Annotated in this window: 45 protein-coding genes and 1 tRNA gene (1 of these 46 running past the window's edge); 20 read left to right on the forward strand and 26 right to left on the reverse strand. The window is 41.6% G+C overall.

The window, feature by feature from the left end; all coding sequences use genetic code 11:
- Positions 1–103: 103 nt before the first annotated feature.
- From LC605_RS05830 to LC605_RS05840, 3 genes are all read right to left on the reverse strand, one after another.
- The gene (locus LC605_RS05830; RefSeq protein WP_229546622.1) at positions 104–328 is read right to left on the reverse strand and encodes a type II toxin-antitoxin system HicA family toxin; all 225 of its coding nucleotides are present in this window, start codon (positions 326–328) and stop codon (positions 104–106) included.
- Complete coding sequence (locus tag LC605_RS05835; protein WP_229485462.1) at positions 325–528, reverse strand: type II toxin-antitoxin system HicB family antitoxin; 204 nt, start codon at positions 526–528, stop codon at positions 325–327. The genes LC605_RS05830 and LC605_RS05835 overlap by 4 nt, the downstream gene beginning before the upstream one ends.
- A gap of 121 nt (positions 529–649) precedes the next feature.
- Positions 650–1096: a 4-Cys prefix domain-containing protein gene (locus LC605_RS05840; RefSeq protein WP_306426846.1), complete on the reverse strand. Its 447-nt coding sequence runs from the start codon at positions 1094–1096 to the stop codon at positions 650–652.
- A 190-nt stretch (positions 1097–1286) separates the two neighbouring features.
- Here LC605_RS05840 and LC605_RS05845 point away from each other — a divergent pair, with 190 nt between their 5' ends.
- Positions 1287–2162 carry an MBL fold metallo-hydrolase gene (locus tag LC605_RS05845; protein WP_229546623.1) on the forward strand — a complete coding sequence of 292 codons (876 nt, stop codon included), beginning with the start codon at positions 1287–1289 and terminating at the stop codon, positions 2160–2162.
- A 123-nt stretch (positions 2163–2285) separates the two neighbouring features.
- Here the strand turns inward: LC605_RS05845 and LC605_RS05850 are convergent, their stop codons facing one another.
- Together LC605_RS05850 and LC605_RS05855 are read right to left on the reverse strand one after the other, a co-directional pair.
- Positions 2286–2489 carry an antitoxin gene (locus LC605_RS05850; protein ID WP_229546664.1) on the reverse strand — a complete coding sequence of 68 codons (204 nt, stop codon included), beginning with the start codon at positions 2487–2489 and terminating at the stop codon, positions 2286–2288.
- A gap of 157 nt (positions 2490–2646) precedes the next feature.
- The gene (locus LC605_RS05855; RefSeq protein WP_229546624.1) at positions 2647–3816 is read right to left on the reverse strand and encodes a cysteine desulfurase family protein; all 1170 of its coding nucleotides are present in this window, start codon (positions 3814–3816) and stop codon (positions 2647–2649) included.
- Positions 3817–4034: 218 nt separating this feature from the next.
- Between LC605_RS05855 and LC605_RS05860 the strand changes: the two genes are divergently transcribed.
- The 3 genes from LC605_RS05860 to dhaL all read left to right on the forward strand — a co-directional run bounded on the left by LC605_RS05860 (position 4035) and on the right by dhaL (position 7770).
- Positions 4035–5471, forward strand: a complete 1437-nt coding sequence (locus LC605_RS05860) for a phospholipase D-like domain-containing protein (protein ID WP_229546625.1) — start codon at positions 4035–4037, stop codon at positions 5469–5471.
- Positions 5472–5914: 443 nt separating this feature from the next.
- Positions 5915–6991 carry a dihydroxyacetone kinase subunit DhaK gene (gene dhaK / locus LC605_RS05865; RefSeq protein WP_229546665.1) on the forward strand — a complete coding sequence of 359 codons (1077 nt, stop codon included), beginning with the start codon at positions 5915–5917 and terminating at the stop codon, positions 6989–6991.
- 101 nt (positions 6992–7092) lie between these two features.
- Positions 7093–7770: a dihydroxyacetone kinase subunit DhaL gene (gene dhaL, locus LC605_RS05870; RefSeq protein WP_229546666.1), complete on the forward strand. Its 678-nt coding sequence runs from the start codon at positions 7093–7095 to the stop codon at positions 7768–7770.
- Positions 7771–7864: 94 nt separating this feature from the next.
- Here dhaL and LC605_RS05875 read toward each other — a convergent pair whose 3' ends face one another.
- Entirely contained in the window at positions 7865–10171 is a 2307-nt protein-coding gene (locus tag LC605_RS05875; RefSeq protein WP_229546626.1) for an IMS domain-containing protein, read from the reverse strand.
- A gap of 760 nt (positions 10172–10931) precedes the next feature.
- On the opposite strand from LC605_RS05875, the gene pdhA reads away from it, so the two are divergent.
- The 3 genes from pdhA (at position 10932) to LC605_RS05890 (ending at position 13250) form a co-directional block, all read left to right on the forward strand.
- Positions 10932–11966, forward strand: a complete 1035-nt coding sequence (gene pdhA, locus LC605_RS05880) for a pyruvate dehydrogenase (acetyl-transferring) E1 component subunit alpha (protein ID WP_229546627.1) — start codon at positions 10932–10934, stop codon at positions 11964–11966.
- A gap of 281 nt (positions 11967–12247) precedes the next feature.
- Positions 12248–13117: an aldose epimerase gene (locus LC605_RS05885; RefSeq protein ID WP_229546628.1), complete on the forward strand. Its 870-nt coding sequence runs from the start codon at positions 12248–12250 to the stop codon at positions 13115–13117.
- A 61-nt stretch (positions 13118–13178) separates the two neighbouring features.
- A tRNA-Lys gene (locus tag LC605_RS05890) sits at positions 13179–13250 on the forward strand.
- A gap of 473 nt (positions 13251–13723) precedes the next feature.
- Here LC605_RS05890 and LC605_RS05895 read toward each other — a convergent pair.
- Complete coding sequence (locus LC605_RS05895) at positions 13724–14155, reverse strand: DoxX family protein (protein ID WP_229546629.1); 432 nt, start codon at positions 14153–14155, stop codon at positions 13724–13726.
- 409 nt (positions 14156–14564) lie between these two features.
- Between LC605_RS05895 and LC605_RS05900 the strand changes: the two genes are divergently transcribed.
- Positions 14565–16739, forward strand: a complete 2175-nt coding sequence (locus LC605_RS05900; RefSeq protein ID WP_229546630.1) for a DEAD/DEAH box helicase — start codon at positions 14565–14567, stop codon at positions 16737–16739.
- A gap of 94 nt (positions 16740–16833) precedes the next feature.
- On the opposite strand, the gene LC605_RS05905 is transcribed toward LC605_RS05900, so the two are convergent.
- Positions 16834–17640, reverse strand: coding sequence for an FHA domain-containing protein (locus tag LC605_RS05905; protein WP_309143257.1), 807 nt, complete (start codon positions 17638–17640; stop codon positions 16834–16836).
- 254 nt (positions 17641–17894) lie between these two features.
- Positions 17895–18272, reverse strand: coding sequence for a DUF2358 domain-containing protein (locus LC605_RS05910; protein WP_229546668.1), 378 nt, complete (start codon positions 18270–18272; stop codon positions 17895–17897).
- 319 nt (positions 18273–18591) lie between these two features.
- Between LC605_RS05910 and LC605_RS05915 the strand changes: the two genes are divergently transcribed.
- Entirely contained in the window at positions 18592–18834 is a 243-nt protein-coding gene (locus LC605_RS05915; RefSeq protein WP_229546631.1) for a hypothetical protein, read from the forward strand.
- 101 nt (positions 18835–18935) lie between these two features.
- Here the strand turns inward: LC605_RS05915 and LC605_RS05920 are convergent, their stop codons facing one another.
- The 5 genes from LC605_RS05920 to LC605_RS05940 form a co-directional block, all read right to left on the reverse strand.
- Positions 18936–20711, reverse strand: coding sequence for an ATP-binding protein (locus LC605_RS05920; protein ID WP_229546632.1), 1776 nt, complete (start codon positions 20709–20711; stop codon positions 18936–18938).
- A gap of 611 nt (positions 20712–21322) precedes the next feature.
- On the reverse strand, positions 21323–21796 hold the full coding sequence (locus LC605_RS05925) for a response regulator (protein ID WP_229546633.1): 474 nt from the start codon (positions 21794–21796) through the stop codon (positions 21323–21325).
- Positions 21797–21848: 52 nt separating this feature from the next.
- Positions 21849–24248, reverse strand: a complete 2400-nt coding sequence (locus LC605_RS05930; RefSeq protein WP_229546634.1) for an ATP-binding protein — start codon at positions 24246–24248, stop codon at positions 21849–21851.
- 767 nt (positions 24249–25015) lie between these two features.
- Entirely contained in the window at positions 25016–26731 is a 1716-nt protein-coding gene (locus LC605_RS05935) for an alpha/beta hydrolase (RefSeq protein WP_229546635.1), read from the reverse strand.
- A 332-nt stretch (positions 26732–27063) separates the two neighbouring features.
- Entirely contained in the window at positions 27064–27987 is a 924-nt protein-coding gene (locus tag LC605_RS05940; protein ID WP_229546636.1) for a DMT family transporter, read from the reverse strand.
- A 217-nt stretch (positions 27988–28204) separates the two neighbouring features.
- On the opposite strand from LC605_RS05940, the gene LC605_RS05945 reads away from it, so the two are divergent.
- Positions 28205–30460, forward strand: coding sequence for a cytochrome-c peroxidase (locus tag LC605_RS05945; protein ID WP_229546637.1), 2256 nt, complete (start codon positions 28205–28207; stop codon positions 30458–30460).
- A gap of 723 nt (positions 30461–31183) precedes the next feature.
- Here LC605_RS05945 and eis read toward each other — a convergent pair.
- On the reverse strand, positions 31184–32362 hold the full coding sequence (eis, locus tag LC605_RS05950) for an enhanced intracellular survival protein Eis (protein ID WP_229546638.1): 1179 nt from the start codon (positions 32360–32362) through the stop codon (positions 31184–31186).
- A gap of 228 nt (positions 32363–32590) precedes the next feature.
- On the opposite strand from eis, the gene LC605_RS05955 reads away from it, so the two are divergent.
- The 5 genes from LC605_RS05955 (at position 32591) to LC605_RS05975 (ending at position 38355) form a co-directional block, all read left to right on the forward strand.
- Complete coding sequence (locus tag LC605_RS05955) at positions 32591–32908, forward strand: multidrug efflux SMR transporter (RefSeq protein WP_229546639.1); 318 nt, start codon at positions 32591–32593, stop codon at positions 32906–32908.
- Between the two features lie 444 nt (positions 32909–33352).
- Positions 33353–33916, forward strand: a complete 564-nt coding sequence (locus tag LC605_RS05960) for a Uma2 family endonuclease (protein ID WP_229546640.1) — start codon at positions 33353–33355, stop codon at positions 33914–33916.
- An 898-nt stretch (positions 33917–34814) separates the two neighbouring features.
- The gene (locus tag LC605_RS05965) at positions 34815–37331 is read left to right on the forward strand and encodes a COR domain-containing protein (protein WP_229546641.1); all 2517 of its coding nucleotides are present in this window, start codon (positions 34815–34817) and stop codon (positions 37329–37331) included.
- A complete protein-coding gene (locus LC605_RS05970; protein WP_229546642.1) occupies positions 37328–37663 on the forward strand; it encodes a DUF6883 domain-containing protein in 336 nt (111 codons plus the stop codon). Before LC605_RS05965 ends, LC605_RS05970 begins: the two co-directional genes overlap by 4 nt.
- 5 nt (positions 37664–37668) lie before the next feature.
- Positions 37669–38355, forward strand: a complete 687-nt coding sequence (locus tag LC605_RS05975; protein WP_229546643.1) for a DUF4926 domain-containing protein — start codon at positions 37669–37671, stop codon at positions 38353–38355.
- Between the two features lie 223 nt (positions 38356–38578).
- Here LC605_RS05975 and LC605_RS05980 read toward each other — a convergent pair whose 3' ends face one another.
- The 3 genes from LC605_RS05980 to LC605_RS05990 all read right to left on the reverse strand — a co-directional run bounded on the left by LC605_RS05980 (position 38579) and on the right by LC605_RS05990 (position 39775).
- On the reverse strand, positions 38579–38920 hold the full coding sequence (locus LC605_RS05980; protein WP_229546644.1) for a XisI protein: 342 nt from the start codon (positions 38918–38920) through the stop codon (positions 38579–38581).
- Positions 38908–39321 (reverse strand): XisH family protein, encoded by a 414-nt coding sequence (locus tag LC605_RS05985; RefSeq protein WP_229546645.1) that lies wholly within the window; start codon positions 39319–39321, stop codon positions 38908–38910. The genes LC605_RS05980 and LC605_RS05985 overlap by 13 nt, the downstream gene beginning before the upstream one ends.
- Positions 39322–39589: 268 nt before the next feature.
- A complete protein-coding gene (locus LC605_RS05990) occupies positions 39590–39775 on the reverse strand; it encodes a hypothetical protein (RefSeq protein WP_229546646.1) in 186 nt (61 codons plus the stop codon).
- A gap of 300 nt (positions 39776–40075) precedes the next feature.
- Between LC605_RS05990 and LC605_RS05995 the strand changes: the two genes are divergently transcribed.
- A complete protein-coding gene (locus tag LC605_RS05995) occupies positions 40076–40330 on the forward strand; it encodes a hypothetical protein (RefSeq protein ID WP_229546647.1) in 255 nt (84 codons plus the stop codon).
- Between the two features lie 217 nt (positions 40331–40547).
- On the opposite strand, the gene LC605_RS06000 is transcribed toward LC605_RS05995, so the two are convergent.
- Both LC605_RS06000 and LC605_RS06005 read right to left on the reverse strand, forming a co-directional pair.
- Positions 40548–41489 carry an iron ABC transporter permease gene (locus tag LC605_RS06000; protein WP_229546669.1) on the reverse strand — a complete coding sequence of 314 codons (942 nt, stop codon included), beginning with the start codon at positions 41487–41489 and terminating at the stop codon, positions 40548–40550.
- A 131-nt stretch (positions 41490–41620) separates the two neighbouring features.
- Positions 41621–41791: a hypothetical protein gene (locus LC605_RS06005; RefSeq protein ID WP_229546648.1), complete on the reverse strand. Its 171-nt coding sequence runs from the start codon at positions 41789–41791 to the stop codon at positions 41621–41623.
- 263 nt (positions 41792–42054) lie between these two features.
- Here LC605_RS06005 and LC605_RS06010 point away from each other — a divergent pair, with 263 nt between their 5' ends.
- Positions 42055–42876, forward strand: a complete 822-nt coding sequence (locus LC605_RS06010) for an alpha/beta fold hydrolase (protein WP_229546649.1) — start codon at positions 42055–42057, stop codon at positions 42874–42876.
- A 668-nt stretch (positions 42877–43544) separates the two neighbouring features.
- Here LC605_RS06010 and LC605_RS06015 read toward each other — a convergent pair.
- From LC605_RS06015 to LC605_RS06025, 3 genes are all read right to left on the reverse strand, one after another.
- A complete protein-coding gene (locus tag LC605_RS06015) occupies positions 43545–44603 on the reverse strand; it encodes a 3-deoxy-7-phosphoheptulonate synthase (protein WP_229546650.1) in 1059 nt (352 codons plus the stop codon).
- A 221-nt stretch (positions 44604–44824) separates the two neighbouring features.
- A complete protein-coding gene (locus LC605_RS06020; RefSeq protein WP_229546651.1) occupies positions 44825–46483 on the reverse strand; it encodes an alpha-amylase family glycosyl hydrolase in 1659 nt (552 codons plus the stop codon).
- Between the two features lie 610 nt (positions 46484–47093).
- Positions 47094–47471: a DUF1823 family protein gene (locus LC605_RS06025; protein WP_229546652.1), complete on the reverse strand. Its 378-nt coding sequence runs from the start codon at positions 47469–47471 to the stop codon at positions 47094–47096.
- A 557-nt stretch (positions 47472–48028) separates the two neighbouring features.
- On the opposite strand from LC605_RS06025, the gene LC605_RS06030 reads away from it, so the two are divergent.
- Positions 48029–49279: a DUF4912 domain-containing protein gene (locus LC605_RS06030; protein WP_229546653.1), complete on the forward strand. Its 1251-nt coding sequence runs from the start codon at positions 48029–48031 to the stop codon at positions 49277–49279.
- Between the two features lie 208 nt (positions 49280–49487).
- Positions 49488–50414, forward strand: a complete 927-nt coding sequence (locus tag LC605_RS06035; protein ID WP_229546654.1) for a phosphodiester glycosidase family protein — start codon at positions 49488–49490, stop codon at positions 50412–50414.
- On the opposite strand, the gene LC605_RS06040 is transcribed toward LC605_RS06035, so the two are convergent.
- Complete coding sequence (locus LC605_RS06040) at positions 50388–51920, reverse strand: AAA-like domain-containing protein (RefSeq protein WP_229546655.1); 1533 nt, start codon at positions 51918–51920, stop codon at positions 50388–50390. The genes LC605_RS06035 and LC605_RS06040 overlap by 27 nt on opposite strands.
- A gap of 438 nt (positions 51921–52358) precedes the next feature.
- Positions 52359–53726, reverse strand: a complete 1368-nt coding sequence (locus LC605_RS06045; RefSeq protein ID WP_229546656.1) for an AAA-like domain-containing protein — start codon at positions 53724–53726, stop codon at positions 52359–52361.
- A 346-nt stretch (positions 53727–54072) separates the two neighbouring features.
- Between LC605_RS06045 and LC605_RS06050 the strand changes: the two genes are divergently transcribed.
- Positions 54073–55032 carry a protochlorophyllide reductase gene (locus LC605_RS06050; RefSeq protein ID WP_229546657.1) on the forward strand — a complete coding sequence of 320 codons (960 nt, stop codon included), beginning with the start codon at positions 54073–54075 and terminating at the stop codon, positions 55030–55032.
- Positions 55033–55620: 588 nt separating this feature from the next.
- On the opposite strand, the gene LC605_RS06055 is transcribed toward LC605_RS06050, so the two are convergent.
- A protein-coding gene (locus tag LC605_RS06055; RefSeq protein ID WP_229546658.1) for a PhoD-like phosphatase crosses the window boundary here: on the reverse strand, positions 55621–57671 show its 3' portion. 250 nt of this gene lie beyond the right edge of the window; only the last 2051 of its 2301 coding nucleotides appear in the window; its start codon lies off the right edge, out of view — the gene reads right to left on this strand; its stop codon occupies positions 55621–55623.

The following is a 57671-nucleotide window of genomic DNA, read 5'->3' on the forward strand; positions in this document are numbered from 1 at the left end:
CATTACCCATAATCTAATTGGTGCGCTGATTAATCAGCTGCATTTGATCGGTTAGGGGATGGAAAATTTAGCGATCGCGTTGAGAAAGTGGCGCGATCGCATTTCAACATTTCCATTCAGATTCAGGAATTTTCGCCCCTTGAAAGATACTCCGTAATGTACCGATAGGTAAAGTGCGGCCTCCATGTTCAGGGACAATTACTTGTAGTCCCAGGTCTTCACTTCTCCATTTGCGGTGGCTACCTTTTTGAGAAATTAATTGAAATCCATATTGTCTCAGGATAGTTTCAACTTCTCTAGATGTCATGCGCCGGATACGATTGCTCATGAGACAATAATCTCTCGTGCGATCGCACCAGGGGCTAACTCAATTGATTCCGGCTGTAAATACAATTGAATTGCTTCTTTAATATTTTCCAAAGCTTCTTCTTCAGTTTCTCCTGCTGAAGTACAGCCAGGTAACTCTGGACACCATACAGCCCAATCGCCTGTTTCTAGGTCTGATTCAAGAATCACGCGCCATTTCATAGCTAATCCTCTGGAATGTAATTATTGTAAATTGGGAACATCGATTGCTGTGCCAACACCAAGGGCGATCTCATCTCTAAAACTTCAAATCCAAAACTGAAAATTTTTAATACCTTATTATTTAAGTTAAGATTATTTGTGGAAGCTTTTGTTCATTAGGAAAATGGCAATAAATCGCATCATAAATCATTTCTCGTAGTGTTTCTATATCATCAGCCTGAGTAAAAATTGACTCGGTTAGTTCAAAATAAGCAATCAAACGGGGAATTTGTGGGTGTTCTCCTAAATCATACAGACGCTTCGCCTCTTGCTTAAATAACTCCGTAGCTTTCTCAAGTGCAGCCGTTCCTTCAAATTGAGGGACAAATTGCTTAATTACGCAAGGTTCATTTATCCTATCTGCATCCCTAGCTTCATAAGTTCTGCTAAATCCACCCTCACCCAAAAGTCGTATTACCCGGAAACGGTTTCTGAATAATGGTGTGAGTGTTTGTCCACACTTAATGCAAAACTTATTGTCATCAGGATTAAAGGGATTTGCACAACTGGAATTAGAACAGTAAAGCATATTTGGGAACATATCAGCAGATAGTGTCTATGTTCAGTTTTCCCAATTTATGCTTACTGGGTTTCATGAGTCTTGATATTTTTGAGCGGATTTACTTCTAGTGGCGGCTACAGTCTCAAGTTACTTTTGCTAGCGTAGGGATATAAGGTTTATCGCTCCCCAGTAAGCGGCTGGAGGCAAAAGGATTGATATGGCTCATTTAAATCAGCGTCGTCCCCAAAATGTCAACGGCGATTTTTATGTAGATACTACCTGTATTGATTGTGATACCTGTCGCTGGATGACTCCAGAAGTGTTTTCTCGTGTTGATGAACAGTCGGCGGTTTATCATCAACCAACGAATGAGGCGGAAAGATTAGCAGCACTGGAAGCACTTTTAGCTTGTCCTACTAGTTCTATAGGCACTGTTGAGAAACCAAAAGATATCAAAGTTGCTCAGGAAAAGTTTCCAATATTAGTAGCCGAAAATGTTTACCACTGCGGCTATCATTCGGAAAAATCTTATGGTGCTGCTAGTTATTTAATTCAACTTCCAGAAGGTAACATTTTGGTGGATTCTCCCCGGTTTACGCCGCCTTTAGTTAAGCGCTTAGAAGAACTGGGGCCAATTCGTTATATGTACCTCACTCATAAAGATGATGTGGCAGATCATCAAAAGTTTGCCGAGCATTTTCAGTGCGATCGCATCCTTCATGCTGATGATATATCTGCTGATACTCGCAATGTGGAAATACAGCTAACTGGTTCTGAACCATTTGTCTTGACTCCAGATTTATTAATTATCGCAGTTCCCGGTCACACCAAAGGAGAAACTGTCCTACTTTATAAAAATAAGTTTTTGTTTACTGGCGACCATCTCGCTTGGTCAGAAAGCTTGCACCAACTGGCTGCATTCCACGATGCCTGCTGGTATTCTTGGTCAGAACAGACTAAATCAATGCGTAATTTAGCTAATTACTCTTTTGAATGGGTGCTACCAGGTCATGGACGAAGGTTTCATGCTGATAGGGAAACGATGCGCCAGCAGATGCACAAGTGTATTGAATTGATGGAATCTTTGAATTGATCGAATTAAGCTTTTGCAGGGATACCTAGCGTATTCAGAACTACTCAACCCAATTTTCTAATGGAAGAGTAGGAATAGGAGAAAACTCTCGCACATTATTAGTGACGGGCGTAACTCCTAAACTCATGGCTGATCTATAGAATTCATGAAGTCATCGGAGAAATTGTCTAGACTACCGATGAGGGATTGCCAGGGGTTGTCTTTGGCGATGAGGACAATGGCGTTACCAATTTTTTTGATATAAACTTCAGTACCTGTGAGTTGAAAGTCTTCGGGTAAAATAACCATTTGGCGAGTGCCATCAGTGGTGAGTTTAGCAGTGTTGATGATCTTGTTTTTGTCCTGATTATAAGACAATACGGTTCACAAAAGGGCTGAAACTCTTTTTTTTACGAACCACAGAGGCGCAGAGAACACAGAGAGAAGGAGAAGGAGGAAATGCTTAACTGAACTGAAATATTAAATTAACATTTTTACCAGTAATTTAACGTTTAACTAAAGATAAATCGGGTGTCAGCCTTTGCAAAACCTGCTTCAATACCATCACTGTCCAATCCACATCAGCTTCAGTAGTATCACGCCCCAATGTGATGCGAATTCCTCCCAAAGCAGCTTTTTCGGAATAACCCATCGCTAACAATATCGGGCTAGGGCTAAGTTTACCACTGTGACAAGCAGCACCAGCACTGATGCCGATGCCAGCAAAGTTTAGCTGTCGTACCAAGGTTTTACCGCTAAGTTTTTCCCCATCGGCGTTTTCTAAGCACATACTAATATGGTGAGGTAAACGATCGCAGCCATCCCCTGTAGCAATTAAACCAGGAATTTCAGCTAATTGGGCAAAGGCGCGATCGCGTAACTTAATTAATCGTGGTGTTTCTGTAGCCAATTCTTGCGCTGCTAATTCTGCTGCTACACCAAATCCGGCAATTATCGGTACTGCTTGCGTACCAGAACGCAGTCCCATTTCTTGCCCACCACCACATAGTAAGGGTATCAATTCCACGCCAGGGCGCACATACAACGCCCCTGCACCTTGTGGCCCATATATTTTATGACTAGAAAGGCTAAGTAAGTCTACGGGGAGTTGTTGCACATCTATAGGTAAGCGTCCTGCAACTTGCACTGCATCTGTGTGGAACAAAGCCCCATGCGATCGCACAATTTTACCCAGTTCTGCGATCGGTTGCACTGTCCCAACTTCACTTTGTCCGTAAATCACGGAAACTAAGGCTGTGTTATGTCGCAACGCTACCTTTAAATCTAGAGGATTGACTCTACCTTTAACATCTACAGACAACCGCGTAACTTCCCAACCCCACATTTCTAGCGATCGCACTGTCTCAGAAATTGCGGAATGCTCAACGCTGGAGATAATTAGATGTTGAGGAACAGCATACAACCGAGCCACACCCATAATTGCTAGATTATCTGCCTCTGTGCCGCCAGAGGTAAAAATGATTGATTCGGGAGTAGCGGCGTTAATTAAACCAGCAACTTGGACTCTAGCTTGTTCCACAACGGTTGCAGCGCGTTGTCCCCACTCGTGTAAGCTGGAAGGATTGCCCCACTGTTGGGTGAGGACTGTTTGCATAACTGCGATCGCTTCTTTTCGAGTGGGTGTGGTGGCGCTGTAATCTAGATAAATTTGCATATAACCGATAATGGTAAGAACACACGTTGGTAGTAGGCTGCTGATTTTGTCAGCATACACAGTTTAAGTGGACTAATCTTGAAAAAAATCTCTGTAATTCTGCCTCTAGCAGTGGATTTTTACCTTTACTTGGAAAGCTATTTCTCTACTTAATTCCGAACTCCAATTTTTGGGAATGATAAATATATCCACTCCCAATCCACTTTTAACAGATTACAGTGCAACTTATCTCTAGACAAAGATATTTTTTATATATCTTTTTAGTTATATTCTCCCTGGCTGGTTGTCAACGAGTCCAGTCCTACAATCAGCGTCCAGCACCCTTACCACAAGACCCGTTAGTTCAAGTTTACTTTAACCATTCTGAGTCTTCAGAATACAAAGAAGCTTACCGTCAACAAATACGTCTTGGGGATGATTTAGAAAAACAGATTGTCGATGCTATTACCCACGCTAAATCTACAGTAGATGTGGCGGTGCAAGAATTACGTTTACCCAAAGTTGCTCAAGCATTGGTTGATAGACAAAAAGCTGGAGTAAAAGTCAGGATCATTTTAGAAAATACCTATAGCCGACCTTGGAGTAGCTTAACAGCTACTGAAGTAGATAAGTTAGATAAAAGAGAACAGCAACGCTATCAAGAATTTCGCAAATTTATCGACATTAACCAAGATAATCAACTCAGCCTAGCAGAAATAAATCAAAGAGATGCTTTGATGATTTTGCAGAATGCCAAAATTCTCTGGTTAGATGATCAAGCAGATGGTTCAGCAGGTAGCAATTTGATGCATCACAAATTTGTGATTGTGGACGATCGCCTTGTAATTATCACTTCGGCTAATTTTACTTTAAGTGATACTTCTGGAGATTTTACAAATTCTAGCAGTTTAGGCAATGCAAATAACTTATTGCAGATTGACAGTCCGGAATTAGCATCTTTATTTACAGAAGAGTTTAATATTATGTGGGGAGATGGGCCAGGAGGTCAGTCAGATAGTAAATTTGGTTTGCAAAAGCCGATGCGTTTACCTAAACAAATAACTTTAGGTGACACCCAAATTACTGTGCAATTTTCGCCTACTTCTCCAACTCAACCTTGGAGTAGCAGTAGTAATGGTTTAATTGGTAAAACTTTAGATTCAGCAACCAAATCTACTGATTTAGCATTATTTGTATTTTCCGATCAGCGTCTTGTCAATATTTTAGAAAAACGTCATCAACAAAGTGTGCAAATTCGCGCTTTAATTGAACCACAATTCGCCTATCGTCCCTACAGTGAAGCATTGGATATGATGGGAGTTGCTCTCAGTAACAAATGTAAATATGAACTTGATAACCATCCTTGGCAAAATCCAATTACTACTGTAGGTGTACCTGTATTACCCAAAGGTGATTTATTGCATCACAAATTTGGTGTTATTGATAGTCAAACAGTAATTACAGGTTCTCATAATTGGTCAGATGCTGCCAATAATGGTAACGATGAAACACTTGTAGTGCTTGAAAATCCCATAGTTGCTGCCCATTATGTGCGAGAATTTGATCGTCTTTATACCAAAGTTAAACCTGGCTTACCACCAAGAATTCAAGAAAAAATCAAATTAGAGCAAACACGGTGTCCCCAGATAAAAACTTCTTCATCAACAGTTTTATAACTTACGCATTGACAAGAAACACCAAATGTTTCCTATCAAAGGATAATTAATAAAAACCTGAAACAACCTATGCTTCTTTATCCCCCACCATACGCCTGATAACTGATAACTCTTTTAAGGCAGGGCTATTTCATCCTTTAAAACAGGTAAAATAGCAAGAACTAAGTACACAGTTTCCTAAATTCGTGACGAATTGAGGGTTTAAGTTGAAACGCAAAGGGGAGGCAGCGCGTTGCGGGGGTTCCCCCCGTTGTAGCGACTGCCGTCGCGCAGAGGTAAGCGCAGAGGAGCGCAAAGTTTCTTTAAATCGATTCGCTACGAACTTGAGGGTTAGCTGTACTAAGTTAATTTAGCCGATGAGAATGGTTGAGCGTAAATAGTAAAAGTATTAGAACCGGATTGCATTATAGTCCTTTAGCCTGGGTTTTAGCACCCTTTTGATGATGAAAAAGCTAATCAACAAGCCGGAAGACTTTGTGCGGGAAAGTCTAGAAGGTATGGCGGCGGCTCATTCCGATTTAATTAAACTTAACGATGATCCCGTTTTTGTCTATCGATCTGATGCACCCATAGAGGGTAAAGTAGCAATTATTTCAGGTGGTGGCAGCGGACATGAACCAATGCACGCTGGCTTCGTGGGCAGAGGAATGCTGGATGCAGCTTGCCCTGGGGAGGTTTTCACTTCACCTACTCCTGACCAAATGCTAGAAGCAGTCAAGCAAGTAGATGGAGGCTCTGGTATCCTTTATATCGTCAAAAATTACAGTGGCGATGTGATGAACTTTGAGATGGCAACGGAATTAGCCCGTGATGAGGGCATTCGAGTGCTAAATATTTTGATTGATGACGATGTAGCAGTGAAGGATAGCCTGTATACCCAAGGACGCCGGGGTGTGGGAACAACTATACTAGCGGAAAAAATTTGTGGCGCGGCGGCTGAGGTGGGGTATGATTTGCCACAAATAGCAAATTTATGTCGCCGAGTAAATTTGAATGGGCGGAGTATGGGAATCGCTCTAACATCTTGTACAGTACCCGCTAATGGAGAGCCAACATTTGAATTGGGCGATCGCGAAATCGAATTAGGTATCGGTATTCACGGTGAGCCTGGAAGAGAACGCACAGCCATAAAAACCGTAGATGAGATCACCGAAATTTTGACGCGATCGCTCATTGAGGATGCAGCATACAGCCGCACACTGCGCGAGTGGGATGAAGACAAAGGAGAATGGGTAGATATAGAACTCATAAATCTTCCATTTGCCAAAGGCGATCGCTTATTAGCTTTTGTCAATAGTATGGGTGGCACTCCACTTTCTGAACTGTATATTGTTTATCGTAAACTCGCCCAAATCTGCGAACAGCAAGGATTGCAAATTGTGCGAAACTTGATAGGCCCTTATATTACATCTCTAGAAATGCAAGGTTGCTCAATTACCCTGCTGAAATTAGATGATGAAATGATCCGGCTATGGGATGCACCAGTAAAAACGCCAAGTTGGCGCTGGGGAATTTCATAATGACCAATGACCAATGACCAATGACCAATGACCAATGACAAATGACCAATGACCAATGACCAATGACCAATGACAAATGACAAATGACGAATTATATCGATATAGTAAGTCAAGCGCAGATATTAGAATGGTTGCAGGTATTTGCAACCGAGATAGAGCAGAATAAAGCATATTTGACAGAATTAGATGCTGCGATCGGAGATGCTGACCACGGGATCAATATGGATCGCGGTTTCAAAAAGGTAAGCATTCAGTTACCAACTCTTACAGACAAGGACATCAGCAGTATTCTCAAAGCTGTGAGTATGACCTTAATTTCTTCTATTGGCGGTGCAAGTGGCCCTCTTTATGGCACCTGGTTTTTACGAGCAAGTACAGCAGTAGTTGGCAAGCAACAATTAACAGAACAAGATATTTTAGCAATACTTCAAGCTGGCTTAGAGGGCGTGCGACAACGTGGCAAAGCGCAACTAGGAGACAAAACAATGGTGGATGTGCTATCTCCGGCTGTAGCCGCTTTTGGGCAAGCTATAGGAGAAAGTAAGCGAACACTGCAAGCTATGCAACAGGCTGTAGCAGCAGCCCAAAAGGGGTTGCAGGAAACTACACCAATGCACGCAAAAAAGGGACGGGCTAGCTACCTGGGGGAGAGGAGTATCGGACATCAAGATCCAGGAGGGACTTCTGCTTATTTGATGTTAAAGAGTTTCTTAGCGGTGTTAGAAAATTCTAAGTCCATAATTTCACAAATTCCTAACGAAAAAAATTGCCTTGATTAAACCTTTGCGTTCCTCTGCGCTAACCTTTGCGATCCTCTGCGTTAAAACTTCAACCCTCAATGCTAAATCATAGACATCGCCTCAAAATTCCAACTTATCTAATTATCTGATTCACAGCAGATATATTCTGGATGCGCCATTTACCTCGTTGTCGAATCAAATCATACCGAACTCGCAAATTATCGCTAGAAGACTTTTGAAACTGACCATTTTCATATAACTGCGATCCTTCCTTCACCGTAGCTACCACTGCGGCACGATCTGCAAATAAATCAATTTTCTCTACAGATTCCACCTTCAGACTATGATCATACTTGCGATAGAGGTTGTCTGACCTATACTGTTGGGCAGTTTGGCGCGATTGAGACAAAGCTGAACCAGTTAAAATCCGCTCTAAATTATTAATCTCATGATTTGGCCCGAAAGCTTCAGCTTTGATAGATAGCCAAGTCCGAATGACTTCTTCTGCCATTACATCTGTTAAAGTACCTTCTAGTGCTTGTGGTTTACTATTTGGATCAGGAATAAATATTGGTGGTTGATTTATCTCTACAGACAACTCTGAACCACGCACAGATGGTGTAGTAAAAAACAGATTTTTTAACCATCCAAAAATTGTGATAGCTAACACCGAGAAAACTAATAGACTCACCAAAGAAATAAACACTCTCCATACCAGCCGTGTTTTCCCTTCTATAGTGTTAGCAAAAGTTCGCCGTCGCCGAGGACGACGAGAAGGAGGACGATTATCTGGTATACGTTCTCGCCTAGCAGATGGAGTAGGTTTTCTCCGTCTACGCTTTTGGTTCTGACCGCGTGCAGCAGTCTTAGCTGAACCGTTCAAATGCTGATTAGTGCCTCCGCTCATCCTTTCGGCAGCAGGAATCTCTGATTTTACACTACCAGATGAATTCCACATGGGTGGTGAAAAATTTGAATATTCAGGTGTTTCTTTTGTTGGTCTTTCTGACAAATCTAGGTCAGGTGTTCTGCTGTGATTAAATTGCCCTGGAGTCTTAGTTGAATTGTTAGGGAAATGGGGATTATTTCTCTGAGGCTGGGGAAAATACTGGGGGTTAATTACAGCCCATTCATTAGTTGTTTCTGCATCCGTTGGCAGTGCTTCTAAATAAGCTTGCACCTGTTGGTTAGCAAAGTAATCTTTTAGGAAGGCTTGCTGATTTGTTAAATCTCGAAAATGTGGAAATACTTCCTGTTGCAACCACTGTTCTGCATATAGACACAGCCCCGGTAACAAATCTGGAGAGTCTTGAGATTTTTCCCGAATAAAAGCTAAAGCTTCGTACTCCTGACTAAGTTCTAAAACACGAGTTGCTTCTTCAGTTTGTCCCAAGAGTAACGCACATAACGACTGTTCTAAATGTACATCCTGGCGCTTGCCCAGACGGATAAGCATTTGCCTTGCTTGACGAATTAAAGCAGGTTGCCGTTGAGCAAATCCCCGTGCTATCAAGGCATAAACAGCCAAGTAAGTGGCAACAGCAGAAGGACGTTTGCTTTGGGCTTCAAATAGCTTGTGCTGCTCTGCGACTGTTAAGTGGTTGCGTAACTGCTGGATAAATCGCAGAAAGTCATCTATATTTAAACCAGAATCATCATTGTTCGTGCCATCAATGCCGCCACGATCTTCTAAGAGGTTTTGTAATAATTCCAAGCCTTGGCTTCGTTCGGCAGTCTTTTGTTGAGGTAGTGCCAGCAACTCCAAAATTCGATATGGTCGCAATTTGTAAAGATCCGCCTGAATTTCCGCCTGAATACTGGCGAACAACCCTTCGCGTAGTAACAGTTCTTGACCAGTTTCTAGGGATATGGCGGCATTTTCATAGTGACCTTGCTGCCACTGTTCGCGACCTAATTCTAGACAAGCAAGGGCAACAGTGAGAACAACATCTGGATGTTCAGCGCTTTCGTATATTTCTTCATCTGCTAAATTATTGCTTTTTCTTGCACTTGTAGCACCATTTTTATTTACCAGGTACGGACGACCTAGTTTCAGTACAAGTTCGTATTCCCCCAACTCTTGCAAAATTAATAAAGCGCCAACTAGTTCGTCTTGGGTAATTTCGATACCCAGACTCTGGGTATCAATACCCCTTTTGGTGCTTTCTGGACGATTTTCCAGTGCTACTGCGGCAGCAGCAAGGTTATCAGGGTCATAGGCGTGGGCAAGATAAAGCTGATCGTAGGTACTGCGTTGTTTTGGATCTGATAAAACCACGTAAGCTTCTTCTATAAGTTGTTTACGAGAAGAAATTGCTGCCTGAGAATACTCACGTCGTGGCAATTGTACAATGCGATCGCTGTATGCTTGCCGCAATTGTTCATCACTTGCCGCTAACGGTAGTCCTAAAATTCGGTAGTAATCTAGCGGAATTCGCACAGCCTACTTCCCCTGCACCGTGATCAACATAATTCACCTAGAGCTTTCCAGGCCTGTAAAACCGTGCCAGAAAAATGCCGTGTAGAACTTACTCTACAAGTGTATATTGCAACAACTTGTTTTGTACCTTCCCGAAATTTTGAGTCACATTCTAGTACTAATTTTTTGCTTTCGCCTAGAAAGCCTCAATTCTTTGTTTTAATTCTTAGTATTTTTGTTTAACACAACTATTATCAGCCTTCGATAGCACAAACCACAACTACCGCTTTTAGTAACGGCATAAATGTTGTGGTTGCAAGAATCTATTGATGATTGATTTGTTCGGAACTTTCCCACTAGGGGTAACAAAAATACCACTATTGGGGGTTGACTCTGATAACGTGAGAAAAGAATCATATCATAATTAACCTTTAATTACAATTATTTACTTGGGTAAAAAACTTTTGCGTCCTTTTTGAAAATTGTTAATGGATATGCAGAAAGCACTCTATGTTGATTGCTAGTCTATGAAGGGGAATCGGGAGAGAGAAAAACCCCAAACGGCAAATCTGGCTGTAAGAGTCAAATCCTTACGGGGCATGGGCTGAAAAGTTCAAAATCAAAAATTAAAAATTCAGCTATTCCCTAAGACCCTTTTTTGGTGCATAAATAAAGTTTGATTGTTGAGTCTTGCAAACGCTAGCCTGTTAAAAGCTGAGGTTTATCAGACCAAATTATTTAAGACCGTAGCTTTAAGTTGTACAAAGGGATACTCAAAATAATGGATCAAGAGCGTACTTTACCCACATTTAATGCTGCTACTACGCATATTACCAAGGCAGAAGGGTTACGGTTATATGAGGACATGGTGTTAGGGCGCTTGTTTGAAGACAAGTGTGCTGAAATGTACTACAGGGGCAAAATGTTTGGTTTTGTCCATTTGTACAACGGTCAAGAAGCCGTTTGCAGTGGTGTTGTGCAGTCAATGCGACCGGGTGAAGATTTCGTTTGCAGTACCTACCGCGACCACGTTCATGCTCTGAGTGCGGGAGTACCAGCAAAAGAGGTCATGGCAGAATTATTTGGCAAAGCCACAGGTTGCAGCAAAGGGCGCGGTGGTTCCATGCATATGTTTTCTGCCGAACATCGCTTGCTGGGTGGCTATGCTTTTGTGGCTGAGGGAATTCCTGTAGCAGCTGGAGCGGCTTTTCAAAGCAAATACCGCCGCGAAGTACTCGGAGATCAAAATGCTGACCAAGTGACAGCTTGCTTTTTTGGCGATGGTGCAGCTAATAACGGTCAGTTTTTTGAGACACTAAATATGGCAGCCCTCTGGAAACTGCCAATTCTGTTTGTGGTCGAAAATAATAAGTGGGCAATTGGGATGTCTCACGAACGAGCCACTTCCCAGCCAGAGATTTATAAAAAAGCCAGTGCATTTAACATGGTGGGCGTGGAAGTAGATGGCATGGATGTACTAGCAGTCCGAGCCGTGGCCCAAGAAGCTGTAGCCCGTGCCCGTGCAGGTGAGGGGCCAACATTAATTGAAGCGCTTACTTACCGCTTCCGGGGTCACTCCTTGGCAGATCCTGATGAAATGCGAAGCAAAGCGGAGAAAGAATTTTGGTTTGCCCGTGACCCAATTAAGAAGTTGGCAGCTTATTTGGTGGAGCAAAATCTGGCGGATGAGGGAGAAATCAAGGCAATTGATCGTAAAATTCAGGATGTGATCGACGAAGCGGTTAAATTCGCCGAAAGCAGCCCCGAACCAGACCCCAGCGAGTTATATCGTTTCGTGTTTGCAGAAGACGAATAAATTATCGGGAGTGGGAAGTAGGGGGAGACACGATTAATCGCGTCTGTACTAGGGAGATGAGGGGCACAAGGAGAATAACCAATGGCCAATACTTCGACTTCGGGGTTGGTGAGTTTACGGTGAGCATCTCGACTCCGCTCGTTGGCGTAGCCTCTCGTAGAGATGGAACCGCAGTCGAACTGCGAAGTCGAACGCGAGTGCCTCCCGCTCTTAAGGGCAGTACAAGTGCCCAATATCCAATGTCCAACGTCCAATTCCCAATTCCCAATTAGGACAAACTTATGTTTACGATTGCAGTTCAACAGCAACAGTACAAAACCTACATTCTTTCTGACGAAAGCACTGGTTCTCAATTGGAAGTCGTACCCGAACGCGGTGGTATCATCACCCGTTGGCGCATTCAGGGGCAAGAAATTTTCTACCTGGACACTGAACGCTTTACTCATCCTGATTTGAGTGTCAGAGGCGGGAATCCGATTTTGTTTCCTATTTGTGGCAATCTACCAGATAATATTTACACTCATAATGGGCAACAATATACTCTCAAACAACACGGTTTTGCCCGTGAATTGCCGTGGGAAGCAACAGAACAGAAAACTGAAGATAAAGCTAGTCTCACTGTTGTTCTTAATAGCAATGAGCAAACTAAGGCAGTTTATCCTTTTGATTTTCAGCTGGCTTTTACCTACGAACTTCAAGGTAATACTTTAGAAGTCCGTCAGCAGTATCAAAACTTGTCATCTACACCAATGCCCTTTTCGGCTGGTTTCCATCCCTACTTTCTGTGTGGTGATAAAACTCAGTTAGAGCTTGAAATTCCCTCTAAACAGTATCAAGATAATCAAACTAAGGAAATTCACTCTTTTGACGGCAATTTTGACTTTAGCCGTGATGAAATCGATTTTGCCTTTGGACAGCTAACGAGTCAATCGGCCACTGCGATAGATCGTAGCCGTAAGTTAAAACTCACCTTGGATTATGATGATTTCTCTACCTGGCTGGTATTTTGGACGGTCAAAGGCAAAGAATTCTACTGTCTAGAACCCTGGAGTGCCACCCGTAACTCTCTCAATACTGGTGATAACCTGACTGTGTTAGCACCAGGAGCTAGCCACACAGCATCTGTAAGGTTGACTGCTAATTTTTTCTAAACCCCTTCGCAAATCTACAGATGTATATGCTATGATGGTAAAGTTGCGAAATGTAGCGAAAGGGTCGCTAACTCAACGGTAGAGTACTCGGCTTTTAACCGATTAGTTCCGGGTTCGAATCCCGGGCGACCCATATTAAAATAATTTGTAATTCGTAATTCGTAAATTTTGTTTTGTGACGGGGATTTAGACCCCGACCCAAAACGTTCTGCCCTTCAAAGGCTAGGAATTAAACCCCTAAACTTTGTTAAATAAAAAAATCAATCCTATTGTTATTAAAACTAATTTGTTGAGAAGAAGATCCAGTGCGAAACCCTTACGATGAAAGTTGTTTCACGACTTAACGCGAAAAGTCAGTTGTAAAGACGTAGCAGTGCTACGTCAAAACAATTCATTTTCACTCCTATGTCTAATGCCTATTGCTAACGAGAGTGTTATCCTAAACAAAGCTGCAAGGCGGATGATTTAGATATAAAAAAACGCACTTATCGTAAATTAAAGGGTTTAAGACCCCTACATCTATATGTAGCACCCATTTCAGTCGGGATTTAAATCCCCTTATATAATGTCTTTAATTTTGAATTTTGAATTTTGAATTTTGAATTGTTAATCTAGTTCTTTGGGAATGAGTGAATTGGGAATAATAGAAGCTCGTTTTTCCCCAACTGAAGATTTTGTGTACCACCAAGCCCAAGCAATTAAAACAGCTTGAAAGGGAAGCCTGACTACGTGTACCCAAGGTGAATTTGGTATATGTTCAATCTTAATAAGATTAACCGCCATGTTAATATTAGCAGGGTAAACAGCAATAAAAAGAGCAAGAAGTCCCCAAGCAGCAGCTTGACTTACAGGCGGAACTAATAACCCGATACCACCCAAAATTTCATAAAAGCCACTGAGATAAACTAATTCTAAAGGGTAAGGTAGTTGCGGCGGCACAATTTTTACATATTCTTCTGGAACAACAAAGTGTGTCACTCCAACCACAATAATGGATATAGCAAGGACGACACGTAAGATTTCCTTATACTTATTCATGGATTTTGCTTGATTATAGACTTGTCCCCATAACTTAAGTTTGACTGACAGATGTTCATCTGCCTTGAGTCAATAGGAGTAAAAATCGACAAATTTTTCTAAAAAACCACTTTTTTGGATTGAATTTGAAAAACCTACACCTTTTACCCCAATAGCACTAAGAAAAGTCCAAAAGCTTGTGTCGCGCTGTTCCCAGTCTTAAAACTCGGAAGCGGTCAGGGTCAGGGCTGTATTTTAACTTAAGTACGTTGGTGTGAAAAAATTCAAGTATGTTACAAAACGTAAATAAGCTTGAAACCCTTACTAATAACAAATGACAAGTGACCAATGACAGCCTTAGCCAGTTAGCTTTAATTGCGCCGACTTACTTAATATCATTCACCTCTTCCCCTTACTATTCGTAAAAAACATGAGCGATGCCTTTACTCGACTCGCACCCTTCATTCAAGAATATATTTATCATCACCAGTGGACAGAATTACGACCAGTTCAAATTGCCGCTTGTCAAGTTATATTTGACACTGATGCTCACTTGCTAGTTACTGCTGCAACTGCTGCTGGTAAAACAGAAGCAGCCTTCCTGCCAGTTTTAACTCTATTAAATGCCAACCCGGTTGCAAGCATAGGGGTATTATATATTAGTCCGATCAAAGCTTTAATTAATGATCAATTCGAGCGTCTCAACGACTTACTTCAAGAAGCAGATATTCCAGTTTGGCACTGGCACGGTGATGTTTCGCAAACTCGAAAAAACAAACTTTTAAAAAATCCTCAAGGTATTCTACAAATTACCCCAGAATCTCTAGAAAGTTTGTTAATTAACAAAAATAAAGATATACATCGGTTATTTGGTGATTTAAGGTTTGTCATCATTGATGAAATTCACGCCTTTATGGGTTCAGAACGCGGTTGTCAAATTATTTGCCAATTACAACGTTTAGCAAAGTTGACGCGAAAACAACCGCGCCGTATTGGTTTATCGGCAACTCTTGGTGATTACTCAATAGCTGAAGAGTGGTTGCGTTCAGGAACAGATAAGCCAGTGATTACACCAAAAAATGATGGCATAAAACGCCAAATAAAACTAGCTGTAGAACATTTTTATATTACTGGTGAAGCAGATAAATCAGAGGCAACAGCCGATGAACAATATATTTTCAACCTCAGCAAATCTCGCAAATGCCTGATATTTGCTAACAATCGCACCCGTACCGAATCTGTAATTGCATCTTTGCGACAAATTGCTAGAGAACAAGGACTACCAGATATATATCATGTACATCATGGGAGTATATCTGCTAGCTTGCGACAAGCTGCTGAAAATGCGATGCGTGAACCCAACAATCCAGCAGTTACCGCCGCCACTTTGACTCTAGAATTAGGCATAGATATCGGTCATTTAGAGCGAGTTATTCAATTAGAATCCCCCTTCTCTGTAGCTAGTTTTTTACAGCGATTGGGACGGAGTGGTAGAAGAGGGGAAGCTGCTGATATGCGTTTTGTGTGTGCTGAAGATAAGCCATTAGCAGAAACTTCTTTACCAGAACAAATTCCCTGGCAACTTTTGCAGTGTATCGCTATCATTCAACTTTATTTAGAGGAACAATGGATTGAACCAATTAGACCAATTAAATATCCTTTGAGTTTGCTTTATCACCAGACAATGAGTATTTTAACAGCAACAGAGGAAATATCACCTAATGACCTAGCTAAAGAAGTTTTGAGTCTGCCGGTCTTTGGTGCAATTTCCAAAGAGGATTTCCAACTATTGCTACGCTATTTAATTGATATTGGTCATATTCAGCATACTGAACAAGGTAAATTAATCCTGGGTTTGGCAGGAGAAAAGGTGGTGAGAAAATTTCAGTTTTATGCTGTATTTGCTGAACAGCAAGAATATATTGTTCAGCAAGGTGCAACAGAAATTGGCAGTATCGTCACGCCGCTTCCTGTTGGTAATCAATTTGCTTTAGCTGGCAGAACTTGGGAAGTGGTAGAAGTTGACTTTAAAAAAAAGGTTATTTTTGTTAAGCAAGCTGAGGGTAAAGCTAGTATTTATTGGCGTGGTGGTAGTGGTACTATTCATAGCAAAGTGTTGCAAAGGATGCAGCAAGTTTTATGGGAAAATATTGAGTATAGTTACTTGCAAAAAAATGCTTTGGAATGTTTGTGTAAAGTTCGCCAGTTGGCGCAGCAAGTTGGATTAGATAAGCAGAATATTGTGCAATTGGAAAAAGGGAAATGCTGCATTTTCCCTTGGATGGGTACAGTTGCTTATCGCACCTTAGAAAGGTTACTCAACTCCTACTGTCGGGAGTCGTTGGAAATTACAAGTATTGGTGGAGTAAATCCCTATTATTTGACCATTAAATTAGGCAAAGATAAATTGAAATATCTTTATCGTGAAATTGCTTCATTGTGTGAACAAAGAATTACCTCAGAAAACTTAGTTAGTAGTTCAGAAGCACCGGAAATTCAAAAATATGATGGATTTATTCCTCATCCACTTTTATGGAAAGCTTTTGCTAACGATTATTTGGATATGAGGGAACTTAAGCAGCGAGTGGCATTGTGGAGAGAATAATTCGTAATACCTCGACTTCTCTACGAGACGCTACGCGTAGCTTGCTTCCCCGCAGGGGTACGCTCGGCACAAGTTCGTAATTAGTTAAAATATGTTATTTTTTAATAAAAGCCTGGAGCGATCGCAAATTATAATTTAAAATTTTTCCAGTAGTCAAAAGTTGATATCCGGCGAAAAATAAGGCAGATGATGCCAAAACAATTAAAAGGTTGACTGACGCAAATACGTTACCAGTAAAAGCGATTACTGTAATTCCTAGCGCCATCAAAATCCATCCTAAGTTAGGGTTTATTCGCTGCTGACAAAGGATGAAAATACCGGAAATACATAGCAAGATACCGGGAATCCCAAAAAATATACCAACTCGAATATTTGCAGTTAAAATTATCATGGCTATAACCATCAAAGCAAAACCTACAGACTTGGTTCTTTGATTTACCGGAGTTGGTCTATTTTGAGGAGCAATTCGAGCCTGCATCGTTGTGGAATTTACGCGAGAAAGAAGATTTTGTTGATGTTGTATCTTATCTTGAAATATAAATGTGACTTTTTCTCCTTGACCCAGGTCTATTCTATCTCCTAAATGTATTTTACAGGGTGTTCTAGCTTCTAACCTAGTGTTGTTGACAAACGTCCCATTAGAACTTCCTAAGTCTTCAATAAAGTAATTATTTATGTGGTTCTGAATCTGTGCATGGATGCGAGAAACTACATCTGCATCTGGCAAGTTGGAAACATCAATATCTGGCGGAATTTGGTCATTGGGTTTACCGATATGAAACACTGCAACATTTGGTGGTAACTCAAAAGCAGTGTCGCTTTGAACATGAAAAAGCTCTAAATTCAGTCCTATGACGTTGGATGTACTTAAATTTTGCATAGCTTGTAAGTAGGTCGGCACAATTAAAGCTAACTAGCTAAGGCTGTCATTTGTCATTTGTCCTTCGTCATTTACAAGGGTTTTAAGCCTATTTACGTTTCGTAACATATTTAGGTTTTTTCGCGCCAACTTACTTAGTTAATAATTGCCCTAGACTTTTGACCCTTGGAAATCAGTAGGCAATTTAAACCCGTTATGGCTTACCGATTTCCCCACATGATGCAAAGGAATCTCAATCCAAAACTCGGTTCCTTTTATTTTAATTATCGATTTTTTCAAGAGAAAAAATGCTGCTTCACCACATCGAGGCGTGAACAGTTCCAATAATCGACGTGGGAAACAATCAAACCATCAGAATTAAGACCTAATTCACTCCGACCAGGAATAGAGATCCGTGGCTTCCAGGGAAGAGGAGTATTCCAACTGAGTGTCCACTCAGTTTTTATTGTGTCTCCTAAACATTGAATATTATGTAAGTCCATCTTGGGATTTAAAAACCAAGTTTGGATAAAATTAATCATTTCTTTGTAACGTTTAACCCCGCGAAATTTATTCAACGGGTCTTGAAAATAAACTTCTGGAGCATAAATGCTGTAAGTTTGGTTGACTGGGAATCTTTGATAGTCTTCTTTGAGGATTTCAATGATGTTCATGATAAATAAATATATTTTTGACATACTCCCCCAAATGGACTCCGTAAATTTGGGGGATTCTAGGCTTCAGGGCTATTTCATTCTCATCTAGCCCGCCTCAGAATGAATTCACCAGTCTAATAGCGAAAGTCGTCTCAAGACGACTGAGAAAAGGTTATAGTCCCTTTAAAGCAGCAATCAAATACATCCGTCGTCGGGTTCATGATGCAGGTGTAAATCTGGGCGAGAACTTTATTATTAAACAGAGAATATTGACCCTAGTTGCGGACGATATTTTCAGCTTTAGGCTAGAATTGATGGTTAGTTTTTCACTTCTCCTATGCGTCAAAACCATAATAGCAATTCCCGAAGATTGCCCAAAATTAGAACCAAAATTTTCTACATTTTCGCCGTCATCAGTGTTTTAGTACCAACCTTTCCTTGGCTGTACGAAATTAAAACCAAGGCTGGGATCGACATATCACCTAGACACCACGCTGGAAGCTTTTTTGAAAAACATACCTACGGACTTTTCAAGTGTGAGTGGCTTTATCCTTACCGTTGCGATCGCCCCGAAGGTTAAGTAGATGGTTTCTTGCAGTCTTTCTGCTATTTTGCCAATACTTTCTTTCTGCGCTTTGGGATAAAAACAAAAGACATCTGGTGAAAAAGAATCTCAAACCCTTATCCTAATGATGGGGATAGTCGATCCATTAAGAATGCCTTCGGTAAGGTGACTGTAACTTTAGTTCCTTGCCCTACTTCACTAGACAACGTGATATTACCACCATGTAACTCGACACAAGCTTTAGCGATCGCTAGCCCTAAGCCTGTACCGGGAATTGTGTCAACGTTACTTCCACGACTGAAGGATTGAAACAAATTTTCTTGATCTGCCATTGGGATACCAATTCCCTGATCTTTGATGTAAAAGATTACTTGTGATTCTTTGCCGATGAGGTGGAATTCTACAGTACCTCCATCTGGAGAGTACTTTATTGCATTGGATATTAAATTAATAAAAATTTGTTGCAAAAGTCCGCGATCGCCCCAAAATCCCTGGTTATTTCCAGTAACTTGAAAAATAAATTCGTGGCGATCGCCTGCTGTTTCTCGCTCTTGTTCTATCAGGTCAGAAAAAAATTGCAGCAAATCGAGCGGAATTGGCTTAAATTCGGGTTTTTCGAGTTCAAATTGGTTAACCAGAAGCATATTATCTACGAGTTTGGACATATACCTTGCTTTCTGTTCAATAATTCCCAAAAACCTCTGTTGTTTCGACTCATCCAGTTGCTGACTATGTTTTCTCAAAGTTGATGCAGCAGCAAGAATTGAAGTTAGCGGCGTTCGATACTCATGGGAAACCGTTGCAATGATTTGAGATTTAAATGCATTGAGTTGCTTTTCTTTGGTAAGGGCTGCTTGAGTTTGGGCTAGCAATTCAGCTTGTTGGATAGCGATCGCTAGTTGCACCGAAACTTCATTGAGCATCTCTGCATCATCAGTTTGCCACTCTCGTTCCCCGGAATTATGGTGAGCAATTAACAAACCCCAAAGCTTCGGGGTTGGGTTTCCATTGTTACTCACATTAATGGGAACCACTATATTTGCCTTAGTATTAAATTGCTCTTTTAGGCTCACACAATTACACAAGCCAAGCTCATAAATATAAGAGATTGGCGATGGTGGGGCCCCCTCTGGGGATAAAGGGTAATGGGGATTGGGCACAAGAGACAGAGGGACAGGGGGAAGGGTAGAAAGGAGAGGAATTTTCCCCCAGCTAATAGCTCGCTCCCCTGCTTCTTCCCTAGTCCCCAGTCTCCAATCCCCATTACCAACGTGATCGCACAATGCCACAGTGCGGTATGACTCAACTGAGGAGGCAACTATTTCACCGTCTGTATCTGTCGCGAACTGATACACCATCACGCGATCGCACTTCAGAAGTTGTTGTACCTCGGCTACAGCTGTATTCAAAATTTGCTCTAAATCAAGAGACTGGCGAATTCGTAAAGCAGTCGTAGCAATTAGGCGCTGTCTCTCCTGAGTTTTCTGGAGTTGGGCTTGCAGGCACGATTGCTTAATGGCATTACGGACTGCTAGTTGCAGCACATCCTGTGTCAGATGTTGCTTAACTAAATAATCCAAAGCACCCCGTTTCATTACTTGCACAGCAACCTCTTCATCGCCACGCCCTGTCAACATAATCACAGGGACAGAGCTCTTAAATATCTCCCGTTGCATCTGATCGAAGAGTTCTAACCCGCTCATATCAGGTAGGCAAAAATCCAGCAGAATGACGTCACAGCGTACTTTTTGGCACAAAGCAAGTCCTTCTTCTGCACAGTCTGCCTCCAAAATCTGGTAGGACTGGTGCGGGTCTTTCAAAAGATATCGACGATAGATTTTCCGATCTGCGGCACAATCATCGATTATGAGTAGCGTCCATGTGTCCAGCATAAGGTTATGAGGATCAGGGAGCCATATAGATCCCTTTTATCCAGATAGTATTTTCTTGCATAATTCTAAAAATAATATAAAATAAGTATAAATAAAATCTAAATTATTTAGTAATTCTAAAGCAATACAAGCAGTTGAACATCGGTAGGAAAAACCGGAAGATGGGAAAAACACATCTAAGTACGTTGGTGCGAAAAAATCCAAGTATGTTACCAAACGTAAATAAGCTTAAAACCCTCACTAATGACCAATACAACTCTACCAGAGGCTGCACTTCGACTTCGCTCAGTGACCACGCCAACGACTTCTCTGCGAGACGCACTCGCGAACGCGCTTGGTGAGCGTAGTCGAACGCGAGTGCGTCCCGCTCTTAAGGGCAGTACAAGTGACCAATGACAAAGGACAAATGACAAATGACAAATGACCAATGACCAATGACCAATGACCAATGACCAATGACAGCCTTAGCCAGTTAGCTTTAATTGCGCCGACCTACTTACCAGAGACAAGCAGACACAGTGGTTCAAAGAAGAAAATGTTGCTGTGCCCTCAGAGCCGTCTGTTTTGTTATTCTATTAACCCTACCGCCTCATCAACAGAAAATAAACAAATTAATCCAAGACGGGCGGCGTATTAGCTTCAAGCCAGTAATCCACGAATGCCTGAATCGTCTTTTTTAGTTCTTGAGCATCCATCGGCTTTACCAGATATCCATTTGCGCCCTTTTGGTAGCACAATTCAATATCCTTGGGGTTAGATGATGTGGTAAAAACAACGATGGGGATTCCCTTGAAACTCTTGTCTTGCTTGAGCCGATCTAAAATGTCACGACCATCAATACCTGGCAAATTGAGATCGAGCAAAATCACAGAGGGTCGTAATGCTACTTTAGAGTTGAGTAGGTTTTCGCCCCTAGCGTAGGCATCGTTCCCCAGTTGATAGAGGAACTCTAAAACCTCATCTCCATTAGTACAACGATGTATGGGGTTCTGGACAGCCATACGCCGCATCAAACGTTGCAGCATCCGGAAATCTTCATTGCTGTCTTCAACAACCAGCAGCGGTTCATGAAGTTTTTTTGTCATTCGTGGTCTTAAAAGAACTTAACAAAAATATATATTTAGCCATTATCTTAAACTATTCCAGCGTAAAATAGAACATTGAGCCAACGCCTACAGTAGATTCAACCCAAATTTGACCATTATGAAGCTCAACAATCTTCCTAACAATAGCTAGTCCTGCACCTGCTCCTCCACCGTACTTTTCCTGAGAGTGCAGCCGCTTAAATAATCTAAAGATAGTTTCTAGGTGATGCAGTGGAATTCCAATACCGTTATCTCGGACATAAAAGATTGGGGATTCGAGATTGGGGATTGGGAATTGGGCATGGGGAGAAGCAGAGGGGCAGGGGGCAGGAGGCAAGGGGGAGAATGAAAAATTACCTCTTTTTGCTCTGCTTCCTGCTCCCCCTGCTCCCCCATCCCCCTCATCCCCCTCATCCCCCTCATCTCCCCCTGCTCCTTGATCTAAGTAGCCAATTTCAACCCATTGCTCTACTTTATCGTTGTATTTGAACGCATTACCAAGCAGATTACTAAAGACTTCATTAACCAGCACTCGGTCACACAGAACTGTTGGTAAAGGCCGGGGAATGCGAATATCCACAAGCTGAAAGTCTTGGCGACTAGCACGAAAGACTTCAATTACTTCGGTGAGTAACTGGTTGAGGTCAGTTGCTTGCAACCGCAGTTGTGCTTGTCCTAACTGCGAGAGTCGCAGTAGAGCATTAATCAGAGTTTCCATACGTACAGACAAGGACACTACTGTTTGCAAGCACTCAATTCCCTCATCATCTAATACTCGACCATAGTCTTCTAGCAACACTGTTGAGAAATTATAAATACCCCGCAAAGGTTCCTTGAGGTCATGGGAAGCAGCGTAGGCAAAGGATGCTAGTTCTTGGTTGCTGCGTTCTAACTCCAGGTTGATTTTAGCCAATTCATCCGCTTTCGAGAGTACAATACCAACGATCGCATTATTCAGAGCGATCGCACTGTCAAGTTCACAAGCTTTCCAAGGTAGAGAAGTTAATCTAACCGTTTGTTGCCATTGTTCAAAGGATTTTCGTGGAGATAGGGTAAGGCTACCATCTGCTTGGGCTTGAATGGATTCCTTGGGATTACCTGCCCAGTGTATCGTTTGGAGAACTTCCGGGCGAAACCAAAGGATGTAATAGCGCCGGACTTTAGAAATCCGCAGTAACAGCAAGCCACTAGCAGTATCTTTAAATATGAGCGCCTTTGGGTAAAGTTTGGGTAGAGAATCAGTGGAAAACAGATTGTCACTAACTTGGGTATCCGCCCATTCAATTAACGCCCGAACTTCATTAAGATTCGGTGTTGTCCCCACAAGAGTAATTTCATTATCTAAACAAACTGCCGCTCCTGAAGCACTAACAAGATCGAGCAAGCGGATTTCAGGTTTGATTAAGGCATCGATAAAATTGTCTGCTTGGGAAATGGACTCAAGAAACTCAGACTGTAGCGATTTGAGTTTTACCTTATAATCCCATTCCGAGTAACTAATTTTGTGCGCTAATTCTGAAGAGACAATCTGTCCCAAAAATTCGCATATCTTGCGGACTTCGTAAGAAATATGCTTTGGTATCTGATGGTGGCAAGATATTAATCCCCAAAGCTTCTGCCCTTGAACGATTGAAATCACCAAAAGAGCCTTCACTCCCATATTTTGATGATATTCAGTACAACACGAATCAAAACTCCGTAGCAGACAGTAGCTTAAGTCAAGATGCTGATGTGTTGTCAGATTTTCCCTTGGAACTAGTTTAATCGGTTCGGCAGTCAAATCGGGGATGAATCGGAGAAAGCAGCGCGTGTATAATTCCCTAGCCTGTGCTGGAATATCTGTGGCGGGATAGTGGAGTCCTAAATAAGGTGATAAATCTTCCCGTTTAACTTCCGCAACAACAGAACCCGCTCCTGACTGGTCAAATTGATAGACCATCACCCGATCAAAACCGATGATTTTTTGGACTTCTTCAGCTACCAAATGCAGAAATTCTATCAGATTAGATGTGCTTTGCATTTTAGCGATCGCTTCACCCGCCAAAGAATGAAAGCTTAAGAAACTCACCTGAGATTCCGAATTGGTCGGTTCTAGCTCCAGAATCACAGCCTCTTCTGTCCGATGAGCAATAGCGTCAAAGTAACATTCACAATGTAAAGTATTTATTGATACTTTGAAAGTATTAGCACTGCCAATTTTTTTCACCAAGCACTGCTTGACAGTTTCCACTTGCCGAGCGTCAAGCAAATAGCTCAAGGGTTGACCGAGCAAATCTTCTGGCTCTTTGCCCAAATATGCTTGGGTATTGTTGCTAACTTGCACTATCTCTAGCTGAGTACTAAGTGCCAGTAGAACGCCATGAGGTTGAATAGAGCCAGGTAGATGAATTGGTTTGCGATCGTGGTTAGTCAGGGCTGTTGCTTGGGCTGTAGTATATTCAGACTGGCTCATAACTGAACTGATGTAAAGCTGACTTTTACAATAACGTAATTAAATGTCATATTTCTTTAAAGTATATGCCGAGAAATATGAATGCGATCGCATATCATCTGTGCTTGTGATGGTTTTTACACAAACTGAGGTATAAAGAGGATGAGGGGGCTAGGTTATGTTTTCAAACCTTTCTTTAAGCACCTCAGTCTTTAGAGATCCCCCCAACCCCCCGATAAATTGGGGGGCTTTTAGAGTTTCTTTTTCCCCCCAATTTATCGGGGAGCCAGCGCCTTGACTGGGGGTTTCCCCCATGAGCGACTGGCGTGGGTTAGGGGGGATCTTCGAGTTTGAAAACACGCCCTTCTCTCTTCTCTCTGCGTTCTCTGCGCCTCTGTGGTTCGTAAAAAAAAGAGTTTCAGCCTTAAGTTTTTCTAAACGGTAGGACTTACGCAACTGGCATATTATTTTGAGTTCGTAGTGAACGCGAGTGCGTCTCGTTGGCGTGGTCACTGAGTTTACGGTGAGCGCAGTCGAACTGGGCAGTCGAAGGGAGTCGAAGTATTTGTCATTTGTCCTTACTCATTTATAAGGGTTTAAGGTGTATTTACGTTTCGTAATATAGTTTGATTTATTGTTACCGACTTACTTACACTTCGGTTAGTGATATTTTGCCCCGGAAGATCCCCCCAACCCCCCTTTTTAAAGGAGGCTTAATTCAAATCAAATAAAAATCATTACGTGCAGCAATGCAACACCAATATCCAACATCCAAAATCCGAAGCTAACTATGGTGTTGGGCAGTTTTTTTTTGCGGGTTTGGCTCCTTTAATATCCAGCAATTGTGCCAATTCAGTTGTATTCAATGACTTGACAAGACTCAAACCAAGCGACTTACTAGAAATACTTTGAGCATAAGCGGCATTAAGGTAAGGGGTGTATTGTAATTTTCCGACAACATAAGTTTGGAAGAAAGGTAAACTTAAAACATTCATGTAACGACGCGCTTGAGAAGCATCGCCAATCATATCAGCAGGTAATGCTACTTGTTGATTTGCAGGGTTTCCATTACCAATGGTGGAAAAGTGGGTCGCACCTACAAGCATGACGAGATATTTTTGTGAATTGGCAAACCAGGAGAAAGGTAAAATTTGCTCAGATAAAGCTTGTGCAACTGTATCATCACTACTGCTGACAATCATCACTGGAGTTTTGATTTGACTTAAGCCAGTTTTGCCAAAAATAGAACTGGTGATGGGATTAACTGCGATCGCAGCTTTCACTCTTTCATCCCGCAGGTTATAATCCTTCTCAGACTTGCTGATGCTCAATTCTAAAGCGCGACACTGAAGCAGTAAAGACATATTCCAGGTATTTTGTAGTGCTGCTGGTTGACAGTCTTGTTTTAGCTGCTCAAAGTTGATTTTAGCACCTGCCAGAGCTAAGGCTGTGTAGCCTCCCAAAGATTGACCCAATACTCCGACTTGTTGCAGATTTAACCGACCTTTAAACCGTGAATCAGATTGATTATCTTTTTCTAATTGATTCAGTATATATGTCACATCCAAAGGACGGTCTTTAAATTCACCTGGTTCTGCTATTTCAATGGCGCGTTTATTCAACAGGGAACGCAATTGTTTAGCATCACTACCAGGATGATTGGGAACAGCGACGGCAAATCCGTAGGAAGCTAGATGAGTGGCTAAATATTGAAAGTTGCTGCTGTCTAAACCCAAGCCGTGAGAAATTACAATTACGGGTGCAGGACTCTGGACATTGGGAATATAAACATCAGTTAATAAAAGCCGATTGCGCGTTGAGTCAAAAAACTTGAGGGTGTATTTTTGTGACTTCAACTTTCCCGGAACCTGCAAATCCGGCAATTGTGAGTAATTTGGTTGTGAAATGGTAGCAGCTTCTATTTTAGACTTTTGGGAAACTGCTGCGATCGCTAGATGGGTTTGATTAACAAGTTTCTCCAATTCCGTAGCTATTTCCAAAGTCTTGGCGACATCAAGACGAATGCTGCTAGCAGGATATTTACGCAACACATTCAAAAGTGTCAAGCCTCCCAATTCAGCAGAGGCTGAAACTAGCGCTGAACGCAAAGCACCAAATCCTGGTTCTGGCTGAGAAGATTTGTTTATAATCACTTGCGCCAACCGATGCAGCAAAAATTCTCCTTGCGGTGTGTAGAGAAGTTGCGAAACTACTACCGGACTAACTTTCACACGATTAAGTAAAATCCGCCGCAATTCTTGAAGCTGTTGTAAAGGCAGATATTGCTGATACGCTGCCAAATCTTTGTTAATTACACCTGTTTTAGCGTAGTTTTCTAAAGTGGTTACTGAAATAGAAAGTTCCAAAGCTGAATAAGATGCATAAATCCACTCTGCTGCCAAGACAGAATTACTAATTCCAAATGTTGGTAGCACCATTGAAAGAACCAGCAATAAGGAATTTTTTCTGAGGCTGCTGGCCCAATTACCAAACAAACTATTCATCGCTCAACTGTTTCGGTGGTCTGGTTTTTTCAGGTGTTGGCTTTGGTAGTTATTCGGGCACCCTGCTTGGTTTTATTAAAGTTTAGGACTTACGCTTAAAATCTTTACTAGTAACCAATACTTCGACTTCGCTCAGTACAAATGACAAATGACAAATGACCAATGACCGCCTTAGCCAGTTAGCTTTAATTGCGCCGATCTACTTAGTTTGGCTTCACTATTAAATCATAGCAAATAAAAAATACTCCGCCTCAGTATTTATGTTGTAGCTTTGAATATGGCATGATTTTCCTAGATGAAAAGTCCAGTAAAAATCCTGAAAATTATTCTGATTAATCAGCTTTTCCCAAGGCGATCGCTACTGAACCTGTGACTACTAAACCCGCTCCTAATATTGCTATAAAACTGAACTTTTCTGCTGGTATTAAATAAGGTGCAATAACTGATAAAACGGCAACTGATATTAATGTTACAATGGGAGCTAAAGCTAATACTGCACTCACTCGTGATGCTTCCCAATGTTCTAATGATTCAGCAAAAGCACCATAAGCAATTAGAGTATTTAACGCACAAAAAACTAACGTTACCCAATGGAAACTATCAAGTATCAAAAGTGATTTTACTTTGGCTAGAGGAGTGAATAAGAAAGCACACCCTCCGTATATAATCAGCATGATACTAGGGGAAGATAAAGATTGTAATAACTGCTTTTGTGCCAAAGCATAAATAGCCCATACTATTGCTGCTAGCACAATCAAAACACTACCTAATATATATGTGCCATGCGCTGTAATTAAATTTGTTAGTTGTTCATGAAAAAATAAAACATAACCGCAAATCATTACACTTACACCAATCCATTGAGACAACCTGTAACGTTCTTTAAAAATCACTAACCCTCCGAAACCTAATAAAAGGGTAGATAATTGAATAAGAACTTCAGCGTTAGCAGGTGATGTTAGTGCTAAACCTTGCATAAATAAAAAGTAATTAATCCCTAAGAAAAGTGTAGCGATCGCTAATAATTTCCCAGAAGCACAACGTAATTGTTCTAACCTTGGTAGTTTACCGCGTATTCCTAAATACACAGCAAGCAGTATAAATGATACCAAAAAGCGAAACCAAATAACAGTATATACATCAAGTACTTGCAGAGTTATTATCAGAGCAATAGGTAGAATTCCCCACAATAAGACGGTCAATAGCGATAATGCTAGCCCTAAGCGCCAGCGACCAGAACTTTGATGTAGTGACATTCAAATACCCTACTCAATGTAGGGCTGATAATAAGCTAAAGGACAGCTAATTTGCATATCTAAAATTTTATCAAACTCTTATTAAAAAAAATGTTGGTAATGTGGCGTTTTTTGTTCGCATAAAATTCGTAACACATAATTACTTTACATGAATCTTAAATTTAAAGCTTCCTCGTAGGTGTATAATTTCTTAGCTGTGATTTTATGAGAAAAAATTATGGGGATTATACCCATAATAAGCTTAGTAGTGTTGATTACTAGCTTATTAATTTACTTGCTACTGACCTCAAAGGGTCGATTTTTGCTGAAATCTTTGGTGACAAAAATAAAGCGCCAAGAGTGGAGATTCAAAACTGGCAAGCTGAACCGCCTGAAATCAAAATTTTCAAAGACTATCACAATTGCTGCCATTATTCTGGCAGCAGTAATAGCTGGAAATAGTGTATCTGCGCAGGTTACGGGGTTGCCAGCTTCGCTCAAGAGTGTATCAGTTCCAGAGCCTGACAATCTTGGAGACTTCGTACAAGACAAAGTAGCCGCCATCAAGTTAGGAAAGACTCTTTTTTGGGATATACAGGTTGGAAGCGACGGACTGACTTCCTGTGCTACTTGTCACTTCCATGCTGGAGCCGACAATAGATCCAAAAATCAGATTGCTCCTGGGCTTTTGCGGATTAACGCTGATCGTACAGAAAATCCAGATACAATTTTTAATGTAGGCGGCGCACCAAACTACCAGCTAAGACAAAAAGATTTTCCCTTTCACAAGTTGTCAGACCCAAATGATTCTACGACTGTTGTGTCTGACAGTAACGATGTTAGTTCCTCTCAGGGAGTCGCCAATGCAAAGTTTATTGATGTTAAACCTGGTAGTGCGGAGGACGAAGTAAAAACCGAGCCAGATCAGGTGTTTAACGTGGGAGGTACGAATGTGCGCCGCGTCCAGCCGCGTAACACACCAACCGTAATTAATGCTGCATTCAACTTCCGCAACTTCTGGGATGGAAGGGCGCAGGATATCTTTAATGGGGTGAATCCCTTTGGTTTAAGAGACCCTAACGCTCTTGTGGTGAAAGCAGAAATACCAAATCAGCTGAAATTTGTCAAAGTCAGCCTGAATAATGCGTCTTTGGCTTCTCAGGCGGTCGGGCCGCCACTCAGTTCCTTCGAGTCGTCTGCTGATGGTCGGACTTTTCAAGAAATTGGTGATAAGTTTGGGCGAATTGACAGCAAAAAAGCTCTCACTGGAATACTGCAAGAGATTCAGTCTCGGCCGCCACTCAGTTCTATTATTAGAGAAATTAATGATAAGCTCAGGCAGCAAATTAACGAGAGAAAACCTCTCGGCCCAGTGCTGCAAGATATTCTGTCCATTAGGGGTACAAAGCTTCCCCGAATACTGTCGCAAAAGTTATCTCGCCTCAGACCACTAGGCAAACAGCTTGTGCATCCACAAGACAGCGTTTTAGGTGCAGATAGTAGATGGCCCAACCCCGGACTGAACAATACAACCTACGAGCAGTTAGTTAAAGATGCCTTCAAGCCTGAGTGGTGGAGGTCGACTCGACTCATTCAAGTTGATGGTGAAGGTAGACGGACTTTTGTCAACATCCCTGATAACTCTTCCCAAACCGATGAGTACACGCTGTTGGATTACAACTTCTCGCTATTCTTTGGGCTTGCAATTCAGTTATATGAGTCTACACTCATTGCCGACGATACGCCTTACGATCGCTTCTTGGAAGGAAACACCCGCGCTCTAACCCAGCAGCAGCAACGAGGCAAACAACTATTCGAGACCAAAGCTGCCTGCATCTTCTGCCATAGTGGGTTGGAACTCACCAGCGCCTCCGTTAGCAATGTCAAGAACCAAAGACTCAGAGCCACCACCAGCACTCCCAAAACCGTCTCGGACAGAAGTTTCTTCAATATCGGCGTTAGACCCACTCTAGAAGACACTGGTGTTGGTGGTCAAGACCCATTTGGCAACCCGCTTTCTGAGTCGCGGGTAGCTGCTTTAGGGAAATTCCCACTACTTCTCGGTTCAAGCCCCAATGTTACAGTTAACTCCAATGACACAGTAGTTGCGGACGGCAACTTTAAGACTCCTGGATTACGCAACATAGAACTCACTGCCCCTTACTTCCACAATGGTGGCTATTTGACTTTGCCGCAAGTGGTGGATTTCTACAATCGTGGTGGAGATTTCCGCGACCAAGGCGTTCTCCGCCCATTGGGACTAACGGAAACTGAAAAAGAAGACTTGGTGGCTTTCCTGAAAGGACTCACTGATGAGCGAGTTCGCTTTGATAAAGCGCCCTTTGACCACCCGCAACTGTTTGTTCCTAATGGACATCCAGGTAGCACTACCTCTGTGATCAATGATGGTACTGGCAAAGCTACAGATACCTTACTGGAAATTCCTGCTGTTGGTAGGAATGGTGGTACTGGTACTCCAAATTTCTTGAACTAAAACCATTTCAGGAAATAGCTGATACATATACAAAAATAGGGGCGTACATTTGTACGCCCCTATTTTTGCGATTTCAGCAATTATGATAGTTAAGTAGGGCTTGCTGAAAAAGTTTTTTGGCGGGGGTAGGGAACTCTTAACAGGGAACGGGGAACAGTTTCCCCCTATTGTTGACAATTTTTTGGAGTCCAAAAAATTGTCAATGCAAGGTTTTTAAGCCTTATAATCTGATTCTTTTGCACTTTTTTCTTCACAAACGGCCTGAAAAGCTTATAAGATAAGAGTTTTAAAGCTATTCAGCAGACCCTAAGTAGAGCGACGCAAATAAAGCTAACTGGCTAAGGCTGTCATTTGTCATTTGTCCTTAGTCATTTATAAGGGTTTCAGGTGTATTTACGTTTCGTAATATAGTTTGATTTATTGTTGCCGACTTACTTAGGATGAATTGACTAAGGAGTGCGATCGCTGGATGAGGCTTCTGTATTGCTAACTCAATACGGTTCACAAAAGGGCTGAAACTCTTTTTTTTACGAACCACAGAGGCGCAGAGAACACAGAGAGAAGGAGAAGGAGGAAATGCTTAACCCAAGTGTATTGATTGCTAACTGTGGTTTGGTTTAGGTAATTGTATAGTTCCAAATCTCATAGTCAAATATAGTCAGACGTTTGAGATTTAGGTTTAAGCTATCCTAAATTCACGATGAACATCCTTTCTGCGATACGTTAAAAGAAATCAGCCATCCAAGGCGAGACACCTGCAAATATTTGCGTAGCCGCTAAGATAGCCGTTTCTGTCCCATCCAGTTTTCGCGCTACTTGCAAATGGTAGGGGGTGAACAAACTTGTATACAATGGGGCCAATTCCCGGATATCTAACTGCAACTCACCCCTTCCACCTCTGGTAACTTCACCACGTCCATTGGCAACAGAAAGAATAAATTTACCATTATTTCCAGTTAGCAAATTATCTTGAATTTCTAAGTGCAGTTCAGCTTGGATACCTGCTGGATAGCCCCGGGCCTCCAGCGCCTTGACTACATCTACCACCCGCAGCAACCAGCGAAACTCACGCCATATCTTGGCAGTTTGCTCTGGTAGCAGCAATGTCAGAGAATCAATCGCAGAACTCTTCCATCGCACCTGGTGAATTTGAGAGCGATGATTTGCTAGAAAAGACCAGAAAGTTTGTGCAGCAGCAACTGTGCGAAGTACCCAATCTTTCACCCAGAGGATTTCACCATCGTCTGTTCGCTCTTGAGTGAAGATGATGTACCCTTGGGGTTGCTCTTTAATCCCAATAAAATAGGCATAGACTGTTTCCTTCTGATCTGGTTGGATTAAACGCTCCCAGATTGCTGGATGTCTGTCTAAATACCCATGCGTTAGTCTCGCCTGCTGCTGATATAGTTCATGAAAGACTTGATGATTGATGCTCACTACTGGTTCCAAAGGTAGGGGTTGCTCTCGCACCTGAATATTCCTGGTCGCAACTTCCCAAATACACCAACTACCCCCCTGTTCATACCCGACTTTTCGGTACAAGCTTTGAACGGCGGGATAAAGAGCAGAGATTGCTACGCCCCTAGCATAAAGTTCTTTGAGAGTCTGCTGCATGAGAGCGATCGCTGCCCCCGAACCACGATATTCTGGAGCAATGCCGACTGCGGCTATTCCTGTCATTGGTACACGCACACCACCCCACCACTGACCCATATCCAGAGTTGCCAATCCACCAACTAATTGCTCCAATCCCCGAATAATCCGGAAATTTTCTATGCCAATCAGATTGATGTAAACTTCCTCGCCACCAAGTGCGCTGATAAAACACTGCTCAAGGATATACGCGATCTGCTGAATATCTTGTGGATGGGCAAGAGTGCTGTATTGAAATTGAGCTGTCATCTCTCATACCATTAGGAGTGCAAAACCACAATCATACTACAGCAGACGTTGCCCCAATGCTTGACCAATTAGCTGAAAAATGGGGACTGGGTACTAATCCCTAGTAGTTTGTCAAGCTAGTTTTTAGTGTTTGTAGTAAGCACTTCAGTGCTTAGAAAATAAGGACTAAAGTACTGACTACGAACTTATTTACCTATCGGTTGCTCTTAACAAATCACTTATAAAAATATGTCTATAAGTTGGATTTACCTCATCCTAGCAATCCTTTTTGAGGTTTCAGGCACAACTTGCATGAAGTTATCGCAGGGATTTACTCAAATAGTTCCTTCGGTATTAATATTTGTTTTCTATGGACTTTGTTTTACTTGTTTGACCTTTGCTCTCAAGAGGCTTGAAGTGAGTGTGGCTTATTCTGTCTGGGCTGGATTGGGAACTATCCTAATTGCTATTATTGGTATTATTTGGTTTCGTGAATCTGCCACATTCATCAAACTTTTGTCAATCGCCTTAATAATCATCGGGGTAATTGGCATAAATGCAAGTTGATGGGGGATAAGAATTAGGCGGGAAATAATTTTATTTGCGATTGCGGCATAAAGCATATAGAAAATCACAAAGTTGAAGAATACCCATATCAACGTGTGAATGACTTTAATTAGCGTCAATTTTGTTTGATTTTCCATACTGGTATTAGTGTGACGGATGGTTGTTCTATTTTCTGAATAAATTGATTGAATACGATAGAAAACTTAACGGTTGATGTATGGGTGAAACTTTATTGACCGTTACAGTATGCACTTTGAGCAAGTCAAAATCTTTGGATAGCTGAGAATAAGTTTCACCACAGTGTCAAGCTTATGTTGGAACGTTCGGTATTATGAAGTGCGATTTGCCACAGACAACGCTACGCGAACACCCGATTTTGTCAAGAATGCCAAAAATTGATCGCAGGTATAATAACAGAGATAGCCAGAAATCAGATTTAAAGTTATGCGATCGCCGATTCCCGTTTTTTCGGTTGCCGAATATTTAGAAGCAGAAACTAAAAGCGAACTCCGCCATGAGTATTTGGGTGGTCAAATTTTTGCGATGGCGGGGGGCAGTAAGGCGCACAATATCATTACCTTAAATATTGCCAGTCGGTTACGTTCTCAATTGCGGGGTGGAGCTTGCAATGTGTTTATGTCAGATATGAAAGTCAAGTTAAGCGCTGCTAATCAAAATCAGATCATATTTTACTATCCTGATGTAGTAGTTACTTGTAGCTCTGAGGATCGAGATAACTATTTTGTGAATTATCCTTGTGTGATTTTTGAGGTATTATCACCAAGTACCGAGGTTAGCGATCGCCGCGAAAAGTTGGTTAATTATCAGACTATTGGTAGTTTGCAGGAGTATGTTTTAGTTTTGCAAGATGAGATAAAAGTGGAAGTTTATCGTCAAGATTTGCAAGGAAATTGGACAAAGGAGATTTTGGGAAGTGAAGATAAATTGGTTTTAAATTCGGTCAATTTATCGCTAACGATGACAGATATCTATGAGGATATTTTTTGATTTTGAGACTGATTCAGTGATTCGTTATAATATTAGACGATAAACTTTGCTAAAGAGGATGAATGAACAAGTCTAATTTATTACTAACCGGGCGACTAGAAGTCGCGGCTACACAAACAAAACCTGCCTACGCAGGTTAAAAACCTTAATTTTCTCTTAGTCCACGGAGGTGGACTTTGTTTGTGTAGTAGCGAATTCTATTCGCCCCTTTATAAGGCAACCGGATTTTCTTGTTTCCTCCCTTTATAAGGGGGGATTAAGGGGGGTAATAATTCGATTAAAATCACAACTTACCACTTTTAAAACATCCTCTCAGGTTTTCCTGTTCCTTGTGTGGGATCTCCTTTTTGCATTTATTTGATAATATTAAACAATTTTTTGTGAATAATTTTATTAGTTTCTCTTAAATATTCATACGTTTGCAGAGTGTCCTCATGAAATACGATTGATCGCATGATGCTTCTGTTTGTGGGTTTCGATTAGTAATTGAATTTGTGCAATCAGTTCTGGATTGTTTAGAATGTAGTCGAAATCAATCGAATGGATTGGTTGGTTAGGGTGTGATTTTTGGGAATTATGCTTGAACTGACTGATCTGTTGCATTAGATGCGAGTTGCCCAAGACATATTCGGTTTCTTGATGGTTATCCATAAGGTTTAGTAGATTTTATAGACTACGTTCATGTTTCTACCATATCTGATAATTCCTTGAAGAACGATCGCCTTTTCCCATCATCTCAAGGCGCGTTGGCGTAGCCCGCCGCAGGTATCGCCTAAATCCGCAATATCTCAAACAGCGAACTGACAGATCGCCAAAAAATGATGGTCTAGCATTTTCCCTAATCAGTTAAGATCATATTCATCAATATTCTTGCCTTTTTACCCTTTTCCTTGGAATTATGACGCAGGATGAGTTGTTGGTACTGATAGATTGCGCCGTGGCTGAGGGTTGGCAAGAGTTAGACTTGTCGGGACAGGAGTTGACTGAGTTACCTGTGGAAATTGGTAAGTTGCAGCAGCTTGAGTCTTTGATTTTAGGAAAGAAGGTTGAAGGTTATGAAGAAGTAAGAGACCGCTATCTGCAAAAGGTTTCAGGCAACAATTTAAAAACGCTTCCTCTGGAACTACTGGGTTTGCCTAATTTGCGTAAGTTGGATATTAGTGGCAATCCTTTAGAGAGCATTCCCGATGTGGTAACGCAAATACTACACTTGGAGGAACTGATCTTAATTCGAGTAGAGCTAACTGAAATACCAGAGGCGATCGCTAATTTAACCAATCTGACGCAGCTTGACCTCAGTAACAACCAAATAACCCAGATTCCAGAGGCGATCGCTAATTTAACCAATCTGACGCAGCTTGACCTCAGTAACAACCAAATAACCCAGATTCCAGAGGCGATCGCTAATTTAACCAATCTGACGCAGCTTGACCTCAGTAACAACCAAATAACCCAGATTCCAGAGGCGATCGCTAATTTAACCAATCTGACGCAGCTTGACCTCAGTAACAACCAAATAACCCAGATTCCAGAGGCGATCGCTAATTTAACCAATCTGACGCAGCTTGACCTCAGTGGCAACCAAATAACCCAGATTCCAGAGGCGATCGCTAATTTAACCAATCTGACGCAGCTTGACCTCAGTGGCAACCAAATAACCCAGATTCCAGAGGCGATCGAAAGTTTGCCGAAATTGGAAACTCTAGATTTACGGGGAAATCCGCTTCCTATTTCACCAGAGATTTTAGGATCTTTTGGTGATGTTGGTTCAGTTAAAGACATTTTCAATTACCTGCGATTACTCCGTAGCGGTGAAGTGCGACCACTTAACGAAGCCAAACTGTTGCTCATCGGACAAGGTAGCGTCGGCAAAACATCGCTCATCGAGCAACTAATCCGCAAGAAATATGACAAAAATCAACCCCAAACCGACGGACTCAATGTAGAAACTTGGAACGTGCAGGTTAATAGCAAAGACATCCGCCTCAATGTTTGGGACTTTGGCGGACAGGAAATTTATCATGCCACCCATCAGTTTTTTCTGACTAAGCGCAGCCTCTATCTCCTAGTTTGTAATTGTCGCACCAGCGAAGAAGAAAACCGCATCGAATATTGGCTGAAACTAATCGAAAGCTTTGGCGGAAAGTCCCCCGTGATTATCGTTGGCAACAAAAAAGACGAACAACCCCTCGATATCAACCGCAAAGCATTATGCGAAAAATATCCTAACATCCAAGACATTATCGAAACCTCCTGCTCAAAAAACGAAGGTATCGAAGAACTTCGCAAGGCTATTTTGGAGCAAATCGCCAACCTCAAAGAAGTTTACGACCTTCTACCCCTGTCATGGTTTGAGGTTAAACAAAAACTCGAATCCATGACTGAAGACTTCATCGACTACGACGATTATACGTGCATCTGCTACGACAAACAGATTCGCAAACAACAAGACCGTGAGCAACTGATCGATCTCCTCCATCGACTCGGCTTAGTTCTCAACTTCCGCGATCATCCCATCCTCAAATCTACCAAAGTCCTCAAACCCAACTGGGTGACAGAAGGCATTTACGCGCTCCTGAGCGATGAAACCCTCAAAACTAAAACTAAAGGCATTTTCACCGATGACGATCTTACCCGCATCCTCAATCAAGAACGCTACCCTATCGAGCGTCACAAATATCTGATCGGGCTGATGAAAGAATTTGAGCTTTGCTTTGAATTAGATTGTAAACCACCACAATATCTGATTGCGGGACTTTTGCCCAAAGACCAACCAGACGAAACAGAACTAGAAGGCGAAACCCTAGAATTTCAATACCATTACAAAGTTCTCCCCGAAAGCATCATCTCCCGCTTCATCGTCATCACCCACGAAAAAATTCATAACCAAATCTATTGGCGCAGTGGCGTAATGCTGCAATATCAAGAAAACAACGAAATTTATAACATCGCTCGCATCAAAGCCGATCCCGAAGATAAAAAAATCTTCATCACCATTAGCAGACGCCAAGAAACCCGCCGCTCATTTCTTGGCATTCTCCGCGAGAAATTCCAAAAAATCCACAAAAGTCTCCCCAACCTCGAAATCACCGAATGGGTTCCCGTCCCCAACCATCCCGAACATCCGCCCCTAGACTACCAAGAACTTCTGGGACTTGAGAGAATGACCGTTGTTGAATATCCAATTGGTAAACTCAACAAAAAAATTAATATCCGTCAACTTTTAGATGGCTATGAAGACAGTGGAATGCGTCAAAGAAATTTTCAAGGCGATCGATTTGTTGATATAGAAACAGATGACTCATCTCTTACAGTTAATGTTAATGTTAGCGATCGCCGTTCTAAAACCATTAACCAACAAGGAAAAGGCGATAATTTTGGTGGGGATGAAGTCAAAGGCAATAAAACAGGATGAAGTTACCCAACTTTGAATTAGCGTTTATCGATCGCAACAAACTGCAAAACTATAGCCTCAACTCCCAACACGATCGCGGAAAGCACAAAGCAAGACTGTTTGCCGCTATTCTAGATTTAGGTAGGGATGATGCAGAAATTTTGCAACTGCTAATCCAAGATGCGATTCAGAATTATGAAGCGATTCCCAGCCTGTTAGATGAATATGCTCAACGCTATATCGTCGATTTCCCTATCACCCGCAACCAAAACACTGCTAACATTCGCACAACTTCGATCGTCCACCCCACCGAAGATTTTCCCGGTCTCGTTAGTTGCTATATTTTGAGGTAATGCTGATGCTTGCGACCCCAAACAAACTCAATTTATTAGATATTGTTGCACTTAAAACTCCCTTATCCGAACATAACCTCCTTGCAGGTCAAGTGGGAACCATTGTCGAAATCCTCGCCCCCGAAGTATACGAAGTAGAATTTAGCGATGATGACGGTCAAACCTATGCCATGCAAGCCTTACCAGCCCATCAACTCCTAAAACTCCATTACAAACCCCTAAAAACTATGTCTAACACCATCCATCAATACGGCAAAGGCGATAATGTTGCAGGTGATAAAATCCAAGGTGATAAAATCCAAGGTGATAAAAACGAAAATGACTTCAACAACGCAACTATTGGATTTGTCGCTCAAAACCAAGCCCAAGCCACAGTAAGCAACCTTAATCAAACAAGCGGCGCAAACATAGCAGAACTAATACAAATTATCAGCACCATGCGCCAAACTGTTGCTCAATTCCCGCCAGAAATCCGCGACGACATGATCATTGATATTGATGATGTAGAAGTAGAAATTCAAAAGCCAGAAAAAGAACGCAATTTACCCAAACTCAAAAAGCGTCTAGTAGCTTTACTAACTGCTGGTACTCTAGTCGCTGCCCCGATCGCAGGTATGACAGACTTTACAAACAATGTTATGGAAATAGGGAGCAAATTAGGCATAGAACTAAAGCTTCCCCCTGTTAAATAGACATCTGGTAGAAATTAATTATGCGTTGCCTGAAACCCTTGTAGAGACGTAGCACTGCTACGTCTCTACATTCATTTTCGGAGATGCTACGTCTCTACATTCATTTTCACCAGATGTCTGACTTTTCTAACTCTAGGGGCGATCGCATAGGTTGAAATGATACCCGCCTTTGACTTGATAAAAATTGAACTAGCGATCGCCATTCATCAATCAATATTTAAACCTAACCTACAGCAAACTCAGTATCAGAGCGCACCCTAGCAGGTTGAAAACCCAAAACTATATCTTGATATGGCACACCTAATTTTAATAACTCATAGGCAATTCCATCTTCCGTACCATCATATTGAATCCAAATCTTGCCATTTTTAATATCCAAATGTAGCAAACATCCATAATCCCTGACATCATTCTGCTTCCAACCCACATACACTAATTGATAGCGATCGCGCTCCGGATCAAAAATAGGTTGAGCCTCAACATCTTTTGCCGATTTCATCGAGCGATCGGCTTTTGCTTGGATTAGTTGTTGAATATATTGCCTGTAGAGAGCTACTTTATCCATTGCTCAATCGTCTCCTTTTCTAAGTCATAAACTAAAAGCTTAATTTGACTCCGTTGTACCACTCTATTAATAAAAGCTAAGTTAAAAAAGGTTTGATAAACAAAACGAGGTACTGCTAAATATAAAATTCGCTCTGGATCTTCATCTTCTAAAGCATAGCGATAATCTAAAAACTGTCCATGCGCTAAATGAAAATCAGAAATCCTTGAGGGACTAATAAAACTTTTCACCTCAACTGCAATTTTATCATTTCCCCTTTGGGCAGCGATCATCTGTTCCGCCCCAATATCTATATACATTTCAACCCCACCTATACGCAATTCGTATGGATCGTGAGTTATTTCCCATCCGTCTTTTTCAAGAGCGCGTTTAACTTGCTCGTGATACAAATCTTTTGCCATATTACGGGTTCCGTTAAGGAACTTGAGCGATCGCTAATTAAATCACGGCACTAGAACATTTTAGCTAAAATTTGACGGACTCAAAACCTTCTGTAAGTAAAGCAACGCAAATAAAGCTAACTGCCCAAAGCTGTCATTTGTCATTTGTCATTTGTCCTTTGTCATTTATAAAAGTTTAAGGTGTATTTACGTTTCGTAATATAGCTTAGTTTATTCTTGCCGACTTACTTATGCTGTGAAATTAGTTGTGAATAGCGCGATCGCTAAATTAACCAATCTGACGCAGCTTCACCTCAGTGACAACCAAATAACCCACATTCCAGAGGCGATCGCTACTCCTTTCCCGCCAGAAGATTATAGTTTTACCCGTTGGTTCTCGCCTTTCTACTCGTTCATGGTCAATGCAAAACTGGCAATAATAGCCATCTGCACAACGTACAACCCGCACCCTCAAAAAAGGTTACGGAGAATAATATTTATTAGTTAGAAAAATACCTTAAAACCCTTGCTGGGCAATCATAACAGTCATTATTCGCTGTCTTTTAGATCGGATTGCTAAAATTTAGGCTATAAGTGACTGTAAGCCTTGGTTTAAAAGCAAATTTATCAATTTTAATTAAAGATTTAGCACGACAAGTACGAAAGAACCAAAATTACTAGGTTAAGTTTTGTCAGTAAGCTATCAGGAAGTTACTAGTAATCTACAATGTAGTTAGCAAGCAGTTGCTAACCTAATTAAAAAACAGAATAAATCATGAAACAAGATGCACCAGCATTGCTGGTCAGGAAATTGTCAGAAGAGGAAGAATGTCGAATTGTCGGTGGTAAGAATATTAATATTGGTCTGGAAGTACTGTTGCTAGATATTAGGTGGGCTTGTGGACCTATTCCGTTGTGGGCGTGTTCTAAGTTGAAGGATGTGGTTGTCCCACCGTCGGTGCGGGCAAAGGAAACTTTTAGGTTGTCTGATGTGGTTGTACCGCCGTCGTTGCAGGGAATTCAACCATAGGTTAGGGGCGCACGTATGTTCATTGGTGTCAACTTAGAGCCAGGGCGAATCGAATTCGCGGGTACACAAAGAAAGCCTACCTAGGTGGGCTAATACGACTTACGCATAAGATATCCCCCAACGCCCTTAAAAAGTGGGCTTTTGATGACACATATGCACCTCCACAGGAGATTGTGGTTCAAATAGATGAAAAAGGCTTTAACCTCAGCTTATTAGCTCAAAATTTATTAAAACCAGCAGAACGACGATAAAGTAACCAAATAAACAACGGTGAACCCAGCAACGCAGTAACGGAACCTACTGGTAGTTCTACTGCTCCTAATCTAGAGAGTAAATCTGCAAAAGTTAGTAACCATGCACCTGCAAGAGCAGAAAGTGGTAAAACAAAGCGATGATCTGTGCCAACGATGAGGCGGACACCGTGAGGAACAACAAGACCAACAAATCCAATCAAGCCACCGATGCTGACTGCACCTGCGGCTAATAGAGTGGCGACACCACCAATTAACAAGCGCGATCGCGTCAACGAAACCCCCAAACCCACAGCCAAATCATCTCCCAAAGCCAGCACGTTTACCGATCGCGCCAGCAAGCATCCTCCTAGCAATGCAACGATGATATAAGGGCCAGCCGTAGCAATTTCTTGCCAACCCCGTCCATTGAGACTACCAACCAGCCAACTCAGCGCAATTTGAATTTGACCATCTTCAGCTAAAAGCAACAATGTACTTTGGACAGCACCAAGTAAAGAACTCACCGCCACTCCACCTAAAATCAACCGCTCAACTGAAATTCCCGACCCCGCACGACCGAGCAAAATAACGATCGCTGATGTCAAAATTGCTCCCATCCACGCTGCTAAAGGAATTGCGATCGGGAATATTTGCCACACAATCATCAGAATTACAATTAATCCTGCACCTGCTGAAATGCCCAAAATAAATGGATCAGCAAGGCTATTGCGTAACATTCCTTGCAGCAGTGCCCCTGACATTCCCAAGGCTGCACCGACAATCAGAGCAGCTGTAATGCGTGGAAGACGCAAATCCCAGAGAATTGTCTGTTTAACCGGATCACCTTTGCGGAGTATGGCTTGCCAAAATTCCGACATATTTAAGGGTACTGCTCCTTGAGAAAGCGACAGCGCTAGCGTTACCATCAATGCTGTACCAAGGAGTAAAACAGCCCAAAATACGCGGTGTTCAGTAAAAATTGTCTCAAATGGTCTAGTCAAATTTAGATTGTATTTTTTTTAATATAGCGCTTCTCACTTGGGTGCAGTACACTTGTTCAAACAATAACATTGTCAGTCGAAACAATCACATTGTCAGTCGAAACAATGCCATTGTCAGTCGAAACAATGCCATTGTTAGTCGAAACAATGCCATTGTCAGTCGAAACAATGCCATTGTTAGTCGAAACAATGGCATTGTTAGTCGAAACAATGCCATTGCAGGTCAAAAGACTTGTGTCTACACTACACCTCTTGCAAAAGTCCGTAACACCCCACCCCCAACCCCTCCCCGCAAGCGGGGAGGGGAGACAAAGCGTAGCTTTGGCGGGGTGGGGTTCTTATCAATACAGTTCAGATAAGACTAAAACCCTTGTCCACTGGACAGTGTAGAGACGTTGCAATGCAACGTCTCTACAGGCCTATGGTTCTCCAGAAAATCCTTAACCCAAGCGTATTGGCTTATAAATAAGGTTTAGCAGAATTATTTACTATGCCCAAGGTTCAGATTAACGGAATTAATTTGTTCTACGACATTAAGGGAACAGGTGAGCCTTTACTATTAATAGCTGGCTTCCTTTGTGATCATGCCTATTGGTCGCTGATCATACCATCGCTGATTTCGCAGTATCAAGTAATTCGCTTGGATAACCGAGGTATGGGGAGAAGTTCTGCTCCCACAAGTCCCTATAATCTGAAACAGATGGCTAGTGACGTTGCAGCATTGCTCGATCACATCGGCATTAATCACGTACATCTAGCCGGTCATTCAATGGGTAGTCAGATAGCCCAAGAGCTAGTGTTAGCACACCCTGAAAAAGTACAAAGTCTCATGCTACTGTCATCTTTGGCAAAGGGCGATGGATTATTCAACAGCATCATCGAGACTTGGGGCGACCTTCCTACTAATGTAGACCTGAAACTTTATGAAAAAGTCGTATTGCCCTGGATATTTACAGATGCATTCTACTCGATTCCTGGAATGATCGAAGGTCTAATCGAATTTGCCATCAAATATCCCTTCCCACCTGCAACTCATTCACTTTATCATCACAGCCGAGCCATCCTTGGCAGTGACACAACAGACCGGCTCCAACAAATTCATTGTCCTACCTTAGTTTTAGTTGGTAAACAAGATATTCTCACCCCGCTAAAGTTTTCCCAGCAACTTGCTCAAGCTATTCCTAATGCCGAACTTGTAGTCATAGACCGTGGTGGTCATGGCTTCTTGATTGAGTCACCGGATGCTGTGGTTTCAGCTATGCTGAATTTCTTGAGTAAGTTGCAGTCAGCTTATACCAATTTTGGATTTTAGATTTGGGATTCAAATTCTTTATCAAAGCCAATTCATGGGTAAGCAAGTTCGTAGTAAGGACTTCAGTCGTTAGAGGTTGTTTAAATCAGTGAACAGTTGAAAAGTATTTCACTGTGACTTTAGTATTTGTAGGGTGTGTTAGGCGTAAGCCGTAACGCACCAAAACCTTGAGATGGTGGGTGCGTTACGCTTGGCTTACACACCCTACGTATATTTCAAAAATCAAATATTAGTCCTATATCACAGTTTCGGTCGGGGTCAAATCCCCGACCGAAACACGCCATTTTTAGAAATGGGGGACTCTAACTCCCAACGGAAAAATTAACTGATAACTGATAACTGATAACTGTTGAAAAGTATTTCACTGTCAATACTGCTCGGTTAAGAAAAATCGTAGGTTGGGTTGAGGCTCTGCGAAACCCAACAAAGCCCCCCAAATGTTGGGTTTCGTTCCTCAACCCAACCTACACGGGTTAAGGTTTTTGGGCTTAACCGAGCAGTATTGATTTCACTGTGACTTTGAGACAATTTTAGATCCCCCCTAGCCCCCCTTAAAAAGGGGGAAGATCAAAGTCCCCCAATTTATCGGAGGATTTAGGCGGTTCTAAAAGGATTTGATACATCACTAAGAACTTTTGAAACATCCTCTTAGACATTGTACTAAAACACTATTTAAGTTTTTCGTGAGCAGCCAAAATAATTTTTTCAGTTTCTTCCCAGCCAATACATTTATCAGTTACAGAAACCCCATATTTTAATTCTTCTTGTTTACCAGTAATTGATTGACTACCTTCATACAAATGCGATTCCAGCATCATACCAACTATTGATGTATTACCATCCACTATTTGCTGAATAATATTTTCTAAGACAGCACCTTGTAATTTGTAATCTTTATTGGTATTACCGTGGCTACAGTCAATCACAATTCTCGGTGGCAAATTTGCCTGTTTTAATTTATCTTCTACAAGTTTGACATTTGCTGCATCAAAGTTGGGTTGACTACCACCCCTTAAAATTACGTGACCGTAGGCATTACCTTTAGTTTGAAATACGCTGACCTGTCCCTTTTGATTAATTCCCAGAAAATTATGCGGGTTTGTAGCTGATTGTAGGGCATTCAAAGCTACTTGAATATTGCCGTCAGTACCGTTTTTAAAACCTACAGGCATCGAAAGCCCACTTGCCATTTCCCGGTGAGTTTGTGATTCGGTCGTGCGCGCTCCAATGGCAGACCATGTAATCAGTTCACTAATGTATTGAGGTATGATTGGATCTAGTGCTTCTGTACCAGTAGGTAATCCAAATTCTGTAATTTTTAATAATAGTTCCCGTGCAATTAGTAAACCATTTTCTACATGGAAAGAATCATCCATATCTGGATCATTAATTAAACCTTTCCAGCCTACGGTTGTTCTTGGTTTTTCAAAGTACACTCGCATAATTAGTAGCAGGTTCTCCTTGACTTTTTCAGCCAAGATTTTCAACCTCTCAGAATATTCTATCGCTGCTTTTGGATCATGGATTGAGCATGGCCCAACTACTATAAATTTTCTGCGATCCTGAAAATCCAGAATATCTTTTATTTCCTGCCTATATCCTAAAACTCTCTGTTCGGCTAAATGTGTTAAAGGTAATCTGGATTTTACTTCATTGGGAGTTAATAAAATGCGATCGTTCTCAATGTTAACGTCGTCGATATTAGTATTAAATAATTTGTTCTGCATCGAGATGCTCTGGCAATTTTATATACACAGTCCACATGGAAAGTCTAACACAAAACGATGATATTTTCATCTGATTTTTTACTTGACAAATATCCAATAATCCTGTAATGCAGTAAGGTATTAACAATTCAAAATTTAAAAATAAAATAACTGATAAAGAGGGAATATTTTCCCCCTTTTTCTTTGCTATTGAACTACTGGCTCAGTGGTAGTGTATATAATTACTGCCATACAAACACTTTGGCTTCATATGGCCCCAAGTCAATCATGATGTCATCATCACCTGCTTCAACATCATAATTAGCTGTCCACTCGTGCCATGTACCACCGCTAGGAAAGTTAGGAAGATGATAGCCAGCTAGGAAGTTTTCTGAGAAATTTGCTATTACAACTACACGAGAACCTTCATCATTCCAACGAGTATAAGCTAATACTTTTGCCTCTGGATTCTCATGGATAAAATCAATATTTTCTGTGTAGAGAGCATGATTGTTTTTACGCAGGTTGCTTAAGCCCTTGTAAAATTCAAATAAACCACGATTTAAATCATTACCTAACAGTGTCCAATCAATTTTGGCTGATTCAGGTTGTTTAGGTTTGTACTCGCCAAATTCTTCACCCATCCAAATTAAAGGTACGCCAACAGCAGTCATTAGGATGGCTACTCCTAATTTAGCTCGTCTAAAGGCTTCTTCATCAAAAATCTCACGGTTTCCCAATTCAACCATGAGATGGTTATGGTCATGGTTGGTGAGGTAATTTACCACATTGGTAGCACCCAAGAAACCTTGGCGCTTGCAGTCAATGACATCTTTGAGGCGCTCTAAATCAAATGTATCGCCGCAGATATGTTCTAAAATACAGTGATAGAAACTGTCATGCCAACAACCATCCATTGGCCCATCTACATTAGTAATGCTGGTAGTTTCAGGAATGTGTTCGGCAATGTTGTAAAAAGGCTTCATGCTAGCAGTTTTTTTAGCTTCCTGAACAATCCAGTGCATGAAATCATAGTTAGCAATTTGTCGTGCCGCATCATAGCGAATGCCATCAAGATGATATTCTGATATCCAAAAACGGATTGTATCACCGATAAATTTCCGCGCTGGATAAATATCTAATTTTTCGTCATAATGTTCGTAATTAAATTCAGGCCCCCAGTTATTATCAGGATCACGAGGTTCGTGATGATACCAATAATCGTGGTCAATTTGTGTTAATGGACTGGATGCTTCTGAATGGTTATAAATACCGTCAATAATTACACGAATACCTTTGGCATGGCACTCATCAATCAAATTTTTCAACTCAGCAGTAGAACCATAACTAGATTCTGTTGCAAAAAAGTGACGGGGATTGTAACCCCAGCTATAATCACCAGGATACTCTTTCAATGGCATCAATTCAATAGCGTTGATTCCTAGTTCACACAAGTAATCTAACTTTTCAATGACGTGTTTGTACTTGCCTCGTGCATAAGGGTCATCCTCGCCACCAGAAAAGTCACCAACGTGCAATTCATAAATTACTAATTCGTGGTCAGCAGGTAAAGGTTTATCATCATGTTGCCAAACATAGGTATCGGTAATTCTTTGCCCATCTTTGACGTGGATAACACCATTATCTTTTCCACTCAGTTCATCGATATCAGTGGCATAGGGGTCTGTGACATCAACCCATTGTTCCGGTTCAAAAAACCATGAATTTGACTGGACACGGAATTTATAATTATAAACGCCGTCTTCTAGTTCAACACTTGTGCGGAAATAACCGTCATCACCCTTTTCCATTGGAATTTCTTGCCAATCAGAAAAAGAACCAATTAGTGCGGCTCCTTTGTTGTAAGGTGCAAATAAATTAAATTCAATTGGCTTTGCCATAGAAGTGTTTGTAATATCAAGGGCTGATATAAGTATTTTCTGATGCTCAATTAAATTTGCAAATCGCTCTAGAGAAATAATTAGATAATGAGTGCTTCTATCTTCAGGAGTAATTCACAAATATTTTCTAAAATTTAACCGTGCTTTTAGTGATTTATGAATGTTTATAGAATTTTAAAATTAACTAATATACAGATTTACTATCATGCATATTTTGTCCTTAATATTACTAGATTGAAGAGGTAGTCGAAATATAGGAATCATATTTAATTTATGAAAAAATATCAGTAGTCATGTAGGGTGTGTTAGCGATAGCGTAACACACCCTACGTGTATTTCAAAAATCAAACACTAGTCCTATATAACCCCAACACAAAACTTACCTATTTATTGAACCGGGGGACTTTAACCCACGGAATTGAGTTAAATATAGCGGTTCTCGCTTGGGTGGAGTACAGTTTTGACCTCTCTCCAAACCTCTCTCCTCTTAGGAGAGAGGCTTTGAATCTTACTCCCCTTCCCTTGAAGGGAAGGGGCTAGGGGTTAGGTCTGTATTCCATGCAATTGAGAACCGCTATAGAAGATTTAAACCAAATATCTGCTGATACAATTACTCAATTTTGCCCTTAGTTAGTTGCAGATAACTTAACAACCAATTTGCTACCGTTGCCCTGCGAGTTTGCCTAGGGCCAAATTCACCAATTTTGTAACCTTTGAAACCCAGTTTTTCTTTTAGCATTTGTTTATTTTCAGAAGGAATGGAACGAGTCAACTTGACTGTTGCAGGGCGAGATTCAATGAAATTTGGTGGTTCTGGGTACTCATCCTGCCATTCTGGTGCAACTTGGCTAGTGTTCCATTGTGCAGTTGAGGAATCATAGCGGTAGCCCAAATAATGCCATAGCAGCTGGTTGACTGTGGCATCATCAATTTTCTCGTCAAGAATTGCCCAAATTGTTTCTGTATTTAGTGGTGGTAGGTTAGACATATAAGGTTTCCTAATCAATCACATGAGGTACATCATAGCCTCCTCCTCGCAAGCGGGGTCGGATGTTACTGACTTTTGTCTCTTGATAGCCCTCATCCCCTAACCCCGAATCCCATGTTTGGGATTCGGGGAACTAGAATTATGCCTCCCCTCTCCCAAAGATCGAACCCAATGTCATGAAAAATTGACATTATGACTATTTTTAACATCCAACTAGCTAAAAATGTTATGAAAACATGACATTATGATCCCGGAAGGGCTGATAAATTCGTGAAACAGGCAAAAAACCTAGTTGTTACCCCTTGATCCCTACATATGCTTAGTGGTTAATATTGACTTAACAAATAGAACTCCTCCGATCGCAAGGAAATGCTGATTTCTGCATAACCAAGGAATTGAAAGGAAGTTGCCTCAATTTAAAAACAGATTAAAAAACTTAAAAACTGGGCAAAACCAGGAGTCAGGATAAAAAATTCATCTGGAATGGATGAGATTTTATATAGCATTCTTTAACCAGGGGAAATCATTTACCGCTTAAACTACTGGAGGCCAAATTAATGGCAAAAGAACGTCCGCCACTAGAGGAGATGACCTTACGCCAACTACGCAAAGTTGCTAGCGAATATAGCATCTCTCGCTATAGCAGAATGCGTAAATCACAACTGCTGGCATCAATACAAGAAGTCCAGCGTAGCAAAATTTTACTCAGTCCATCTCGTTCATTGGAGGCACAAGAAACCGTGGAAGCTGCAAAGTTTGAATTAGGTCAGGAAGATCGTACTGGTGGATCTTTAGCTGATGTTGATGAAGGACTCGCAGATTTACCCTCTGGCTATGGTGACAGCCGGATTGTACTTTTACCGCGCGATCCTCAGTGGGCTTACAGTTACTGGGATGTCCCCAATGAACACAAAGAGGAACTGCGCCGGCAAGGGGGACAACAACTGGCACTACGGATTTATGATGTCACCGATATCAACATCGAATACCAAAGCCCCCACAGCATTCAAGAATATCCTGCTGACGAACTAGCTAGAGAATGGTATCTACCTGTTCCAGTTAGCGATCGCGATTATATGATCGATATCGGCTATCGTACTGCTGATGGTCGCTGGTTGGTACTAGCTCGTTCTGCTAAAGTACACATTCCCCCCGTCTATCCTTCTGACTGGATAGAGGATGTCTTCATCACTGTCAACTTTGAAGAAGATTTGCGTGGTAAGACTCAATACGAACTAGTTCCTCCTGCCAAGAAGATTGCAGCTACCGCCAATGCCAATGCTGTTGTCAATGGCAGCAACCCCATCTACGACCAAATATTTGGTTTAGCGGAATCTGCCGAAGCGCTACGGGTTGCTGGTTCTATTTTCGGTTCCCAGCACCAAGTATCAGGTGGAGTGCAAGCCATTAGCTCCTACATTTTCCCATCTGGTGTGGGTATGTGGGCAGTTCCCACCGTGTCTGGCTTAACCGCTTCTGGTGTCGGAATGTCAGGTGTTGGCTTCTCGGCTTCCGCCGTACCAGTGCGTCCGCGCCAGTTCTGGTTAATTGCTGATGCGGAATTGATAGTCTACGGTGCAACCGAACCCGATGCTACCGTAACCATTGGCGGGCGTCCAATTAAGCTAAATCCAGATGGGACATTCCGCTTCCAGATGTCCTTCCAGGATGGTTTAATTGATTATCCGATTTTGGCTGTAGCTGCTGATGGTGAACAAACCCGGTCAATTCAAATGAAATTTAATCGTGAGACACCATCTCGAAATACTAACACCAAAGAAGAAGCTGTTTTAGAATGGTTCCCTTAAGTTCTGGCTTGTAAGTAGGTCGGCGCAATTAAAGTTAACTGGCTAAGGCTGTCACTTGTCATTCGTCATTTGTCATTAGTAAGGGTTTGAAGCTTATTTACGTTTCGTAACATACTTGAGCTTTTTTGCACCAACGTACTTAGATTAACTCCAGACTGAAATTTTAAATTATTCCCCGCTATAGTAATTCTGTAGCGGTTTTTTGTATATGTCCACAAAAAAATTATTTTTGTTTTTTATCTTGATAATTGCAGCAAGCTTATTATCAGGTTGTCAACAGATTGAAGCAAATTCAGTCTCAAAAGCATCTAAAACTTGCCCTGGCAAAGATGCCAAGTTCAGTATTGATTTTTTTAAAGCCAACAATCAAGGTAAAAAAAATCAAAGAGGTATTAACAATGTGATTATTTTTAATCCCAAATCAGCAGAATTAGATTTCAAAGTTAATGTTGGTCTCTCTCATAAACTCTACGCCAAAGATGCTAGGGGGAAACTGCGTAAAGAATATGTACCAAAACAGTTTCATGAACTCATCGGCGATGAAAATGCCAAATTAAACGGACACCTACCCATTGCTGCAATTAATGCCGACTATATAGATACTGATCATAAACCACAAGGGTTAAATGTTTCTCGTGGCGTAGAGTATTCCGGAGCATTTAAGAATAAGCGTTCTTCCTTTGGGATATCAGGAGGTACATCCAAGCAGCGACAGGCTACTATCCAAGCTGGCAGAAGAAAAAGTGATATTCTCAATTACAATTTAGTCGGCGGTAATGGTAGATTCTATCGTCAGGGTAAGTTTAAAGATATTTGTCAAGATTTGGGAGAATTTGCTTGTAAAAATGCTAAGAATCGCTCTCTGGCAGCTATCACTAATCAAGGCTATGTAATTTTATTAGTTAATGACTTGAAAGCTAACTCAGATATTGAATTATCTCAAGTTAATCAAGAGTTACTGCCAGAAATGTTTGATAATGTCCTAGAAGGCATTGCTAGCAATAACTGTTTAGGTAAGATTCAAGAAGGGATTTTATTTGATGGAGGTATGTCTCCAGGATTGTATTATAACCAGAAAACTTATGTAGAAAACTTTGGGCCCATTGGTTCAGTTTTTTTGATTTACAAAAAATAAACTACATTTTAGCTGTGATTCTAAAGCATCAATCTTTCGTAAAAGTGACAGTTCCCACACTATAGAAATCATCAACTTGACGGTCATACCCACGAGCAAAAGTGTCAGTATTATGGCAGTTTTCTTTTGTTGAGCCAGGCTTTGTTGTTGTTGTGCAAGTCGTGCTTCGACTTCTTTAGCACGTTCAGCCTCTAATAATTGCTGCACTTCTCGCCGATCTAATTCTTCACTAGCGGCTAAAAAGCGATAATCTAAGTTGTTCAAGCTTTTGCCATTTGCCCAAATTTGGGCATCAATCAAAGCTTGTCCGCGCAATAAGCGAGATTCATCCTTTTCCTTAGAGGCCAGCCATGCATTGAAGGTTTCGTAGTAGGGGCACAAGTATGCTAATTTTTTTTCAATCCATTTTAAATTGAAAACCTCTTGATAAATTCGGTTTTTGATTTGGAGAAAACCTTGCTTTTTGATCACTAAACCAGAGAGCAACAGTTCTACTTGTTCTCGACTATCGTCGGCTGGTACTTTCACTCCTTGGAGAATTTGTTGATAAATTGCTAGCAATCGGGCGGAAATTTGTTCGTTTCTGAGGATGCGATCGCGAATTGTCCGCAAATGCTCCGGTTCATCTTGTGATTCCCATTTCTCGATGATGTGCGATCGCACTACATTTTCTATTAAAAATTCTTCTGCACCAGGGGGAATCTTTAGCTTTCTACCCACATCATCTTGAGATAAACTGACAAGTAGCCGACACAGCTTTTGAGTAAGAAATGGTTGCCCTTCTGTCCAAGCTAATACTTCTTTTAAAAGTTTTTGGGGATGATTATCTTTAATATCCAGTCCTAAAGATAGTGGTTGAGCTTCTTCAAAAGTGAAACCATTTATTTGTATGGTTTTCCCAACATTAAACGGAGTGGTATGATTTCGATGTAGAATTAAGTCTGAAGGTGTAGCGACACCGAAAATTGCAAATGTAATCCGATGATACTCTGGATCAATTGCTCGTTGGTTATAACAGAAGCGAATCAATTGAAAAAAGTCATCAACCGAGAAATCAAGGTTAAGAATACTATCAATTTCATCAATAAAAATAAATAGTCTTTCCTTAGGAAACTGAGCTAAAAGAATTTCCGAAATAAACCGACTGAGCTTCCGAACCAAAGAAATATCATTTTGTTCTTGCCACCAAGTTTTTAAATTGACTTTTCCTAACAGTTTAAAACTCAACCATAGGTCACCTACAACTCCTTTATACCACTGCTCTGGAGTTATATTTTCACAACCAATATTAGTCATATCAACGGTGGCACATCTAAAACCCTCTTGTTGGAAGCGATGTTTTGTTTTTACCATCAGTGAGGATTTGCCCATTTGCCTACTGCTGAGGATGTAGCAAAATTCTCCCTGCTTCAAGGCTTCATAAAGTTCCACATCCGCTCTGCGCTCAACATAGCTAGGAGCGTCACTGGTGAGAGTACCACCAACTTGGTATCGATAATTGTTCATTTGAATATTTTAAATAAGTAGGTCGGCGCAATTAAAGTTAACTGGTTAAGGCTGTCATTTGTCATTCGTCATTTGTCATTAGTAAGGGTTTTAAGCTTATTTACGTTTCGTAATATACTTGAGTTTTTTCGCACCAACGTACTTAGTTTCTCTTTTAATCAAGCACTAAGTAGAGCGACGCAAATAAAGCTAACTGGCTAAGGCTGTCATTTGTCATTTTTCCTTCTTCATTTATAAGGGTTTAAGGTGTATTTACGTTTCGTAATATAGTTTGGTTTATTCTTGCCGACTTACTTAGTACAATGTCTAAGCTAATTTTGAGGGTTTGTAGTAAGCACAAAGCGTGCTGAGAAAATAAGGACGCTTTGTCCTTACTACCAACTTGCTTCCCGTCAATTTAAACTTGATAAACTACTAGAAGCATTAGCAATATTTTGCTCATCCTCGCTGTTGACTAAAATAAAGGCGATATAACTCACACATAGGGTGAGCTTGATTGCCGTCTAGTTGAACCAAACCCATGCTTTCTAGCTTATAAGCAGCGATCGCGTCTAACTCCACCTTTTCATCTGTTGCAATTACCTGTTGCATCGCTGACATTAATTCTGGTTCTTTTTTGAGTAGGGTCAACAGTTCTCGTAAATGCTGACTGTAAATTCCCACTGGTGTAGATGCGGTTTCTAGTAACACCTCTAATGTCATTTCCTCCTGACATAGATGATAAAGCGCAAGGCTCACCAAATAGGGATGTCCTCCTACCATTGCTTGTAGGGGTGCAAGGCGTTTTGCCCCTTCGGAGTTTGCGGCCCAATGTAGTCCGTAACGTAATGCTAAATTCTGTACCTGCTTGAGAGTAAATGGTGGTAGCGTAATTGTTATTCCGACATTGAAAGGCGATTGGTTGAGGTTGAGCGGAATATAAATTTCTGTTGTGTGAACTACCACCATCCGCAGTTTTTGCCAAATTTGATCTTGCTTTCCTTGTTCATGCCAAAATCGCAGCATTGGCAGAAAGTCTTGGGCAATATTGGGATGTTCAAAAACTCGATGGACTTCATTCAAAGCCAAAACTACCGGACTATTATGAATGTATTGCAGTACATAGGCTTCAAAATAGATTTTGCAGCTTACCTTGCTGCCCATTTCCGTATCCCAAAAATCATCTAGACAGGGATGGAGATTTAACTCTCTGCTGACATTGACACAAAACCAACGCAAAAACTTATCCAGAGAAGCAAAAACGTCTTGGTCAGCTTCTTGAAAGTCTAAATAAGCAATTTGATAACCTTGCTCTTTAGCATAAGCAATCATCCGGTTGAGGAGTGAACTTTTTCCCGTCTTTCTAGGTGCTTTGATCCGGATTAAGCAACCAGGGTGTAAAATCTCGTTACAAACAAGTTCTTCCAGGGGACGGCGATTTATGTAAAGAGGAGAACCTAGTGATACAGGGCCGCTAGGAAACTCTATCTGGCTTGCTGAAAAAAAGTCTGGCGAAACAATTTCTAAGCTAGATTCTTCGCTGAACTTTTGTTGGATCTGATTCTCCTGATTACCTATTTCGTCTTCTAGGTGTTTCTTCAAAGCTAAATGCAGATTTTTTTTCGTTATCCTTTTTCCAAGTGCTACGGAAAGGTCTTGCCACAACTCAGAGCCAACTTCCTTGATGTAATTGTTGCCGTAGCCTGATGCCTTTGCCATTTCACCGTAAGTTTTGCCCAACCACGATTGAGACAACACAAACCACTGAATGGAAGCAAGAGGTTTGTCTTGGAGGATTTTTTTGACAAATTGCGGAAGCTCATCCACAGTGTATGAATGCTTAAAGAGTTAGCGAGTTTACTTATACTTTTCAGGTTAGTAATAATATAGCGGTTTCCATGTAGATGCGGTACAACATTATATCGCAAGGTGTAGGGGGCACGGACACTGCTCATTGGTGTCAATTTAAGCCTTGGCGAAGGTCATTCGCGGCTATACAAACAAAGTCCGCCTACGCGGACTAAGGTCAAATCAAGGTTTTGAAACCCAGGTCGGTTTCTAACCGCCCGTTTCACGTTAAGTTAACACCAATGGGACACTGCTCATTGGTCTCAACTTAAATGATAGTCCACTGGTGTGAGATCCTAGAGACAGTCAATGGAGGCTAAACAAAATGGAACAAAATCAGAAGCCAACGGTTGTAATTACAGGCGCCTCTTCGGGGGTAGGTTTGTATGCTGCAAAAGCTCTTGCTGAAAGAGGATGGTATGTGGTGTTGGCCTGTCGGGATTTAGCGAAGGCACAAAAAGCTGCCCAATCTGTGGAAATCCCCTACAACAGTTATACCAGTATACATATTGACCTTGGCTCCTTGGAAAGCGTTCGACAGTTTGTGAAGAACTTCCGAGCTAGTGGAAAGTCTCTAGACGCTTTGGTGTGCAACGCTGCAATTTATATGCCCTTAATAAAGGAGCCGTTACGCAGTCCAGAAGGTTACGAGTTAACTGTCACTACCAATCATCTTGGTCATTTCCTATTGTGCAATTTGATGCTAGAGGATCTGAAGAAGTCATCATTACAGCCAAGGCTGGTGATTTTAGGAACAGTTACTCATAATCCAGACGAACTGGGTGGAAAGATTCCACCACGTCCTGACTTGGGCGATTTACAAGGCTTTGCAGAAGGTTTTAAAGAGCCGATCTCGATGATTGATGGCAAAAAATTTGAACCAGTCAAGGCTTACAAGGACAGTAAAGTTTGCAACGTGCTGACTATGCGCGAACTGCATGAGCGCTATCACGAGTCAACCGGTATCGTTTTCAATTCTCTCTATCCGGGATGTGTTGCAGAAACGCCGCTATTCCGAAACCACTATCCCCTGTTTCAGAAAATCTTCCCATTATTCCAGAAGTACATCACTGGGGGATATGTGTCTCAGGAGTTGGCAGGCGATCGCGTGGCTGCGGTGGTTGCTGATCCTGAGTATAATCAATCCGGTGTCTATTGGAGTTGGGGAAATCGCCAGAAGAAAGATGGTAAGTCCTTTGTTCAAAAAGTCTCTCCTCAAGCTCGTAATGACGAAAAAGGCGAGCGGATGTGGGAACTAAGCGCAAAGTTGGTTGGAATTGTCTGAATCAAACACGATTTGACCGAATAATTATTAGACATAGGAGTGAAAAAGAATTGTTTTGACGTAGCAGTGCTACGTCTCTACAAGGGTTGTGGGTAACGCATATTTAATTTCACTTCTATGTGTATTAGACATAGGAGTGAAAAAGAATGTAGACAGGTACATACGTGTCAACTTAAGCCTTGGCGAAGGTCATTCGCGGCTATACAAGCTTTCGTCCGCCTGCGCCGACTTTGGTCAAATCAAGGTTTTGAAACCCAGGTCGGTGGGTGAGAGTTTGTGTAGACGCGGTTTTTAACCCAATACACTTGGGTTAGGCATTTCCTCCTTCTCTCTTCTCTCTTCTCTCTGTGTTCTCTGCGCCTCTGTGGTTCGTAAAAAAAAGAGTTTCAGCCCTTTTATGAACCGTATTGGTTTTTAACCGCCCGTTTCACGTTAAGTTGACATTTTGAGTTTGTAGTCAACGCGAGTGCGTCTCGTTGGCGCAGCCTCTCGTAGAGAAGAGAGGACTTTAGTCCTCAAAATCAGGGCTGAAGCCCCGACTACAAACTAAAAGCTTTGATTTTTTGTGACACTTGCGTAAGTCCTAATCTAAAATCTAAAATTCCCTAACAATGACTGATTAGGCCTTAACTGACTCTCAAAACGGCTGTAAACAACTTGGGTTGGATACCAAGAAGAAAACCAGTACAAATCTTGAATAACTTTGCCAGAACTACTTTCATCTAGTAAATCAAAGTGAACCAGACCTAAATTATTCAATCCAATTACTTCTCGCCCGTCCTGAAACCAACGAGATTTCCACCACATCAGGGGTTGTAACCATTTCCATTTAGCATTTTCGGCTCGTTTCCAGGGAGCTATCAAGGATAATACATCTGCTGTGTAGGCGTAAGTCTGAACACTGTTTCCAGGTATCCACTCCAGTACACAATGCCAGTCCGAGTTAGTCAGCAACTGGCGATTATGGTGTAATTGTTTCGCGGGAATTTCTACCATATTGGGTGGATTGATCCAACCAATCCAATGTCGCACTTTTTCTGGTAGTAGCCAATCTTTCAATCGTGTATGAATAAGCCGCGTTAAAATCTCTTCATTCTTCAATGCACTAGCGGTTAATTGCACTAAGACAGACTGTAATTTGGAATGGGTGCGTGCATAAGACAAGCGAGCAACAGAACTGTAGTGGATATCTCCAGATAGAATAATTACTTGTTGACGTTCCTCAAACAAGGTGGTTAGCAATTTCGCCAGTGCTTCAACATTAATGTTCCAAGCATCTCCAACATCCGTTGAAAAAACTTTCTCGTGTTGTAAATTCCAATGGTGAATCCAATCAATGACTTGTAGTCCAAATACATTGGTGGGCGCAATCACAAATGTAGTTTGAATCTGAGTTTGTTCAGCTATTTCTTGTAAAGGTAAAAGTAGTTGTTGCTCGAAGGCTTTTGGACACAACAGCATCGGCGGCGCGATTGGTTTTTGATCGGCTGGATAACCCCTTCTCGTACGTGTATCCAGCACAATTACTTCATGGCGATCGCTCCTGACGATGTAGTTCCAAGTCAGTGCTTCGGGATGTCGATCGAGAATGAATACTGAACCGTCTCGGACTAAAATAGGTAAGCCTGTGTGGGGATCCTTGGCTGGCATACCTACATAACGAGCGATCGCCTGATCAGCCTTGACATCTCTCCCTTGGGAAGCTGACCAAGCTTGTGCAGCTGCTAACAGCTTTTCACCGGATTGACCTTGTGCAAATTGCTCTGGTGTATTTCCCCACCCTTGAAAGACCGTGTAAGCTAACAAGGCATTTTGGACTATTCTTCGCCCCAAGGGACGCCCCAATACTCGCAAACACCAAGCCTGGTTCAAATTCCAGTCATCAGTAACGTCATGGTCATCAAAGATGGTGTACATGGGAATATTGGCAAGGGCGCGGCGCACTTTCCAAAGGGTATAAATGAATTGTCGCAAATGCCGGACTGCTCGATTCCAGTTTTTGATCGCATGGCGATCGCGCGTTACTTGGTGTCCTTTGGGAAATGCGATCGGCCAGCACACTGGCGACCAAGCTAGTAAATAAGTAGCGTAATACTCCCCCAGGCTGAAAAGATGACTGTTAACTTTCTCAGCTTTCTGATGTAATCCTGCGGTCAAACCAGCTTGATTTGTCGCAATTTCAGCCCGCTCTCCAGGGGATAGCTGCTGGGGAGTGCAGTACAATTCATTCACCGGAAGTTGTTCTTCCCAGCCCAAGAGGGTATCACCAAGAGTACTGGCAACCCACAACGACGGATCTGCTACATCATCGCCGTAAATTTGATCTCCAGTGAGGAATAGTTGGTGCGGACGGTGTTGAGGTTGATTCGCTGACGTTTCAATCAAACTGTCGAGAATCGGCAGTGCATCAAACCCATGACCATGAGGTTTACGGCAGGAAGCATGGATAATTTGCAAATCTTGCAGACGGTTTGGCGGCAAAACAAAGGTTGGTTTTTGATGCTCAAAGTAGCTGATGCTGACTGTCGGAAATGAGTTTGAGCATAATGCTTGTTGTAGCGTTTGCGGGGATAGGTTCGCGAAAGTGAATTGGAGGTCGTATGCATAGATGCGATTATTAGTTAAACGATGCCCCTCCG

Source organism: Nostoc sp. CHAB 5836 (assembly GCF_020829445.1).
Classification (GTDB): Bacteria; Cyanobacteriota; Cyanobacteriia; order Cyanobacteriales; family Nostocaceae; genus Nostoc.

Coding starts and splice junctions, on each gene's coding strand:
- LC605_RS05830 (WP_229546622.1), bottom strand. CDS start 328: ATGAGCAATCGTATCCGGCGCATGACATCTAGAGAAGTTGAAACTATC.
- LC605_RS05835 (WP_229485462.1), bottom strand. CDS start 528: ATGAAATGGCGCGTGATTCTTGAATCAGACCTAGAAACAGGCGATTGG.
- LC605_RS05840 (WP_306426846.1), bottom strand. CDS start 1,096: ATGCTTTACTGTTCTAATTCCAGTTGTGCAAATCCCTTTAATCCTGAT.
- LC605_RS05845 (WP_229546623.1), top strand. CDS start 1,287: ATGGCTCATTTAAATCAGCGTCGTCCCCAAAATGTCAACGGCGATTTT.
- LC605_RS05855 (WP_229546624.1), bottom strand. CDS start 3,816: ATGCAAATTTATCTAGATTACAGCGCCACCACACCCACTCGAAAAGAA.
- dhaK (WP_229546665.1), top strand. CDS start 5,915: ATGAAAAAGCTAATCAACAAGCCGGAAGACTTTGTGCGGGAAAGTCTA.
- pdhA (WP_229546627.1), top strand. CDS start 10,932: ATGGATCAAGAGCGTACTTTACCCACATTTAATGCTGCTACTACGCAT.
- LC605_RS05885 (WP_229546628.1), top strand. CDS start 12,248: ATGTTTACGATTGCAGTTCAACAGCAACAGTACAAAACCTACATTCTT.
- LC605_RS05895 (WP_229546629.1), bottom strand. CDS start 14,155: ATGAATAAGTATAAGGAAATCTTACGTGTCGTCCTTGCTATATCCATT.
- LC605_RS05900 (WP_229546630.1), top strand. CDS start 14,565: ATGAGCGATGCCTTTACTCGACTCGCACCCTTCATTCAAGAATATATT.
- LC605_RS05910 (WP_229546668.1), bottom strand. CDS start 18,272: ATGAACATCATTGAAATCCTCAAAGAAGACTATCAAAGATTCCCAGTC.
- LC605_RS05915 (WP_229546631.1), top strand. CDS start 18,592: ATGCGTCAAAACCATAATAGCAATTCCCGAAGATTGCCCAAAATTAGA.
- LC605_RS05920 (WP_229546632.1), bottom strand. CDS start 20,711: ATGCTGGACACATGGACGCTACTCATAATCGATGATTGTGCCGCAGAT.
- LC605_RS05925 (WP_229546633.1), bottom strand. CDS start 21,796: ATGACAAAAAAACTTCATGAACCGCTGCTGGTTGTTGAAGACAGCAAT.
- LC605_RS05930 (WP_229546634.1), bottom strand. CDS start 24,248: ATGAGCCAGTCTGAATATACTACAGCCCAAGCAACAGCCCTGACTAAC.
- LC605_RS05935 (WP_229546635.1), bottom strand. CDS start 26,731: ATGAATAGTTTGTTTGGTAATTGGGCCAGCAGCCTCAGAAAAAATTCC.
- LC605_RS05940 (WP_229546636.1), bottom strand. CDS start 27,987: ATGTCACTACATCAAAGTTCTGGTCGCTGGCGCTTAGGGCTAGCATTA.
- LC605_RS05945 (WP_229546637.1), top strand. CDS start 28,205: ATGGGGATTATACCCATAATAAGCTTAGTAGTGTTGATTACTAGCTTA.
- eis (WP_229546638.1), bottom strand. CDS start 32,362: ATGACAGCTCAATTTCAATACAGCACTCTTGCCCATCCACAAGATATT.
- LC605_RS05955 (WP_229546639.1), top strand. CDS start 32,591: ATGTCTATAAGTTGGATTTACCTCATCCTAGCAATCCTTTTTGAGGTT.
- LC605_RS05960 (WP_229546640.1), top strand. CDS start 33,353: ATGCGATCGCCGATTCCCGTTTTTTCGGTTGCCGAATATTTAGAAGCA.
- LC605_RS05965 (WP_229546641.1), top strand. CDS start 34,815: ATGACGCAGGATGAGTTGTTGGTACTGATAGATTGCGCCGTGGCTGAG.
- LC605_RS05970 (WP_229546642.1), top strand. CDS start 37,328: ATGAAGTTACCCAACTTTGAATTAGCGTTTATCGATCGCAACAAACTG.
- LC605_RS05975 (WP_229546643.1), top strand. CDS start 37,669: ATGCTTGCGACCCCAAACAAACTCAATTTATTAGATATTGTTGCACTT.
- LC605_RS05980 (WP_229546644.1), bottom strand. CDS start 38,920: ATGGATAAAGTAGCTCTCTACAGGCAATATATTCAACAACTAATCCAA.
- LC605_RS05985 (WP_229546645.1), bottom strand. CDS start 39,321: ATGGCAAAAGATTTGTATCACGAGCAAGTTAAACGCGCTCTTGAAAAA.
- LC605_RS05995 (WP_229546647.1), top strand. CDS start 40,076: ATGAAACAAGATGCACCAGCATTGCTGGTCAGGAAATTGTCAGAAGAG.
- LC605_RS06000 (WP_229546669.1), bottom strand. CDS start 41,489: ATGGTAACGCTAGCGCTGTCGCTTTCTCAAGGAGCAGTACCCTTAAAT.
- LC605_RS06010 (WP_229546649.1), top strand. CDS start 42,055: ATGCCCAAGGTTCAGATTAACGGAATTAATTTGTTCTACGACATTAAG.
- LC605_RS06015 (WP_229546650.1), bottom strand. CDS start 44,603: ATGCAGAACAAATTATTTAATACTAATATCGACGACGTTAACATTGAG.
- LC605_RS06020 (WP_229546651.1), bottom strand. CDS start 46,483: ATGGCAAAGCCAATTGAATTTAATTTATTTGCACCTTACAACAAAGGA.
- LC605_RS06025 (WP_229546652.1), bottom strand. CDS start 47,471: ATGTCTAACCTACCACCACTAAATACAGAAACAATTTGGGCAATTCTT.
- LC605_RS06030 (WP_229546653.1), top strand. CDS start 48,029: ATGGCAAAAGAACGTCCGCCACTAGAGGAGATGACCTTACGCCAACTA.
- LC605_RS06035 (WP_229546654.1), top strand. CDS start 49,488: ATGTCCACAAAAAAATTATTTTTGTTTTTTATCTTGATAATTGCAGCA.
- LC605_RS06040 (WP_229546655.1), bottom strand. CDS start 51,920: ATGAACAATTATCGATACCAAGTTGGTGGTACTCTCACCAGTGACGCT.
- LC605_RS06050 (WP_229546657.1), top strand. CDS start 54,073: ATGGAACAAAATCAGAAGCCAACGGTTGTAATTACAGGCGCCTCTTCG.